Source organism: Streptomyces sp. NPDC047130 (assembly GCF_040643475.1).
Classification (GTDB): domain Bacteria; phylum Actinomycetota; class Actinomycetes; order Streptomycetales; family Streptomycetaceae; genus Streptomyces.
Genome location: NZ_JBEYUK010000036.1, coordinates 1 through 54,212, shown reverse-complemented (window position 1 = coordinate 54,212; position 54,212 = coordinate 1). Strand labels below are relative to the sequence as shown.

Sequence of the window (54,212 nt, the reverse complement as noted above, 5' to 3'; positions counted from 1 at the left end):
CCCCGTGCCCGGCCCCACGGCCGGGGCCCCCCCCCCGGCCCGGGGCGGGGAGGCGGGCCCTCGTGGGTCCGGTGCTCGGTCAGGCGGCTGCCGGCGTGTACGGAGCGAGCTCCGCGGCCAGCTCCTCGTGGACCCGCACCTTGAGCAGGGTGCCCTCCGCGGTGTGCTCCTCGGAGATCACCTCGCCCTCGGTGTGCGCCCGCGCCACCAGCTTGCCGTGCGTGTACGGCACCAGCGCCTCGACCTCGACGGCCGGACGGGGCAGCTCCGCGTCGATCAGCGCCAGCAGCTCGTCGATGCCCTGCCCGGTGCGGGCCGACACGGCGATGGAGCGCTTCTCGAGCCGCAGCAGCCGCTGGAGCTCCAGCGGGTCCGCCGCGTCCGCCTTGTTGATCACGACGATCTCCGGCACGCCGGTGGCGCCGACGTCGCGGATCACCTCGCGCACCGCGGCGAGCTGCTCCTCCGGGTTCGGGTGCGAGCCGTCCACCACGTGCAGGATCAGGTCGGAGTCGCCGACCTCCTCCATGGTGGAGCGGAACGCCTCGACCAGGTGGTGCGGAAGGTGCCGCACGAAGCCGACGGTGTCGGCCAGCGTGTACACCCGCCCGCTGGGCGTCTCGGCACGGCGCACGGTCGGGTCCAGGGTGGCGAACAGCGCGTTCTCGACCAGGACGCCCGCGCCGGTGAGGCGGTTGAGCAGCGAGGACTTGCCGGCGTTGGTGTAACCGGCGATGGCGACCGAGGGCACCTTGTTGCGGCGCCGCTCCTGACGCTTCACCTCGCGGCCGGTCTTCATCTCCGCGATCTCCCGGCGCATCTTCGCCATCTTCTCGCGGATCCGCCGCCGGTCCGTCTCGATCTTGGTCTCACCGGGACCACGGGTGGCGAGGCCGCCGCCCTTGCCGCCGCCCATCTGACGGGACAGGGACTGACCCCAACCGCGCAGTCGCGGCAGCATGTACTGCATCTGCGCCAGCGCGACCTGCGCCTTGCCCTCGCGGGACTTGGCGTGCTGGGCGAAGATGTCGAGGATCAGCGCCGTCCGGTCGATGACCTTGACCTTGACGACGTCCTCGAGGTGGATGAGCTGGCCGGGGCTCAGCTCACCGTCGCAGATCACGGTGTCGGCGCCGGACTCGATGACGATGTCCCGCAGCTCGTTGGCCTTGCCGGATCCGATGTAGGTGGCCGCGTCGGGCTTGTCGCGCCGCTGGACCACACCGTCCAGCACCAGCGCGCCCGCCGTCTCCGCGAGGGCGGCCAGCTCGGCGAGCGAGTTCTCGGCGTCCCTCGCCGTGCCCGAGGTCCACACCCCGACGAGCACGACCCGCTCCAGACGGAGCTGCCGGTACTCGACCTCGGTGACGTCCTCGAGCTCGGTGGACAGGCCCACGACGCGCCGCAGGGCCGCGCGCTCGGAGCGGTCGAACTGGTCGCCGTCCCGATCGCCGTCGATCTCGTGGCTCCAGGCGACGTCCTCTTCCATCAGGGCATCGGCCCGAAGGGCGTGCGCGAATCGCTCGGAGTCCTGGGAAGTGGATGAAGAGGAGGTCATTGGGTCCTTACGTCGAAGGGGACGGAAGACGGGCCGTGCGGTCCGTCACTGTGCTCAACGTCCGAATGCCCCCGGTGATTCCCGGGCAACCCGTCGGCACACCTCGATGCTCCCACGGCGTCGCCGCCCCGTCACCGGGTTATCGGCCGCGACGGGCCGCCGGTGCACCCGCGCGGCCGTCACCCGGGTGCGCGGGGGTGCGCGTCGGCGGGCGGGCGCGTCGGCCTCGGGCGCTCGTACCGCCCGGTCCCGTGGCGTCCGGTCCCGCCGCGTCCGGCTCAGTGCGCGGGGTGCCCCTGCGGGACGCCGGGAGCGCCGTGGACGTGGCCGTGGTGGCCGTGAACGTGGCCGTGGTGCGCGTGGTGGCCGAGACCGGGGGCCGGGACGACCGTGCGGCCCGCGGCCGGCTTCCCCGCGGTGGTGGGGGCCTCGGACCGCCAGTCGGGGTGGCCGGGCATCGGCGGGGTCTTCGTCCCGTGGAGCCAGGGGCGGAAGAAGCCGTCGAGGTCACGCCCGGCGACCTCGGAGGCCAGCCGGACGAAGTCCGCCGTGGTCGCGGTCCCGTCCCGGTGGCGGTTCACCCAGGTGCGTTCCACCTGCTCGAAGGCGTGCTGTCCGATCTCCTGGCGCAGCGCGTAGAGCACCAGGGCGGAACCGTCGTAGATGACGGGGCGGAAGATGCCGATCTTCTGGCCCTCCTTCGGCGCCTTGGGGGCGGCGGGCGGGCCTCCGGCGGCGCGCCACCTGTCGGAGGAGGCGTAGGCGGCCTTCATCCGCTCCTCGAGGGTGCGGTGCCCGGTCTCGTCGGCGTAGAGCGCCTCGTACCAGGTGGCGTGTCCCTCGTTGAGCCAGACGTCGGACCAGGTGGCCGGGGTGACGCTGTCGCCGAACCACTGGTGGGCCAGCTCGTGCACCATGATCGACTCGACCATCCAGGCGGGGATGGCGGGCTCGGTGAACAGGAAGCGCTCGAAGAGAGAGAGCGTCTGGGTCTCCAGCTCGAACCCGGTGGTGGTGTCGGCGATCAGGATGCCGTACGTCTCGAACGGGTACGGACCGACCTTGGCCTCCATCCAGTCGATCTGCCCGGCCGTCCTGGCGAGCCACGGTTCCAGCTTCTGCCGGTCGGCGGCCGGGACGACGTCCCGCAGCGGGAGCCCGTGCGGGCCCTGGCGGCGGACCACGGCGGACCGGCCGACGGAGACCTGCACCAGCTCGGTGGCCATGGGGTGCTTGCTGCGGTAGGTCCAGGTGCGGGTCCCCGCGGCGCCGCGGGCGGCCTCGTCGCCGGTGGGGAGGCCGTTGGCGACGGCGGTCAGCTCGGCGGGGGCCGTGACGGTGATGGTGTAGAGCGCCTTGTCGGACGGGTGGTCGTTGCACGGGAAGACCAGGTGGGCGGCGTCGGCCTGGTTGGCCATGGCGAGACCGTCCTTGGTCACCACCCAGCCGTGCTGCTGTCCCTCGGGCGGGCGCGGGTCGCTGGTGTGCCGGACGACGATCCGGGTGGTGTCGCCGGCCTCGGGCGCCGTGCGGGGCGTGATCACCAGGTCCTCCCCGGCGCTGGTGAACGCGGCCTTCGCGCCGTCCACCGTGACCGAGGAGACCGTGCCGTGCGCGAAGTCCAGGTTGAGCCGCTCCAGGCGCCGGGTGGCCTTGGCCTCGATGGTGGTGACCGCCTTCATCGGGCGGGTGTTGGAGCCCGGGTAGGCGAAGCGGAGGTCGTAGGCGCGGACGTCGTACCCGGGGTTGCCGAGGTGCGGGAAGAGCCGGTCGCCGACACCGAGGGGGGCGGCGGGCGTGGGGTCCGGGGCGGCGGCCGCCACCAGACAGACGGAGACGGCGGAGGCCAGCAGGGCGCCGCGGACGGCGCGGCGGCGGGGGCGGTGCGAGAGCATCCCCCACGGCTACCAGGACGGGTGGCCACCGCGAGGGCGACTCGCACCCTTCCCACCCGAACGGGTAAGTTCGCGCGCCACCGCCGGGGAACGCCGACTTCCGCCGAGAAGCGCGAACGCCGGCCGGGCGACGCCGACTTCCGCCGAGAAGCGGACACCGGCCGGGCGACGCCGACTGCGCCGAGAAGCTCGGACGCCGGCCGGGCGACGCCGACTCCGCCGTGGAGCGCGGGCCCGACGGGGAGCCCCGGGGCTCACTGCGTCGCGGCGGCAGCCCGGCTGACGTCGAAGACGCCCGGCACGTCCCGCATGGCCCGCATCAGGGCCGGGAGGTGCGCGGCGTCGGGCAGGTGGAGCGTGTAGGTGTGCCGGACGCGCTGGCGGACCGGCGGTTCCACGGTGGCGGAGACGATGTCGCCGCCCTCGGCGGCGATCGCCTCGGTGAGGTCGGCCAGCAGGTGCGGCCGCCCGAAGGACTCGGCGACCAGGGTGACCCGGCAGGCGGTGGTCTCGCCCCAGCGGACGCCGACCTGCTCACGCCCCGCCGCGAGCATCCGCACGGCGGTGGCGCAGTCGGTCCGGTGGGCGGCGACCGCACCGCCGCGGACGGTGAACCCGACGATCTCGTCGCCCGGCACGGGCGTGCAGCAGCCCGCGAGGCGGACCGGGGCGCCCTGCCGGTCGGAGACGACCCCGGGCCCGCGGAACGACGCGTCGGGTTCGAAGGACGGCTCCGGGGCGGACGCGGCCTCGCGGATCTCCTCCTCGGCGCGCCCCTCGGCGGGGAGTTCCCCGGCCGGCGCCTCGGCGGCGCGGGCGGCGAGCCGCCGCTGGATGGCGATCCGGGCGGTCGGCGTGTGGGCGTGGTCGAGCCATTCCCGGGAGGGTTCGGAGGCCGGGTCCTGGCCCATCAGCAGCTGCACCCGGTCACCGTCGCGCAGCACAGTGCCGAGCGCGGCGAGGCGTCCGTTGACCCGGGCGCCGATACAGGAGTGGGCGTCCTCGCCGTACTGGGCGTAGGCGGCGTCCACGCAGGTGGCGCCCTCGGGGAGGCCCAGGGCCCCGCCGTCGGCGCGGAAGACGGTGATCTCGCGGTCCTGGGCGAGGTCCTCGCGCAGCGTGGTCCAGAACATGTCGGTGTCGGGGGCCGCGGCCTGCCAGGTCAGCAGGCGGGAGAGCCAGCCCGGGCGGGTCGGGTCGGCGCGCTCGCCGTCGGGCCCGCCGCCGTCCGGCCGCTCGCCGTCCGGCCGCTCGCCCTCGCCCTGCCCGTCCGAACCGGGCGGTGCCACATGGGGGTTGCCGAGGGCGATCACACCCGCCTCGGCGACCTTGTGCATCCGGTGCGTGCGGATGAGGACTTCGGTGACCTGGCCGTCCTCGCGGGCGACGGCGGTGTGCAGCGACTGGTAGAGGTTGAACTTGGGGACGGCGATGAAGTCCTTGAACTCCGAGACGACCGGCGTGAAACAGGTGTGGAGTTCGCCCAGTACGCCGTAGCAGTCGGCGTCCTCGTTGACGAGGACCAGCAGCCGGCCGAAGTCCGTGCCTCTCAACTGCCCGCGCTTCAGGGAGACCCGGTGGACCGACACCGAGTGCCGCGGCCGGACGACGACCTCGGCGGGGATCCCGGCCTCACGGACCACTCCGCGGACCGCTTCGGCGGTCTCACCCAACGGGTCCTCGCCGGAAGCCGCGTTGCCCGCGATCAGTTCCTGGGTCCGGGCGTGGTCCTCGGGGTGGAGGACGGAGAACACCAGGTCCTCCAGCTCGGTCTTGAGGACCTGCACGCCGAGCCGTTCGGCGAGCGGGATCAGCACCTCGTGGGTGACCTTGGCGATGCGTTCCTGTTTCTCGCGGCGCATCACCCCGAGGGTGCGCATGTTGTGCAGCCGGTCGGCGAGTTTGATCGACATCACGCGGACGTCGTTGCCGGTGGCGACCAGCATCTTGCGGAACGTCTCGGGTTCGGCGGCGGCGCCGTAGTCGACCTTCTCCAGCTTGGTGACGCCGTCGACCAGGTAGGCGACCTCCTCACCGAAACCGGCGCGCACCTGCTCGAGCGTGACGGCGGTGTCCTCCACCGTGTCGTGCAGCAGGGAGGCGGTCAACGTCGTGGTCTCCGCGCCGAGTTCGGCGAGGATCAGGGTGACGGCGAGGGGGTGCGTGATGTACGGCTCGCCGCTCTTGCGCATCTGGCCGCGGTGCGAGGACTCGGCCAGCACGTAGGCGTGGCGCAGGGGTTCCAGGTCGGCGTCGGGGAAGTGGGCGCGGTGCGCCTCGACGACGTGGCCGATCGCGTCCGGCAGCCGGTCGCGGCCCGTCGGGCCGAGCAGGGCGGCCCGGCCCAGACGCCTCAGGTCCAGTCTGGACCGGGAGCGCCGGCGCGGGGCCGGCGGGCTCTGGGGGACGGGCGTCACGGCCCCCGGGGTAGCGGCGTTCGTGGCCTCCGCGCTCATCGGCACCTCCGGCTGCGTCGACCGGCGGACGGGGATCCCGAGAGGCGACACGGCCGAGGATGCGGTGCCGATCCCCCGTCCGGACCGGTGCTTGATGCTATCGAGCCCATCACGCGCCGTTCACCGCCTCTCGCCGAGCGTGAACGGGATCACCCGTTCGAGGGAAGGAGTGGGGTGTCGCGGCGTGGCGGTCCGTCCTGCGTGCCGCCGTGCCCGCGGAGGGCCCCAGGGCCCTCGCGCATCCCGCTCCCGCCCGTCTCATGCGGTGCGTACCGCCGGGGCGGGGACGGCGGCGTTCCTCGCGGCGGTGGCGCGGGCGAACCACTCGGGGTCGAGCTCGCCCTCGGCGACGATCTCCGCCGGGCCGGTCATCTCGATCTCGCCGTCCGGACGTTCGGTGATCAGCAGGCGTCCGCCGGGCAGGTCCACGGTGTACGTCACGGGGGTGCCGGTCACTGCCGGGTCCGCGTCGTCCCGGCGGGCCGCGGCGACGGCCACGGCGCAGGCTCCGGTGCCGCAGGAGCGGGTCTCGCCGGAGCCGCGTTCGTGGACCCGCATGGCCACGTGGCGTGGGCCGCGGTCGACGACGAACTCGACGTTGACCCCGTCCGGGTAGACGGCGGCGGGTGCGAACGGCGGCGGCTCGTGCAGCGTCCCGGCGTGCGCCAGGTCGTCCACGAAGGTGACGGCGTGCGGGTTGCCCATGTTGACGTTGCGGGCGGGCCAGCTGCGGCCGCCGACGGTGACCGTCACGCCGTCCTCGGGGAGGACCGCGCGGCCCATGCGGACGGTGACGTCGCCGTCCTTGGCCAGGTGCACGGTCTTCACACCCCCGCGGGTGGCCACGGCCAGGTCACCGGCGGTGACGTGGCCGGCGTGCTGGAGGTAGCGGGCGAAGACGCGGACGCCGTTGCCGCACATCTCGGCGACCGAGCCGTCGCCGTTGCGGTAGTCCATGAACCACTCGGCCTCGCCGGCCATCGCGCGGGCCTCCGGGTGGGCGGCCGAGCGCACCACGTGCAGCAGTCCGTCGGCCCCGATCCCGGCCCGGCGGTCGCAGAGCGCGGCGACGGCGGCGGGGGGCAGGTCCACGGCGTTCTCGGGGTCGGGCACGATCACGAAGTCGTTCTCGGTGCCGTGGCCCTTGAGGAAGGCGATCCGCGTGCTCATCCCTCGATCGTACGACCTGGCCGGAGCGGACGACGGGTGAGGGCCGTCCGAGGCGCGGGCCGGCGGTGCTCCGGCGCGGCGGCTCATCGCAGGCGGGCGACGCGCCACACGGCGAGCAGGACGACGGCGATCACCGTCACCGCGTAGGCCAGCATGATCCGCCAGTCGGGGCGGCGGCCGGAGCCGCGCGGGGGCAGGCCGGGCCAGTTCTGGCCGACCCTGCGGGCCGCCACCAGGCCCCAGCCGGCGGCGCAGGAGCAGATCAGCACGCCCAGCATGGCGATGACCGCGCCGCTGTCGCCGAAGTCGAAGGCGAGCGGGAAGGCGAACATCAGGGAGCCCGCGGCGGCGAGCCCCACCACGGGGGCGAGGTGCCAGGCGCTCAGCCGGCGCCGGGGACGGAGCTCGACCTCGACCTCCGGGCCGGTGTACAGCTCGTCGGGCGGCGGGCCGTCGTCGCTCACGCCGTCCACGACCTCGTCGTCGGTCTCCGGCCGGCCGTCGGTGCCGGGGTCCTCGGGTTCCCCGTCGAGCACGGGGTCCTGCCCGTCGGCGGGTGCGTCGTCGATCTCGTCGATCTCCAGGCCGACGTCCGGGTGGAGGCCCGGGTCGGTCTCACGGCTCGTCCCGGGGTGGGTGAACGCCTCGTCCCCGGTGCGCGCCGGGGGGACGCGGGGCGGCTCGGCCGCGTCGGGCGCCGGGGCGTCGTCGTGCCCCCTGTCGCCCTTGGCGACCTGCTTCCCGTGTGCGGTGTCGCGAGGGCCGGCCTCCATCGCCACGCGCCCTCCTGACTGGGACTCCACTGGTCGATCGGATCACGATGATGGCACGCCGCCCGGGGCCGGAATGACGCCCGGAGCGACCCGATGCCATCACGTGATCAGGCTGTAACCGGCCGTTCGAGCAGGGCGAGCGCACGCTCGGGCATGCCGGCGGCGTCGTCCGCCGCCCCACTGAGCCAATGCACCCGCGGGTCGCGCCTGAACCACGAATCCTGGCGGCGCGCGAAGCGTTTGGTCGCGCGGACCGTCTCGGCGCGCGCCTCGTCCTCGGTGCACTCCCCGGCGAGCGCGGCCAGGATCTGCTGGTAGCCGAGCGCCCGGGAGGCCGTGCGCCCCTCACGCAACCCCTGTGCCTCCAGAACCCCGACCTCCTCGACCAGTCCGGCCTCCCACATGCGGTCGACCCGGCGGGCGATGCGCTCGTCCAGCTCCGGCCGGGGCACGTCGACGCCGATCTGCACGGTGTCGTACACCGACTCGTGGCCGGGCAGGTTGGCGGTGAAGGGCTTGCCGGTGATCTCCACGACCTCCAGCGCGCGCACGATGCGGCGGCCGTTGGACGGCAGGATCGCGGCGCCCGCCTCGGGGTCGGCCGCGGCCAGCCGCGCGTGCAGGGCGCCGGGGCCGTGCCGTTCCAGTTCCTCCTCCAGGCGGGCCCGCACCTCGGGGTCGGTGCCGGGGAACTCCATCCGGTCGACCGCGCCCCGCACGTAGAGCCCGGAGCCGCCGACCAGCACCGGCCAGCGGCCCTCGGCGAGCAGCGCCTCGATCCGGGCGCGGGCCAGTCTCTGGTACTCCGCGACGCTCGCGGCGACGGTGACGTCCCAGATGTCGAGCAGGTGGTGCGGGACGCCGCCGCGCTCCTCGACGGTCAGCTTGGCGGTGCCGATGTCCATGCCCCGGTACAGCTGCATGGAGTCGGCGTTGATCACCTCGCCGCCGAGCCGCTGGGCGAGGAGGACGCCCAGGTCGGACTTGCCGGCGGCGGTGGGGCCGACGACGGCGATGACGCGCGGGGTGGGACGAGTACTGCTCACCGCCCCAGTCTCCCAAATCTCCGCCCGTGGTCAGGACCCCGGTGCCGCCTCGGTCGGACGCGCGCATCCGGCCGGTTCCGTCCCGCATACGTACGGTGTGGAACGGACAGGTGTGTACCGACACCACGGAAGGCGGACCATGAGCGGTTTCCTCGACAACCTGAAGAACAAGCTCGGTCCCGCTAAGGACAAGGTCAGCGACCTCGCCTCGCGGAACCAGGACAAGATCCAGCAGGGCATCGACAAGGCCGCGCGGATGGCCGACGAGCGGACCAAGGGCAAGTACTCCGACAGGATCGAGCGCGGCACCGGCAAGGCCAAGGACGCCGCGGCCCGGCTGGCCGAGGAGCGGGGCGGCGCGCACGGTCGCGGCACGGGCATGACCGGTGACGAGGGTCCCGGTCCGGTCCGCCGCCCGGACCGCGGGGACGAGGGCACGACGCCGCCGTCCTCGCCGCCTCCGGGGTACTGACCTCCGGGGTACTGACCGCCGGGGTACTGACCGCCGGGGTACTGACCGCCGGGGTACTGACCGTCCTGCGACCGCGTCAGGTCCAGGACGCGACGAAGTAGCCCACGCCGTAGGGGGCGGCGTCGTGCAGCAGCCGGTGGTGGCCGAGCGCGCCGGTGTCCGCGCCCGCGCCCGCCTCGACGCCCGCGGCGGCTCCGGCTCCGGCTCCGGCTCCGGTGAGCACCTGCCAGGCGGGGCGGCCGGAGACCATCAGGGCGCGCGCGGTGTCCCGGTCGAGCCCGGCCAGGAAGCCGTCCGCGTCCCCCGAGGCGAGGGCGGCGGCGATCCGGGCGTCCAGCGGGGCGGCCCGCTCGTCCAGGTATCCGGGGGCCTTGACGTCGCGGCGGGCGCTGCCGTCGCCGGTCACCAGGAGGGCGACGCGGTCGGCCCAGCGGGCGATCTCCGCGCCGCGGGCACGGTGGGTGTGCGGGTCGCCGTCCTCGGCCGCCTCCACGGCGCGGACCGGGCCGGTCCAGCCGGAGCGGGCGAGCAGCCACGCGCCGACGGTCAGCGAGAGCGGAAGCGGGGCGGCGTCCGCGGGGGTGGTCCCTTCGCCCAGGGTGACGTCCAGGGGGACGCCGTAGCCGCGGAACGTCCCGGTCGCGCCGGGCTCGTGCACGGCGTCGCGGGGGCCGGGGCCGACGACCACGATCAGGTCCGGCTTCGCCTCGACGAGCGCCCGCACGGCCTCGTCGCACGCCGCGCGCAGCGGCTCCAGCTCGTCGGCGGCGCCTTGGGCGACCTCGGGCACGAGCAGCGGGGGGCACGGACAGACGGCAGCGGCGACAACCATACCCGCAGCGTAACCGCCCCTCCCCGCCGGCGACCCGGCCACCGCCGCCTGCGGTGTCCGCCGCCCTGCGGGCAGTCGTGCCGCTGGGCGGCCGGGGGTACCCCGCGGCCGCCGCGGAGGGGGTCAGTCGCAGCCGCAGGCGCCCGCGGGGGCCGGGGTCGGGGCGGGGGCTCCGACCGTGGGGAGCCCCAGCATCACTCCGGCCGGCTTCGCGGCCTCCGCCGCGTTCCGCCGGGCCCACGCGTCCCCCGCCCGTGTACGCCGCACGGCCAGCACCGGGCCCTCCGCCAGCAGGTGGTGCGGCGCCGCGTACGTGACCTCGACGGTCACCACGTCGCCCGGCCGCACCTCCTCCTCCGGCTTGGTGAAGTGCACGAGCCGGTTGTCCGGCGCGCGCCCGGAGAGCCGCTGCGTCGCGCCGTCCTTGCGGCCCTCGCCCTCGGCGACCATGAGCTCCAGCGTCCGGCCGACCTGCTTCTTGTTCTCGTCCCAGGAGATCTCCTCCTGCAGGGCGACCAGCCGCTCGTAGCGCGCCTGGACGACCTCCTTGGGGATCTGCCCGTCCATCGTGGCCGCGGGCGTGCCGGGCCGCTTCGAGTACTGGAAGGTGAAGGCCTGCGCGAACCGCGCCTCGCGCACCACGTGCAGGGTCTGCTCGAAGTCCTCCTCGGTCTCGCCGGGGAAGCCCACGATGATGTCGGTGGTGATCGCCGCGTGCGGGATGGCGGCCCGCACCTTCTCGATGATCCCCAGGAACCGCTCCTGGCGGTAGGAGCGCCGCATCGCCTTGAGGATCGGGTCGGACCCGGACTGCAGCGGCATGTGGAGCTGCGGCATCACGTTCGGCGTCTCGGCCATCGCGGCGATCACGTCGTCGGTGAAGTCCCGCGGGTGCGGGGAGGTGAAGCGGACCCGCTCCAGGCCGTCGATCTTCCCGCAGGCGCGCAGCAGCTTGCTGAACGCCTCGCGGTCGCCGATGTCGGAGCCGTAGGCGTTGACGTTCTGGCCGAGCAGCGTGATCTCGGAGACGCCTTCGGCGACCAGGGCCTCGATCTCGGCGAGGATGTCGCCGGTGCGGCGGTCCTTCTCCTTGCCGCGCAGCGCCGGGACGATGCAGAAGGTGCAGGTGTTGTTGCAGCCGACGGAGATCGACACCCAGGCGGCGTAGGCGCTCTCGCGGCGGGTGGGCAGCGTGGAGGGGAAGGCCTCGAGCGACTCGGCGATCTCGACCTGCGCCTCCTCCTGGACGCGGGCGCGCTCCAGCAGGACGGGCAGCTTGCCGATGTTGTGCGTGCCGAAGACGACGTCCACCCAGGGCGCCCTCTTGACGATCGTCTCGCGGTCCTTCTGGGCGAGGCAGCCGCCGACGGCGATCTGCATGCCGGGGCGCGAGGCCTTGCGGGGGGCGAGGCGGCCGAGGTTCCCGTAGAGGCGGTTGTCGGCGTTCTCGCGGACGGCGCAGGTGTTGAAGACGACGACGTCCGCGTCGCCGTCCGACCCTTCGGGGGCGCGGACGTAGCCGGCGCCCTCCAGCAGCCCGGAGAGCCGCTCGGAGTCGTGGACGTTCATCTGGCACCCGTAGGTGCGCACCTCGTAGGTCTTCACCGCCGTGGTGTCGACCGCCGTCGTGTCGATCACCGTCGTGTCGACCACCGAGGTGTCGGTCGTCGTCGTGTCGACGACGGCCGTGTCCACCGCCCCGTTCACCGCGTCGCTCCGGTCCATGCTGCTCATAGGACACAAGGGTAAGGGGGCGCCGGAGCGCCCCCGTACGCCTCCCGCCGGACGCCGTCCCTCACAGGCGGGCGGTCATCGACTCGCAGACCCCGTGCACCCCGTCGAGCCGGTGCTCGGCACCGCCGGCCCGCAGCACTCCCCGGTAGCGGCCGTACATCTGGAAGTAGTCGATGGCGAGGAGGCCGAACTGGTGGCGGACCTCCTTGCGGCCCTCCGGCTCGAAGACGACGTCCAGCCGTCCGTCGCGGGAGGCGATCGTCCACGGGGCGGACGGGTCGCCGGGCCGCTGGGGCGTGAAGGAGATCTCACCGAGCGGTTCGCAGGCTCCGGGCGCCCAGATCGCCGACTCCTCCGGCTCGCCGGGCAGCTCGGGGCGGTCGGCGAAGTTGGCGCCGACCGGGCCGTCCGCGGTGGGCAGTGCGAAGGTGCCCCACAGCCAGCGGGTCCGGTAGGGCAGGAACGAGCGGTGTTCGTCGAGCAGGGCGAGGTCGCGCGCCGGGTCGAAGACGTACTCGGCGGAGCCGACCCTGAGCACGCCGGCGACGGGGAAGACCGCCTTGTGGGTGTACATCCGGCCGTTGCCCGGCAGCCGGGAGGAGACCGACAGCGGCGCGCTCGCGGCCCGCGCGTCAAGGGTCAGCTCGGCCTCGAAGGCGGGGGCGGTCGCGGTGGCGGCGACGTCGACGTGGATCGTGTGCCGTCCCGCCCGCTCGGCGAAGTCGTAGGCGATGCGGTGGCCGTTCCCGCCGAAGGCGCAGTGGCCGCCGTCCAGCAGGTCCGCCGGGAGGGCGGCGGAACCGCCGCGGGCGTTGGCCGCGTGCTGGTGGAGGGCTCCGGTACGCCGGTCGTGCGCGTAGATCTCGCTGCTGGCCAGGTACTGCGCGTCCTGGATGATCATGGAGGACCAGACGTCCGGGTGGAGCAGCGTGAAGCCGGCCCACTCCTTCAGCCTCAGCCGCCGCAGCAGCCGGGCGGGCCCGGTGAACTCGTCGAGCGGGTTGACGCGGACCGGCCGGGCGGCGAGCCGCCCGAAGCGGCGCGCACCGCCCTCGATCAGCAGGGCGGGGGCGGAGGGCGCGTGGTGATCGGACACAACGCCGGATCCCACCACCCGCTCCGCCGCGGGTCAATGTTCCTGACGTGGGCGGCCCCCGGACGTGGTGACCGGTGCCACATCACGGCTGGGCCGCGACGTGATCCCCGGCCTACCGGCGGCGGGCGCGCGCTGGCAGGATCGCGGGCATGTTCACGGCACTGACCCGCATCGGCGGACGGCGCGCCCTCACCGGGTCGGCCGTCGCCCTCGTGGTGCTGGCCGTGCTGCTGTGGTGGCTGCAGCCGCTGGGCAGGACGCCGCCGAGCGGGCAGGTGCGGTTCGGGACCGGCACCAAGGCGGGCGTGTACCAGGTGTACGGCGAGCACCTGAAGGACAAGCTGGCCGTCCACATGCCGGACCTCGCGGTGGACCTGGTGGAGAGCCGGGGGTCGGGGCAGAACGTGGCCATGGTCGCCACCGGCCAGGTGCAGTTCGCCGTCGCCGCTGCGGACGCGGTGGAGGACTACAAGCGCCGTGACCTCAAGGGCGCGCGGCAGCTGCGGGGCGTGGTGCGCCTCTACGACGACTACGTCCACCTCGTCGTGCCCGTCGGCTCGGACGTCCGGCGGGTCGCCGATCTGCGGGGGCTCCGCGTCGGCACGGGCCCGGAGAACTCCGGCGTGCGGCTGATCGCGGAGCGCGTCCTGGAGGCGGCCGGCCTGGACCCGGAGCACGACATCGAGCCGTACCGCCACGGCATCGACGAAGGCCCCGACCAGCTCAGGAAGGGCGGGATCGACGCGTTCTTCTGGTCGGGCGGCATCCCCACCCGGGGCCTGGTGGACCTGGCCGAGGACTTCGACTACCGCTTCGTGCCCATCGACAGCCACCTGGTCGCCGACCTGCACCGTCAGGACCACTCGCTCGACCACTACCGGACCACCACCCTGCCGGAGTCGGCCTACCGGAAGGCGATGGACGGCAGGCCCGTGGAGACCCTGGCCGTCCCCAACCTGCTCATCACCCGCGACGACGTGGACCCGGAACTCACCGAGTGGGTCACCCGCACGGTGATCGACAGCCGGGACGAGATAGGCGAGGTCGTGCACTCGGCCCAGCTGGTCGACGTGCGCACGGCCATCGACACCCACCCGGTGTCGCTGCACGCGGGAGCGCTGCGCTACTACCGGTCGGTCAAGCCGTAGGGCCCGAGCGGGGCACGCTCACCGTCGCCCGCAGCCCCCGCGGCTCGTGGTGGGCGAAGTCCAGCGCACCGCCCGCCGCGGTGAGCAGCGCCTTCGAGATGGACAGCCCCAGGCCGGATCCCTGGATGTTCTGGTGGCGGCCGCTGCGCCAGAAGCGGTCCCCGATCCGGGCCAGCTCGTCGTCGGTGAGGCCCGGTCCCTCGTCGGTGACCTGGACCCGGACGGTCCGGCCGTTCGCGGCGACGGTCACCCGCACCTCGCCGCCCTCGGGCGTGAACTTGACCGCGTTGTCGATCACCGCGTCCAGGGCGCTGGAGAGGGTCACCGGGTCCGCCCAGGCGGTGGTGGCGGGGCACTCGCCGGTGAGCCGGACCCCCTTGGCCTCGGCCGCGGGCGCCCAGGCGGCGACCCGTTCCCCGGTGAGCGCCCCGATGTCGGTGAGGCCCAGGTCGGGCTCCGCGTGTTCGGCGAGCGCCAGGTCGAGCAGGTCGTCGAGGACCTGCGCCAGCCGCTTGCCCTCGGTGCGCACCGAGGCGATCTCCTCGTTGCCCTCGGGCAGTTCCAGCGCGAGCAGTTCGATCCTCAGCAGCAACGCGGAGAGCGGGTTGCGCAGTTGGTGGGAGGCGTCGGCCACGAACGCGCGCTGCTGTTCCAGCACGTCCTCGACGTGGTCCGCCATCTCGTTGAACGACTCCGCCAGCCGCTGCAGCTCCGGAGGCCCGCCGGCCGCGGCGACCCGGGACTTCAGGCGGCCGGTGGCGATGTCGTGGGTGGTCGCGTCCAGGATCCGGACCGGCCGGAGCACCCAGTGGGTGAGCCGGAGCGCGGCGCCCACGGCGACCAGCATGGCGGCCAGTTCCCCGGCGGCGATCACCAGCCAGCCCCGCAGGGTGCGGTCCCGCATCCCGTCGGTGGGCGAGTCGGTGACCACCACGGCGACCACGTCTCCGTCCCGGATGACGGGCGAGGCGACCACCAGCCGACGGTCCTGCCAGGGCCACACCTGCGCCGGGTCGTGGCTTCTGCGGCTCAGCAGCGCCTCGTCGAAGGCGGCGCGCACCTCGCCCCCGGCGGGCAGCCGCCAGTCGCCGGGGGACGAGGTCAGGACCTCGTCGTTGCGCAGGAAGACGCCCGCCCGGATGCCGTAGACGGCGTGGTAGCTGTCGAGTTCGCGCTCCAGCTTGGCGCCGCGCTCCCCCGCCGCGTCCTCGGTGACGTCACCGGGCGCGAGGGTGCCGACGAACTGGGACAGGGCGGCGAAACGGGCGGTGTCGTCGATGCGGTCGACCACCACGCGCTGCTGCTCGGCGGCGGCCACGCTGATCGCCAGGGGCACGCCCAGCGCCAGCAGCACGGCCGCCATCAGGACGATCAGCAGCGGAAGAAGCCTGGTGCGCACCCGTCCCCTAGGCGGCCGGGGCGACGAGCCGGTACCCGACGCCGCGAACGGTCTCTATCAGCGTCGGCCGGCGCAGCTTGGAGCGGAGCGAGGCGACGTGCACCTCGAGAGTACGCCCGGTCCCCTCCCAGCTGGTACGCCACACCTCGCTGATGATCTGCTCGCGCCGGAAGACCACACCGGGGCGCTGGGCGAGCAGGGCGAGCAGGTCGAACTCCTTGCGGGTCAGGGCCACCGCGGCCCCGTCGACCGTGACCTGCCGGGTGGAGAGCTCGATCCGCACGGTGCCCAGTTCGATCACGGTGGTGTCGGTGCCGGGCGCGTTGTCCTCGGAGGCGCGGCGGCGGCTGACCGCGTGGATGCGGGCGAGCAGCTCCCCGGTGTCGTAGGGCTTGACCACGTAGTCGTCGGCCCCCAGGTTGAGGCCGTGGATGCGGGAGCGGACGTCGGCCCGGGCGGTCACCATGATCACCGGGGTGCTGGTCCGCTTGCGTATCCGTCCGCAGACCTCGAAACCGTCCTGGTCGGGCAGACCGAGGTCGAGGAGGACCACGGCGAAGGCCGGGCCGCCGGGCACCAGCGCGCGCAGCGCCTCCTCGCCGTTGCGGGCGTGGGTGACGGTGAACCCGTGACGGGCCAGGACCGCCGTCAGGGCCGCCGCCACGTGGTTGTCGTCCTCGACGAGCAGCAGTCTCATGTCGTTCGGCCCTCCCTTCGGCCGTCCCGCCCCTACGCGCGTTACGTCCGGGCTTCCTACCGGGTACCACCCGCTGAACAGGTTTAGGAGCTGCGGCGAGGGTTTCGTTACCCACCCGGTACGGAGCAGGACGCCCCAACTACGGCTTGTGTCCGTTTGCTATCCGATCGTGATGCTCAATTTCCGCTCAGAAGTAATGCGCTGGTAGGACCGGGTTATTAAGGTCCACCGGAAACCGAGGAGGACGGAGCCAGCAAACGATGACCGATGTAACGGTGGCCAAGGACGATGCGGCCCCGGTCGGCGATCTCGTGGTCCTGAAGGACGTCAACAAGCACTTCGGCGCTTTGCACGTGCTCCAGGACATCGACCTGACCATCGCCCGCGGTGAGGTTGTCGTGGTGATCGGACCTTCCGGGTCCGGCAAGTCCACTCTGTGCCGCACCATCAACCGGCTCGAGACCATCGACTCCGGATCGATCACGATCGACGGCAAGCCGCTGCCCGCCGAGGGCAAGGAGCTGGCCCGCCTGCGGGCCGACGTCGGCATGGTCTTCCAGTCGTTCAACCTGTTCGCCCACAAGACGATCCTCGAGAACGTCACGCTGGGCCAGGTCAAGGTCCGCAAGACCGACAAGAAGGTGGCCGAGGAGAAGGCGCGGGCCCTGCTCGACCGGGTCGGCGTCGGCGCGCAGGCGGACAAGTACCCGGCCCAGCTCTCCGGCGGCCAGCAGCAGCGCGTCGCCATCGCGCGGGCGCTCGCCATGGAGCCGAAGGTGATGCTCTTCGACGAGCCCACCTCCGCCCTGGACCCCGAGATGATCAACGAGGTCCTCGAGGTCATGCAGCAGCTCGCCCGCGACGGCATGACCATGATCGTGGTCACGCACGAGATGGGCTTCGCCCGGTCGGCCGCGAACCGGGTCGTCTTCATGGCGGACGGGCGGATCGTCGAAGAGGCCGCTCCCGAGCAGTTCTTCAGCAACCCGCGCAGCGACCGGGCCAAGGACTTCCTGTCCAAGATCCTGCACCACTGAGGCAACCGCCGGGGCACCCACCGCTCCGGCACCCGCGCCGCCTCCCGTCCCCGGGCTCGTCCGGGGACGGGTCGTACCTCTCCTCATCACGCAAAGGATGTTCACCATGCAGCTTCGTAAGGTCACCGCCGCCTCCGCGGCCGTGCTCGCCCTGGCCCTGACTGCCACCGCCTGCGGTGAGGGCGCCGCCGAGAAGGACGCCAAGGGCGGCTCCGAGGGCGGCAAGGGCACGATCACGATCGGCATCAAGTTCGACCAGCCGGGTCTGGGGCAGAAGACCCCGCAGGGTTACGCCGGTTTCGACGTCGACGTCGCGAAGTACGTGGCCAAGGAGCTCGGTTACTCCGAGGACCAGATCGAGTTCAAGGAGTCGAAGAGCGCCGACCGCGAGAACATGCTCTCGCGCGGTGACGTCGACTTCATCGCCGCCACCTACTCGATCAACGACGAGCGCGAGCAGAAGGTCGACTTCGCCGGCCCGTACCTCCTCGCCCACCAGGACCTGCTGGTCCGCGCCGACGACGACTCCATCAAGTCGGCCGAGGACCTGAACAGCAAGAAGCTCTGCTCGGTGACCGGTTCGACCTCGGCGCAGAACGTCAAGGAGAAGCTGGCCCCCAAGGCCCAGCTGCAGGAGTACCCGACCTACTCCGCCTGCCTGACCGGTCTGCAGAACGGCGCCGTCGACGCGCTGACCACCGACGACTCGATCCTCGCCGGTTACGCCGCGCAGGACGCGCACAAGGGCAAGTTCAAGCTCGCCGGCCTCGAGCTGTCGAACGAGAACTACGGCATCGGCGTCAAGGAGGGCAGCGACCTCAAGGCGAAGATCAACACCGCCCTGGAGAAGATGGTCTCCGACGGTTCGTGGGACAAGGCGGTCGAGGCCAACTTCGGCCCCGCGAACTACGAGAACGAGCCCGCGCCGAAGATCGGCGACATCAAGAAGTAACGTCCAGCGGCTTCACCACGGCGGACCTCGTCCTCCCGGCTCCCGGCCGGGAGGAGGGGCCGCCTGCCCTGAGCCAACCGACACGCGGAAGCGCGGGAGATCGTGTTCGACTTTCTTGAAGGTTACGACCTGCTGGGAGCCTTCTGGTTGACGGTGCAGCTCACCGTCTACTCGGCCATCGGCTCCCTGGTGTGGGGAACCCTGCTGGCCGGCATGCGGGTGGGTCCGGTGCCGCTGATGCGCGCCTTCGGCACCGCGTACGTGAACTTCGTACGCAACATCCCGCTCACCGTGGTGATCCTTTTCAGCTCGCTGGGACTCAACCAGACGCTGAGGATCGAGCTCGGGGGCAACGGCATCACCGATGTCATCAACTTCCGCCTCGCGGTGCTCGGTCTGATCCTCTACACCTCGGCGTTCGTCTGCGAGGCGCTGCGGTCGGGCATCAACACCGTGCCGCTCGGACAGGCGGAGGCCGCGCGTGCGCTGGGCCTCAACTTCGGCCAGGTGCTGCGGATGATCGTGCTCCCCCAGGCCTTCCGTTCGTCGGTGGGCCCGATGGCCAACGTGCTGATCGCCCTGACCAAGAACACCACGGTGGCGGCGGTCATCGGCGTGGCCGAGGCCTCGCTGCTGATGAAGGAAATGATCGAGAACGAGGCGCAGCTGGTGCTGATCGGCGCGGTGTTCGCCTTCGGCTTCGTGTGCCTGACGCTGCCCACCGGCCTGCTGATGGGGCTGCTGGGCAAGAAGGTGGCGGTGAAGCGATGAGCGCGTCGGTTCTCTACGAGGCCCAGGGGCCCCGTGCCAAGGCCCGGAACGTCGTCTACACGGTCGTCTTCCTGGTCGCCGTGGCGCTGCTGCTGTGGTGGGTCTACAGCGCGCTGAAGGAGAAGGGCCAGCTGGAGTGGGCCCTGTGGTCGCCGTTCTTCACGACCGAGGCGTGGACGACCTACCTGCTGCCGGGACTGAAGAACACCCTGCTGGCCGCGGCGCTGGCGCTGGTGATAGCCCTGCCGCTCGGTGCCGTCCTCGGCATCGCGCGGCTGTCGGACCACGCCTGGATCCGCGTGCCGGCCACGGTGGTCGTGGAGTTCTTCCGCGCCATCCCGGTGCTGATCCTGATGGTCTTCTGCCTGCAGTTCTACTACCTGTACACCGGCGTGAGCGTGGACTCCCGCCCGATGTACGCGGTGGTCACCGGTCTGGTGCTCTACAACGCCTCGGTCCTCGCGGAGATCGTGCGCGCCGGCATCCAGTCCCTGCCCAAGGGACAGTCCGAGGCCGCCATGGCCATCGGCCTGCGCAAGAACCAGATGATGCGGATCGTGCTGCTGCCGCAGGCGGTCACCGCGATGCTGCCCGCCATCGTCAGCCAGCTCGTGGTCATCGTGAAGGACACCGCGCTGGGCGGCGCCATGATGACCTTCCCCGAGCTGCTGTCGAGCGCCACCACGATGAGCTCGTACTACGGGGCGAACATCATCCAGTCCCTCACCGTGGCGGCGATCATCTTCATCCTGGTGAACTTCGCGCTCACCTCCTTCGCCGGCTGGCTGGAGAAGCGTCTGCGCCGGGGCAAGAAGTCCACCGGCGCGGTCGTCGCCGCCGACTCGGTGGCCGAGCTGTCGACGCCGGGCGAGCCGCAGGACGTCAAGAAGACCCTGTGACGGAGCCGGCGCCGGGACGGCCTGACACCACGTCGGTCCCACGACGTCCCAGGTGACACGGGAAGCATCCGACGGAGGCAGTGGCGGGCCCGCCACTGCCTCCGTCGCTTGACGCGGACACCTGCAATGGGTTGCATAACCATGTGATCGCGCACTCCGCTCCACCCTCCTCCGCCCCTGTGCTCGTCGTGGGCGCGGGTCCGGTGGGGCTCACCCTCGCGCTCGCGCTCGCGCGGCAGGAGGTCCCCTCGGTGGTGCTCGACGAGGGGCAGGGCGGCGCGGTACCGCGTCCGGCCCGCACCGTCGTGCTGCACCCGGACACCGCGGCGCTGGTCACCCGCGTCACCGGCGGCGGCCTCGGCCGGCTCGGCCTGCGCTGGAGCGGGTGGCGCGCGCTGCGCGGCCGCCGGACGGCGTTCGGGACGGACTTCGGCGACGACGCCCCCCTGCACCTTCCGCAGCACGCGCTGACCGGCGCCCTGCGTGCCGCCGCCGAACGGGAACCCCTGGTCACCCTGGCGCCGGCGAACCGGCTGGACGCGCTGGAGCAGCACGGCGCCGAGGTGCGCGCCCGGGCCGCCGGCACCTGGTGGCGCGGCAGCCACCTGGTGGGCTGCGACGGCGCCCGTTCCACGGTCCGCAAGCTGCTGGACATCCGCTTCCCCGGCCGCACCGCCGTCGAACGTCACGCGGTGGCGACCCTGCGCGTCGACCTGCCGTGGACGGGTGAGGGGCTGCTGCACCGGAGCCCGCCGTGGCGGTCCTCGGTGCCGTTCTCCGGCGAGGTGACCGCGCGCCCGCTGCCGGACGGGGCGTGGCGGCTGGACTGGCTGATGCCGCCGCCGCGTGATCCGGCGGTGGACCTGGTCACGCCGGACGTGCTGGTGGCGCTGGTGCGCGAGACGCTGGCCGGCTGGGAGGGCGCGGACCTGCCGCCGCGGTACGAACTGCTCGACACCGGGGTCCACACGGTCCACCACCGGCTGGCCCGGCGCTGGCGCAGGGGCAGGGCCTTCCTGGCGGGCGACGCCGCTCACCTGCTGGGTTCGCTGGGCGGCCAGGGGCTGGAGGAGGGCCTGCGGGACGCCGAGAACCTGGCGTGGAAGCTGGCCTTCGTACTGCGGCACCGGGCGCCGGAGTCGCTGCTGGACACCTACCAGACCGAGCGCCGGTCGGTGGTAGCCGCCCGGCTGCGCGCCGCCGACCAGGCGCTGCCGATACTGCGCGGCGGCGGTCTGCGGGCCTACGTGCCGGGGACGGCGCGTGTCCAGGACGCCTTGCTGGTCGACGGCCACCTCGGGCGGGGGGCGCTCGGCGGGCCGGGCGGGTACGGCTCCTCTCCGCTGCTGCCCGCGCCGACGGAGGCCGACGTGGTGGTGGACACGCTGCCCGGCGAGTTGGCGGCGGACGTGCTGGTCACCGCGGAGGACGGCTCCTCCACCGGGCTGGGGGAACGGCTGGGCCGGGGTGCCTTCCCGGTGGTGCTGGTGGCCCCCGGCACCGGGGTGTGGGAGAGGCGGCACTGGGCGGGGGCCGGGATCATGCCGGCGCTGGCCGAGGCGGTCCGTACCCTGCCGATGCCGGCGGAACTGCTGGTCACCGAGGCGTATCCGGGCGCGCCCGCGCACACGGTGCTGCTGATCCGCCCGGACGGCCGCCTGGTCACCGCCCTGGGCGGGGTCCGCCCGGCCCAGCTGCGCGCCGCGGCGGAGGCGGCCACGGGAGCGGGACCGGCGCTTCCCTCCCCTTCCGCGCCGGAGCCCGACCCGGCCGAGCAGGCGGCGGCACACTGACCGCGGGCCGCCCCCGCCCGCGCGCGTCGAGCCCTGCGCCGACCGCCCTGCCTGTCCGCCTCGACCACGGCCGTCGGCCGCCCGCACCCGGTCCGCCTCGACCACCCGCCGCAGGCCGTCACCCGGTCCGCTCGCTTCGGCCCCTGCCGTGCGGGCGAGCTGTCCGCAGGCCGGTCGCCGCGGCCGGCCAACCCCTGCCCTGCGGAGGCACCCCTGCCGTGCGGGCAACCTCTGCCGTGCGGGCAACCCCTGCCCTGCCGGCGACCTCTGCCCTGCCGGACGGCGGCTGCCCTGCGGGCAACCCCTGCCCTGCGGGCGACTGCTGTGTGCGGACGGCGGCTGCGGCCGGGGGCCCTGCCCCGTGGTCATCCGCTGTCGGCGCTGCCGGCCGGGCAGCCGTCGCAGTCGGGTGGCGGCTGCGACGGCAGGCTGGCTGGCCCTTGCGGCTGGCTGGCCCTTGCGGCTGGCTGGCTGGCCCTTGCCCTGCGGGGTCACCCACCGTCGGCCGGGCGACCCCTGCGGTCGGACCGACTACTGCGGTTCGGTCGCGATCTGGATCAGGTTTCCGCAGGTGTCGTCGAAGACCGCCGTGGTCACCGGCCCCATCTCCAGCGGCTCCTGCGTGAAGCGGACGCCGAGGCCGGTCAGGCGCTCGTACTCCGCGGTGACGTCCGCGACGGCGAACTGGGCGATCGGGATGCCGTCCGCCACGAGCGCGTCGCGGTAGGGCCTGACGGCCGGGTGACCGGCGGGCTCGAGCAGCAGTTCCGTGCCGCCGGGCTCGTCGGGCGAGACGACGGTCAGCCACCGGTCCGTCTCGCCCACCGGGACGTCGTGCTTCTTCACGAAGCCGAGGATCTCCGTGTAGAAGCGCTCGGCCTTGGCCTGGTCGTCGACGAAAACGCTGGTGAGGTGGATCTTCATGAGGAGTCGCTCTTCCCGGGTCCGGAGGTGTCGGGGAGGGGCCATCGCTCGGCGATCTGCCGCAGCGGGGCCGTGTGCAGATCGTGGAACTTGTAGCGGCCCTCCCGCCTGGTCTCGACGAGCCCGGCGGCCTCCAGCAGCGCGAGGTGCTGCGAGACGGCCTGACGCGAGATGCCGAGCCGGTGCTTCATGCTCAGCCGGGAGCAGAGCTCGAACAGCGTCTGGCCGGACTTCTCGGTGAGCTCGTCGAGGATGGTGCGGCGCGTGGAGTCGGCCAAGGCTTTGAAGAGGTCGTCGGCCACACCCCCATGATAGGCAAGCAATCACTTGCCTATCAACCGGGCGTGCTCAGTGGACGTCGTCCTCCGGATACCCGGAGAGTTCGTCGAGGTCGGTGTCCTCACCCTCCGCCTCCAGCGCCTCGCGGACGACCCGCAGGGCCATGCCCTCGGGATAGCCCTTGCGGGCCAGCATCCCGGCGAGGCGGCGTATTCGCCGGTCGCGGTCCAACCCCCGTGTGGACCGCAGCTTCCGGTCGACCAGCTCCCGGGCGGTGGCCGCCTCCTGGTCGCTGTCGAGCTGGGACACCGCCTCGTCGATCAGCGAGGAGTCCACGCCCTTGGTCCGCAGCTCGCGGGCGAGGGCACGACGGGCCAGGCCCCGGCCGTGGTGCCGGGACTCCACCCAGGCGTCGGCGAAGGCGCCGTCGTCGATCAGGCCCACCTCCTCGAAGCGGCTGAGGACCTCCTCGGCGACGTCGTCCGGGATCTCCCGCTTGCGCAGGGCGTCGGCGAGCTGCTTCCGGGTCCGCGGGGACCCGGTGAGCAGGCGCAGGCAGATGCCCCGCGCCCGCTCGGCCGGATCCCCGCGGTCACCGTCGTGAGCGATGCGATCGACCTGCTCGCCGCGTGTCCCGCGGCTCTGACGACTGCCGCGACCGGGGCGACGGGCCGGACCGGGCGGGCCGGCCTCGTCGTCGGGGCCGGCCTCACCGGCCCATTCGGTTCGGCGCGTCACGGATCAGCTCTTGGCCGCCGCGGCCTTGGCCTTGGTGGTCCGGGCCGCGGGAGCCGGGACGGCCTTGGCGGCCTCCGCGCTCTCCGCGCCGGCCGGCTCGGCGGTCGCTGCGGTCCCTGCGGCGGCCTCCTCCTCGGTCGGCTTGATGACGCCCAGCTTGGTCTTGATCTTCCGCTCGATCTCCTCCGCCAGAGCGGGGTTGTCCTTGAGGAAGTTGCGGGCGTTCTCCTTGCCCTGGCCGAGCTGGTCGCCCTCGTACGTGTACCAGGCACCGGCCTTGCGGACGAAGCCGTGCTCCACGCCCATGTCGATCAGGCCGCCCTCACGGCTGATGCCCTGGCCGTAGAGGATGTCGAACTCGGCCTGCTTGAAGGGCGGGGCGACCTTGTTCTTGACCACCTTGCAGCGGGTGCGGTTGCCGACCGCCTCCGTGCCGTCCTTCAGGGTCTCGATGCGGCGGATGTCGATGCGCACCGAGGCGTAGAACTTCAGCGCCCGGCCACCGGTCGTGGTCTCCGGGGAGCCGAACATCACGCCGATCTTCTCGCGGAGCTGGTTGATGAAGATGGCCGTGGTCTTGGACTGGTTGAGCGCGCTGGTGATCTTCCGCAGGGCCTGGCTCATCAGGCGGGCCTGCAGACCCACGTGGCTGTCGCCCATCTCGCCCTCGATCTCCGCGCGCGGCACCAGCGCCGCCACGGAGTCGACGACGATCAGGTCGAGCGCGCCGGAGCGGACCAGCATGTCCACGATCTCCAGCGCCTGCTCGCCGTTGTCGGGCTGCGAGAGGATCAGGTTGTCGACGTCCACGCCCAGCTTGCGCGCGTACTCGGGGTCGAGCGCGTGCTCCGCGTCCACGAACGCGACCTGGCCGCCGGCCTTCTGCGCGTTGGCCACCGCGTGCAGGGTCAGCGTGGTCTTGCCGGAGGACTCCGGTCCGTAGATCTCCACCACCCGGCCGCGCGGCAGGCCGCCGACGCCGAGCGCCACGTCCAGGGCGGTCGAGCCGGTCGGGATGACCTCGATGGGCTCCTGGGTGCGGTCACCCATGCGCATGACCGCGCCCTTGCCGAATTGCCGTTCAATCTGCGCGAGGGCTGTTTCCAGCGCCTTCTCGCGGTCGGTTCCTGCCATGGGTTCCACCCGGTTTGCTTGAGTCGATCGCTTCACGTCAAAGACGCTAACGCCTGCCACTGACAACGCGCTCCGACGCCCGCCTGCCCTGTGGACAACTCGGGCACATTTCTCTTCAAACCGTACAGAAGTACCGCTGGAACACGGGTGCCCGACTGTCACCGGCAGCCCCATAAGAATGCCTGTTCGATTTTGGTGTCAAGTTCACACCCGGGAACTCCGCCAGAGCCGCCGCGCCCTGCGGAAGAGCCCCCGGGCGGCCTCGTCCGCCGTCCTCCGCCGGTGACCGTGCACCCGCGGGTCGTCCGTCACGTCGTACCGCTTCACATAGGCGCCGAGGAACGCCTGCAGGGTGGCGACCGCCGGGATGGCGATCAGCGCGCCCACCGCGCCCAGCAGGGCGGTGCCGGCGATCACCGACCCGAAGGCCACCGCCGGGTGGATGTCCACGGTCCGCGCGGTCAGCTTGGGCTGCAGCAGGTAGTTCTCGAACTGCTGGTACACCACCACGAAGACCAGGACCCACAGCGCGTACCAGGGGTTGACCGTGAAGGCGATCAGCATGGGCAGCGCGCCCGCCAGGTAGGTGCCGATGGTGGGGATGAACTGCGACACCAGTCCCACCCAGACCGCCAGCACCGGCGCGTAGGGCACGTCGAGCGACTGCAGCAGCACGTAGTGCGCCAGGCCCGAGAACAGCGCCATCAGACCGCGCGAGTAGATGTAGCCGCCGGTCTTGTCGACGGCGATCTCCCAGGCCCGCAGTACCTCCGCCTGCCGGGCCGGGGGCAGCACCGAGCACAGGGCACGCCGCAGCCGGGGTCCGTCGGCGGCGAAGTAGAACGAGAACAGCGTGACGGTGAGCAGCTCGAACAGGCCGCCGAGGACCTGGGCGGACACGTCCAGCACCCCGCTGGCGCTGTCCTCGACGTAGCTGTGCAGCCAGTCCGAGCTGAGCAGGCTCTCCTGGACGTCGACCCGGCGCAGTTCGGTGTCGAAGTGGACGTTGATCCAGTTGATCACCGAGTCCAGGTAGTGCGGGAAGTCGTCGATGATCTGGACGACCTGGTCGGCGAGCATCGAACTCATTAGGGTGACGAAGCCCGCCGCCCCGGCCAGCACCCCCAGGAAGACCAGACAGGCGGCCACGCCCCGCCGGATCCCGCGGGAGGCCATCCAGCCGACCGCGGGCTCGATGGCGAGCGCCAGGAAGAAGGCGATCAGCACGTTGATCAGCAGCCCGGTCAGCCGGTGGAAGGCCCAGCTGCCGAGCTGGAAGACGGCGACCAGGGAGAGCGCGAGCACCATGGCGCGCGGCAGCCAGCGCGGCATCCGGGCGGCCGACGAGGCGGAAGCGACGGGTGGAGGGGGAGCGGCGGACGGGGTTCCGGCCGCGTCCCGCTGCGGCGGCACCTCCGCGCCCGCGGTCTCCGCCGGCGCGCCCGTCTCCTTGCTGCTCGCTGTCCCCTCAGGCCCTGTCACGGGCCAAGTCTCGCCCACCTCGCGGGTCTTCGGACACTTCTCGGCGATTCAGCGCTTCTCCGGCGGGACGCCCATCGCGGTGCAGACCGCCCGCCACACGTCCTTCGCCTCCCAGCCGGCCTCGAGCGCCTGGTGGACGGTGCGTCCGCCGAGCTCCGTCATCACATGGTCGCGCGCGAAGGAGTCGGCGTACCCCGGACCGAAGTGATCCGCCATCCGCTGCCAGAAGACCGTCAACCGCATGAGTCCAGTATCCGCCCCCCACGGGTCACATCAGCGCCCGGACCCCCGCGGTCACCGCCACCGCGACGCCGACCACCACGAGGAACGGCGCCCGCAGCGCCAGGGCGACCCCGGCGGCCCCCACGCCCACCACCCTGGCGTCCAGCACCAGCTCCCGCCCGTCCCCGAAGGTCTGCTGCGCGGTGAGCGCCGCCAGCAGGGCCACGGGCAGCAGCGCGGCCAGCCGCCGCACCAGCGGCCGCTCCAGCACCTCGCCCGGCACCAGCAGGCCCGCCAGCTTCACGGCGTAGCAGCCGACCGCCGTCAGCCCGATCGCGATCCAGACGCTCATCGCCGCCCCTCCTCGTCCCTGGACCCGCCCTCGGCGCGGCCACGGGAGCCGTCCTCGGCACGGTCCTCGGCACGGCCCTGGGAGCCGTCCTCGCCGCACTCGGCGCGGCCACGGGAGCCGTCCTCGACGCGACCGCGGGAGCCGCCCACGCCGCCGCCGCGGAGCTCCCCCTCCGCCCCGGGACGCCGTCGCCCCCGCACGTACAGCACCAACGGCGCCGCCAGCGCCGCCACCAGGACCGGCACGCCCGCCGGCAGCACCGGCAGCAGCCCCAGTCCGAGCACCACCGCGACGGCGGCCACCCACCGCTCCACCGCGCCGCGCAGCATGGGCGCCAGCAGGGCCAGGAAGACCGCGGGCCCGGCGGCGTCCAGCCCCCAGGCATCGGTGTCCCCGATGGCCTCGGCGCCCAGCGCGCCCAGCAGCGTCGTCAGGTTCCACAGCACGTAGAGGGTGGCACCGGTGACCGTGAACCCGATCCGCGCCGCCCTCCGGGTCGGCTGGGCGAGCGCCACCGCCGTGGTCTCGTCGATCACCCATTGCGCCGCCGCGGGCCGCACCGAACGCCGCAGGGCCAGGAGCTGCGACAGCCGCAGCCCGTAGAAGGCGTTGCGCACCCCGAGGAAGAAGGCGCCGGCCGCGGCCGTGAAGGGGTTGCCGCCCGCGGCGAGAGCGCCCACCAGGGCGAACTGGGACGCGCCGGTGAAGATCAGGAGACTCGTGAGACAGGTCTGCAACAGGGTCAGTCCGGCGCCCGCGGAGGTCACCCCGAAGGCGAAACCGGAGAGTCCCACGGCGACGCCGACCCCGAGGGCGTCCCTGACCACCGCCGTGTCGGGCTTGGCGTCACCCGGTTCCGGACGGCCGGAGGACGCCGCGTGTGCTGTTTCGTGTGCCACACACGCACCCTAGGAAAAGCGCTCGCCGGCCGTTCGCCGTGTTCGATATGCGGGCAGGCCGGTCGGAGGCATTCCGCGCCCGGGCGGGCCGGAGCCCCGGGCGACTGTCGGTGGCGAGGTGCAGGATGGTCCCATGGCCGGCACCTCCCACCCCGCACTGGCAGGCTTCTCCCCCGCGACCCGCGGCTGGTTCACGGGCGCCTTCACCGCGCCCACGTCCGCCCAGGCCGGCGCCTGGAGGGCCATCGGCGAGGGGTCGGACGTACTGGTGGTGGCGCCCACCGGCTCCGGCAAGACGCTGGCCGCCTTCCTCGCCGCGCTGGACCAGCTGACGTCCACGCCGCCGCCCGCCGAGCCGAAGAAGCGCTGCCGGGTGCTCTACGTCTCCCCGCTGAAGGCCCTCGCGGTGGACGTCGAGCGCAATCTGCGCAGCCCGCTGACCGGCATCCGCCAGGAGGCCGTCCGCCTCGGCCTGCCCGAGCCGGAGGTGCGGGTGGGCATCCGCTCCGGCGACACGCCGCCCGCCGAGCGCCGTGCGCTGGCCAACCGGCCCCCGGACATCCTGATCACCACCCCCGAGTCCCTTTTCCTCATGCTCACCTCCGCCACGCGGGACGCGCTGGCCGGCGTCGAGACGGTGATCCTCGACGAGGTGCACGCGGTGGCCGGTACCAAGCGCGGCGCCCACCTGGCGCTCTCCCTGGAGCGGCTGGACGAGCTGCTGCCCCGCCCGGCCCGGCGCATCGGCCTGTCGGCCACCGTCCGCCCGGTCGACGAGGTGGCCCGCTACCTCTCCCCGCAGCGCCGGGTCGAGATCGTCCAGCCGCCGTCCGGCAAGGAGTTCGACCTCTCGGTGGTCGTCCCCGTGGAGGACATGGGCGAACTGGGCGGGTCTCCCGCCTCCGACGCCGGCAAGGACGGGGAACGGCCGTCGATCTGGCCCTCGGTGGAGGAACGCATCGCGGACCTGGTCCAGTCGCACCGGTCCACCATCGTCTTCGCCAACTCCCGCCGTCTGGCGGAGCGGCTCTGCAACCGGCTCAACGAGATCGCCTACGAACGCGCCACCGGCGAGGCGCTGCCGGAGCAGCACGCCCCGGCGGAACTCATGGGCGGCTCCGGAGCCGCCCAGGGCGCGCCCCCGGTGATCGCGCGGGCCCACCACGGCTCGGTCTCCAAGGAGCAGCGCGCCCAGGTCGAGGAGGACCTCAAGGCGGGGCGGCTGCCCGCGGTGGTCGCCACCTCCAGCCTGGAACTGGGCATCGACATGGGCGCCGTGGATCTCGTGGTGCAGGTGGAGTCGCCCCCGTCGGTGGCCTCCGGGCTGCAGCGCGTGGGCCGCGCCGGCCACCAGGTCGGCGCCGTCTCCACGGGCGTGGTCTTCCCCAAGTACCGCGGCGACCTGGTGCAGGCCGCCGTGGTGACGGAGCGGATGCGGACCGGCTCGATCGAGTCGCTGCGCGTCCCGACCAACCCGCTGGACGTGCTGGCGCAGCAGATCGTGGCGATGACCTCCGTCGACACCTGGCAGGTCGAGGAGCTGCTGGCGATGGTGCGCAGGGCCGCGCCGTTCGCCTCGCTGCCGGAGTCGGCGTTCACCGGCGTCCTCGACATGCTGGCCGGCCGCTACCCCTCCGACGCCTTCGCGGAGCTGCGGCCCCGGCTGGTGTGGGACCGGGTGAACGGCACGGTCACCGGCCGTCCCGGCGCCCAGCGGCTGGCCGTCACCTCGGGCGGCACCATCCCGGACCGCGGCCTGTTCGGCGTGTTCCTCGCGGGCTCCGACCCCAAGAAGGGCGGGGGCCGGGTCGGCGAGCTCGACGAGGAGATGGTCTACGAGTCCCGGGTGGGCGACGTCTTCACCCTCGGCACCAGCTCCTGGCGCATCGAGGACATCACCCGGGACCGGGTGCTGGTCTCCCCCGCGCCGGGCGTTCCCGGGCGGCTGCCGTTCTGGAAGGGCGACCAGCTGGGCCGCCCGCTGGAGCTCGGCCGGGCGGTCGGCGCGTTCCTCCGCGAGGTCGGCTCCCTGCCCGAGGAGGACGCCCGGCTCCGGCTGCTCACGGCGGGGCTCGACGCCTGGGCCGCGGACAACGTCATCGCCTACCTGACCGAGCAGCGTGAGGCCTGCGGCCACGTCCCGGACGACCGCACGATCGTGGTGGAGCGCTTCCGGGACGAGCTCGGTGACTGGCGGGTCGTCGTGCACTCCCCCTTCGGCGCGCAGGTGCACGCCCCCTGGGCGCTGGCCCTCTCCGCGCGCCTGTCCGAGCGGTACGGCATGGATGCCCAGGTGATGCACGCCGACGACGGCATCGTGCTGCGCCTGCCCGACGCGGACCTGATGGGCCTCGACCTGACGGACGAGGAAACCGCCCGGGCGGGCCGGGAATGGGACGGCGAGCAGGCGCCGGTGGGCGCCGGGGACGTCGTCTTCGACAAGGGCGAGGTGAGTGGGCTGGTCACCGACCAGGTCGGCGGCTCCGCCCTGTTCGCCTCCCGGTTCCGCGAGTGCGCCGCCCGCGCCCTGCTGCTGCCCCGCCGCAACCCCGGCAGGCGGACCCCGCTCTGGCAGCAGCGCCAGCGCGCGGCGCAACTGCTCTCGGTGGCGAGCGAGTTCGGCTCGTTCCCGATCGTCCTGGAGGCGATCCGCGAATGCCTCCAGGACGTGTTCGACGTCCCCGGGCTGACCGAGCTGATGGGCGACATCGAGTCCCGCAAGGTCCGCCTCGTCGAGGTGACCACCCCCGAGCCCTCCCCGTTCGCCCGCTCCCTGCTCTTCGGGTACGTCGCCCAGTTCCTGTACGAGGGCGACTCGCCGCTCGCCGAGCGGCGGGCCGCCGCGCTGTCGCTGGACTCCCGGCTGCTGGCGGAGCTCCTCGGCCAGGCCGAGCTGCGCGAGCTGCTCGACGCGGAGGTCCTCACCGAGCTGGAGCGCGAGCTGCAGTGGCTGACCGAGGACCGCCGGGTGAAGGACCCGGAAGGCGTGGCCGACGTCCTGCGGCTGCTGGGCCCCCTCACCGACGCCGAGCTGGCCGAGCGCGGCGCCGAGCCAGGCTGGGCGGAGGAACTCGCCTCGGCCCGCCGCGCCATCCGGGTGCGGATCGCGGGCGCCGACCACTGGGCCGCCGTGGAGGACGCCGGCCGGCTGAGGGACGCCCTGGGCACGGCCCTCCCCGTAGGTGTCCCGGAGGCCTTCACCGAACCCGTGAAGGACCCGCTGGGCGACCTGCTCGCCCGCTACGCGCGCACCCACGGTCCGTTCACCTCCGCCGCGGCCGCCGCCCGCCTCGGTCTGGGCGTGGCCGTCACCGAGGGCGCCCTGCGCCGGCTGGCCGCCGGCGGGCGGGTCGTCGAGGGCGAGTTCCACCCGGCCGGCATCGGCCAGGAATGGTGCGACGCCACGGTCCTGCGCCGGCTGCGGCGCCGATCCCTGGCCGCGCTGCGGCAGGAGCTCGAGCCGGCCCCGCCCGCCGCGCTCGCCCAGTTCCTCCCCCAGTGGCAGCACATCGGCAAGGGCCACTCCCTGCGCGGCATCGACGGTCTCGTCCGGGCGGTCGAACAGCTCCAGGGCGCCTCGGTGCCCGCCTCCGCGCTGGAGAAGCTGGTCCTGCCGTCCCGTGTCATGGGCTACACCCCGGCGATGCTCGACGAGCTGACCGCCGCCGGCGAGGTGGTCTGGGCGGGCGCCGGCTCGCTGCCCGGCAAGGACGGCTGGGTCTCCCTCTACCTCGCCGACACCGCACCCCTGCTGCTCCCGCCCGCCCATCCACTGGAGCCGACCGCCCTCCACGAGTCGGTGCTGACGACGCTCTCCGGCGGCTACGGCCTGTTCTTCCGGCAGATCGCCGACCAGGTCCGGGCCACCACCCACCCGGACGCCACGGACCCGCAGCTCGCCGACGCCCTGTGGGACCTGGCCTGGTCGGGGCGGCTCACCAACGACACCCTCGCCCCCATGCGCTCCCTGCTCGGCTCCGGCCGCACCGCCGGGTCCACCGCCCACCGCGCCCGGCGCACGGTGCCCCGCGGGCGGTACGGCTCCCTCACCGCCGCGGCGCGGCCCGCCTCGCGCACCGGCCCGCCCACGGTGGCCGGCCGCTGGTCGCTGCTGCCGGAGCGGGAGGGCGACCCCACGGTGCGCTCCACCGCCCTCGCCCGCACCCTCCTGGACCGGCACGGCGTGGTGACCCGGGGAGCGGTCGGCGCGGAAGGCGTCGAGGGCGGCTTCTCCGCGGTGTACCGGGTGCTGGCCGCGCTCGAGGAGGTCGGCCAGGCCCGGCGCGGCTACGTGGTGGAAGGGCTGGGTGCCGCGCAGTTCGCCATGGAGGGCGCCGTGGACCGCCTGCGGGCGACGGCCAACGCCCGTGAACGCGGCGAGGCGGCCCCGGCCCCCGCCGACCCGTGGAGCGGCGGCGCGTCCGCGGGAGCGCCGGCCGGCGAGGACGGCGTGCCCGAACCCTGGGGTCCCGCCCCGATCGCCGATCCCTCCGGCGGCCCCGGCCGGTACGGCGGCCGTCCCGCCGACCGGTTCGGCGGCGGCCGCCGGGACACCGGCGCCTCCCGTGCCGTGGTCCTGGCCGCCGCCGACCCCGCCAACGCCTACGGGGCGGCCCTCGGCTGGCCCGAGGCGCCCGGCGGCGCGGGACACAAGCCGGGCCGCAAGGCGGGCTCCCTGGTGGTGCTGGTCGACGGCGAACTGGTGCTCTACATGGAGCGCGGCGGCAAGACCCTCCTCGCCTGGCCCGCCGAGCCCGACCTCCCCGCCGACCGCGACCCCCGGCTGGGGGAGGCCGCCCAGGCCCTCGCCGACGCCGCCCGGTCCGGCTCGCTGGGCACGGTCACGGTGGAACGGATCAACGGCGAGCCCGCGCTGGGCGCACCGCAGGGGGCGGTGCTGGAAACCGCCGGTTTCGTCGCCACACCCCGGGGGCTGCGCCTGCGGGCCTGACGCCGCCGGGCCGCGCCGCCCGTTGACCCGGCGGCTCGCGGGGACCCTTGACGTCCCTCCCCTGGGGCACCCTTGAGGCATGCCCGAAGGCGACACCGTATGGCTCACCGCGAAGAAGCTGCAGGCGGCCCTCGCGGGCCGGGTGCTGCTCCGCAGCGACCTGCGGGTCCCTCGCTTCGCGACGGCGGACCTCACCGGACGGGCCGTGCTGGAGGTCGTCCCCCGCGGCAAGCACCTGATGACCCGGCTGGAGGGCGGCCTCACGCTCCACTCGCACCTGCGGATGGACGGCGCCTGGAAGATCCTGCCCGGCGGCGGCCCCGGCGTCCGGCTGCCCGGGCCGCAGCACCAGATCCGCGCGGTGCTGGGCACGGCCGAGAACACGGCGGTCGGCTACCGGCTGCCGGTGCTCGAACTGCTGCGCACCACCGAGGAGGACCAGGTCGTGGGGCACCTGGGGCCGGACCTGCTGGGGCCCGACTGGGACCCGGACGTCGCCCTCGCCAACCTGGCCCGCGACCCGGACCGCCCGCTCGGCGAGGCGCTGCTGGACCAGCGCAACCTGGCCGGCATCGGCAACGTGTACAAGTGCGAGCTGTGCTTCCTGCTGGGTGTCACGCCCTGGCTGCCGCTGCGGCTGCTGCCCGAGGACCGGGCGGCGGCGTTGCCGGAGACGGCGCGGCGGCTGCTGGCCGCCAACCGGGACCGGCACCAGCGGCGGACGACGGGGCGGACCGCCGGGCAGAACCAGAACCTCTACGTCTACGGACGAGCGCCGCGGCCGTGCCTGCGCTGCGGTACGCCCGTCCGTGTCGCGGACCAGGACGGGCGGCCCACCTCCTGGTGTCCCCACTGCCAGGCCGGTCCCACGCCGTGAGCGCGGCGGCGGTCACCCGCCCGCGTCCCGCCCCCGCAGCGCCCGGACCCACCGTCCCGTGGCGACGACGACCCCCGTCGCCTGCTCCTTGGGGACGCAGTGAACCGGCAGCAGGCTCACGGTCCACCCGGCCAGCGCCACACCGGCCTCCACCACTCCGGACGCCCGAGGGGCGAGGGCGAGCCGCAGCACCGCCCACCACCACACCAGTCCGACGGCCGCTCTCACCGCCATGCCCAAGGCGCCCATGGCGCACCTCCCGCTCCGCCCGGACGGCGGTTCACGCCCCGGAGGCCTACCGCCGGAGGCCTACCCGTTCTCCGCCTGGAACATCCAGTGGTGCTTCTCAAGGTCGGCGGTGATCCCGATGAGCAGGTCCTGCGTGATCGGGTCCGGCTTCTCGGTCTCCTCGACCCGTGACCGCATCCGGCCGATGACCGCGCCCAGCGCGTCGACCATGGTCCGCACCGCGTCGCCGTCCTTGATCCAGCCGTCGGAGACCGTCGAGACGCCGGACCCGGAGGCCACCGTGGCCGCCCGGCCGTCCGGGGAGACGCCGAGGGCCGAGGCGCGTTCCGCGACCGAGTCGGAGTGCGCCCGCGCGCTGGTCACCACGTCGTCGAGCTGCAGGTGCAGCGAGCGGAACCGGGGGCCCACGACGTTCCAGTGGACCTGCTTGGCGACCAGCGAGAGGTCCACCAGGTCGACCAGGGCGCCCTGCAGCGCTCCGTGGACGACCGTGAGGTCCTCGTCCTGCAGGGGGCTCTTCACGACGTACATGCGTTGCTCCTCGTCAGCCGACGTGTCCCTCCCCGCTTGCTCCTCCACGATGACCGCACCCCGCGCACACGGCAAACGCGGCGTACGCGCACGATGTGCGCATACGCCCCGCTGCGGTTCGTTCGTGGGCCTCGGTACTACCGCACGGATCAGGCGGCGACCACGTCGACGGCCTCCGCGGGCGCCTTGATGGTGACCCGCTCCGGGGAGACACCCGTCACCGAGACGGACCCCAGCATCGGGCGCACCGGAGCCGGCACGGAGGACGAGTCGGTGGCTGCCGCGGACTGGGCCAGCTCGGCCAGGGCGAGCTCGTCGCTCACTTCCCTCATCAGTTCGGACATCCGCACGTCCAGAGCGTCGCAGATGGCGGCGAGCAGTTCGGAGGACGCCTCCTTCTGCCCCCGCTCCACCTCGGAGAGATAACCGAGGGAGACCCGGGCGGACGAAGAGACCTCGCGCAGAGTACGGCCCTGGCGCTGCCGCTGCCGACGCAGCACGTCACCCAGCAGGCGACGGAGCAGAATCATCGGTGGCTCCCTCCTCGGACCGCGTAGCCGCTTCCTTCTCGCCCCACCGTACCGCCTCGCGCCGCGGCCGTGCGGGGAGCGATGTCGTGTTCACTCAGGGCTGCAAACATCAGATCCCCCCGTTCCGTTCCGTATCCTGTGCCCGCTCGTTTCCTTGCCGTCGGCCCGCGTGCCCCGCTCCCTGGGCGTCAAGGAGCTCTTCCGTCAGCAGCGCGAGTACGCTCCGTACACTCTCCATACGAATTTCCGCCCGTGTGCCGTTCAACCGCAGAGCGCGGACTTTCCCGCCTGCGGACGCATCCTCCCCGTCCGCCGCACCTCGCGCGACGGCGACGAAAACGGTGCCGACCGGCTTCCCGTCCTGGGGCTCGGGGCCTGCCACCCCGGTGGTGGCGATGCCCCAGTCGGCGCGCAGCGCCCGCCGCACGCCCTCGGCCATCTGCTCCGCGACCCGGGGGTCGACCGCCCCGTGCTCCGCCAGCAGCCGGTCGTCGACGCCCAGCAGCCGGTGCTTGACCTCGGTGGCGTAGGCCGTCACCGAGCCCACGAACGCCTTGGAGGACCCCGGGACCTCCGTCAGCTCGGCCGCGACCAGTCCTCCGGTGAGCGACTCGGCGACAGCGACGGTCTCCCCGCGGTGGGTGAGCATCAGGACGGCCTCGGCGGCCGCGGGCGTCATGCCTTGCTCCCCCTCAACGCGGAGCGCCGCTCGGCCATTCCCCGCCGCCGCAGCACGACCGCCTGCCGGACGTAGTCCAGACCGGTGACCACGGTGAGCGCCACCGCCACCGCCATGACCCACCAGCGCAGCGAGGCCAGCGGGCCCGTCAGCGCCAGGATGTACATGCCGACCGCGATGCCCTGGGTGAGCGTCTTCAGCTTGCCGCCCCGGCTGGCCGGGATGACCCCGTACTTGATGACCAGGAAACGGATCACGGTGACGCCGAGTTCCCGGCCGAGGATGACCGCGGTCACCCACCACGGAAGTTCGTCCAGCCAGGACAGGCAGATCAGCGCGGCACCCATGATCGCCTTGTCGGCGATGGGGTCGGCGATCTTGCCGAAGTCGGTGACCAGGTTGTAGGTGCGGGCCAGGTGGCCGTCGAACAGGTCGGTGAACATGGCCACCGCGAAGGCGGCCCAGGCGAAGGAGCGCCACGCCGGGTCGTACCCGCCATGGGCGAGCATCAGCAGGACGAAGCCGGGCACCAGGACCAGCCGGAACATGGTCAGCAGATTGGCCACGTTCCACAGGCTGGCCTCGTTCACCGCGGCAGCCGCGATCTTCCCGCCCCTGGCGGTCGGCCTGGCGCCCAGCGGCTCGACGGGCTCCTCCATCAGGACCTCCGTCTCGGGCGAGGCACCCGCCGCGGACGCGGGTACGCCGGTCATCCGATCGCCTCCGCCCGGTCCGCCGAGGCGGTCCGCGCGCCGGGCAGCGCGCCCGGCACCGCGCTCGGCACCGCGCCGGTCACCGGCTCGGCGACCAGGTCGACGCCCTCGGTCGCGACCACCTTCGCGTCGACGAACCGTCCCACCTCCAGGCCGGCGGCGTCGGTCAGCCGGACCTGGCCGTCGGTCTCCGGCGCCTGGTGCGCCCCACGCCCGTACACGCCGTCCTCCTCGTCGACGGACTCCACCAGCACCCGGACCGTCTCGCCCACGCGCTCCTCGGCGCGCTGCGAGACGAGTTCCTCGGCCAGCCGGGAGACCCGGGCGAGACGCTCGGCGACCACGTCCTCGTCGAGCTTGCCGTCGTATCCGGCGGCCTCGGTGCCCTCCTCGTCCGAGTACCCGAAAACACCGATGGCGTCGAGGCGGGCGTGGTTGAGGAAACGCTCCAGCTCGGCGAGGTCCGCCTCGCTCTCGCCGGGGAAGCCGACGATGAAGTTGGACCGCACACCGGCTTCCGGCGCCTTGGCGCGGATGGTGTCCAGCAGCTCCAGGAACCGGTCGGTGTCGCCGAAGCGGCGCATGGACCGCAGCACGGAGGGCGCGGAGTGCTGGAAGGACAGGTCGAAGTACGGCACGACGCCCGGCGTGGACGTCAGCACGTCGATGAGGCCCGGGCGCATCTCGGCGGGCTGCAGGTAGCTGACCCGCACCCGCTCGATGCCGTCGACCTCGGCGAGCTCGGGCAGCAGGGACTCCAGCAGGCGGATGTCGCCCAGGTCCTTGCCGTACGAGGTGTTGTTCTCGGAGACCAGCATGATCTCCTTGACGCCCTGCTCGGCGAGCCAGCGCGTCTCGTTGAGGACGTCGGAGGGCCGGCGGGAGATGAAGGACCCGCGGAACGAGGGGATGGCGCAGAAGGAGCAGCGCCGGTCGCAGCCGGAGGCCAGCTTCACGGACGCCACCGGCGCGCCGTCCAGCCTGCGGCGCAGCGGCGCCCGCGGGCCGGAGGCCGGGGCCAGGCCGTCGGGCAGGTCCGCCGGGGCCGGCTGGGCCTCGGCGACGGCGCCGTGCCCGGGCAGGGCGACGCCGGTGGCCGACTGGCGCTCCGCGGGGCTGATGGGGAGCAGCTTGCGCCGGTCGCGCGGCGTGTGGGCGGCGTGGATGCCGCCGGACAGGATGGTCTGCAGCCGGTCGGAGATGTCGGCGTAGTCGTCGAAGCCGAGCACCCCGTCCGCCTCGGGGAGCGCCTCGGCGAGGTCCTTGCCGTACCGCTCGGCCATGCAGCCCACGGCCACGACGGCCTGGGTCCTGCCGTGGCCCTTGAGATCGTTGGCCTCGAGGAGGGCGTCGACCGAGTCCTTCTTGGCGGCTTCGACGAAGCCGCAGGTGTTGACGACGGCGACGTCCGCGTCCTCGGCGTTCTCCACGAGGTGCCAGCCGTCCGCCTCCAAGCGGCCTGCGAGCTCCTCCGAGTCCACCTCGTTACGGGCGCAGCCAAGGGTGACGAGTGCGACGGTACGGCGTTCAGGCATGGGCTCTAGCCTACTTCGTTCCACCGGCGCCCCACGCCGACGGGGTTGGCCCGGGCGGGCCGACCCCGTGTGCGCGCGTCCCCGCTTCCCCCGTCCGGCGGCCTCATCCGGCCGCCGGGTCGCCCTTGGTGTAGGAGAGGCGTTCCACCTGGCCGTCGCGGAAGTCGTCCTCGATCTTCTCGCCGTTGACGTGCAGCTCGAGGGCGCCGGCGTTGCCGAGGACCAGGTCGACGCGGGTGTCGTCCTGGAAGGTGCGGGAGTCGCCCTCCTCGAGGACGCCGTCCCACAGGACGCGCCCGTTGTGGTCTTTCGCGGAGATCCAGCTGCGTCCCTCGGGGGCGCTCACCTTCACCACGACCTTGTCGCGCGGCGCGGCGGCGATGGCGCTCTCGGTGGGCTCGGGCGCGGCGGGCTCCGGCGCGGGCTTGTCGGTCACCGAGACGCTCGGCTCGGGTCCCTCGGCGACCTGGGCCCGGTCGGTGCCCTCGCTGTCCCCGCCGAAGGCGGTGAACCCGACGAAGCCGATCACGGCGACGATGGCGGCGACCATGGCGGCGGTCCAGTTCGGCCCGCGGCGTTCGGGGCGGAGGCGTTCCGCCTCGAACAGCGGCGCCGCGGGGGTGGGCGCGGGGCGCCCGCCGTGCTTCTTGTCGTAGGCGGCGACCAGCGGAGCCGGGTCCAGGCCCACCGCGCGCGCCAGGGTGCGGATGTGACCGCGGGCGTAGACGTCGCCACCGCAGGGACCGAAGTCGTCCTCCTCGATGGCCTGCACGATGGCGACGCGCACCCGGGTGGCGTTGCTGATGTCGTCGACCGAGAGTCCGGCCGCGGTGCGCGCCCGCTTCAGGGCGTCTCCGATCTGCGGCAGGTCTGCGCGGTCCTTGTCGGACTCGTCCTCGAACGGACGCTCGTCTTCTGGGGGGTTGCCGAGGGACACGGGGGCGCCTTTCGAGGATGTGGCCACCTGTGCTGGAGGTTCAGTCTAGGGGGGGTGCGAAAGGGTGGGGCAAGCGGGCGACGGCGGTTTGTAGGCCGCCGGTGGGCTCCCGCCTCTGCCCGGTTCGACGTGCGCGGACGGGGAACGGTTGCCCGTCCCCCAGTTACAGGAGGGTCACGAAGAACCGGTGTGCCGGGCGGGTCCGGCGGGACCTCCGACTGGATGATCCCTCATCCCGGTTGCCTTCCACGTCCGGCTCCGGTCAAACCACCCGAAGGGCGCTCGGTTGCCGCACGCTTCCCGCCGCCGCGGCACTCCTCCGGGGCCCCTGCTCCCCCCGGGCCGGGTCCCTACTCCCCCGGCGACTCGCCGCGGATCCGGGCGAGCGCCTCGTCGAGCTCGTCCGCCTTCACCAGCACGTCGCGGGCCTTCGACCCCTCGCTGGGGCCCACGATCTGACGGGACTCCATCAGGTCCATCAGCCGGCCGGCCTTGGCGAAGCCGACGCGCAGCTTGCGCTGGAGCATCGAGGTCGACCCGAACTGGGTGGTGACGACCAGTTCGGCCGCCTGGCACAGCAGGTCCAGGTCGTCGCCGATCTCCTCGTCGATCTCCTTCTTCTGCTGGGTGCCCACCACGACGTCGTCCCGGAAGACCGGGGCCATCTGCGCCTTGCAGTGCTCGACGACGGCGTGGATCTCGTCCTCGGCGACGAAGGCGCCCTGCATGCGGACGGGCTTGTTGGCGCCCATCGGCAGGAACAGGCCGTCGCCCTTGCCGATGAGCTTCTCCGCGCCGGGCTGGTCGAGGATGACGCGGCTGTCGGCCAGCGAGGAGGTCGCGAAGGCCAGCCGGGACGGCACGTTCGCCTTGATCAGGCCGGTGACCACGTCCACCGAGGGCCGCTGCGTGGCGAGCACCAGGTGGATGCCGGCCGCGCGGGCCAACTGGGTGATGCGGACGATGGCGTCCTCGACGTCGCGCGGCGCGACCATCATCAGGTCCGCGAGCTCGTCGACGATCACCAGCAGGTACGGGTAGGGCTGCAGCTCGCGCTCGCTGCCGGGCGGGGTCTGCAGCTTCCCGCTGCGCACCGCCTCGTTGAAGTCGTCGATGTGCCGGTAGCCGAAGGCCGCGAGGTCGTCGTAGCGCAGGTCCATCTCGCGCACCACCCACTGCAGGGCCTCCGCGGCCCGCTTGGGGTTGGTGATGATGGGGGTGATCAGGTGCGGGATGCCCTCGTAGGCGGTGAGCTCGACCCGCTTGGGGTCGACCAGCACCATCCGGACGTCCTCCGGGGTGGCCCGCATCATGATCGAGGTGATCAGGCAGTTGATGCAGGACGACTTGCCGGAGCCGGTCGCGCCGGCCACCAGGACGTGCGGCATGTGGGCCAGGTTGGCCATCACGTAGCCGCCCTCGACGTCCTTGCCGAGGGCCACCAGCATCGGGTGGTCGTCCTCGGCGGCGTCCGCGAGGCGCAGCACGTCGCCGACGTTGACCATCTCGCGGTCGGTGTTGGGGATCTCGATGCCGACCGCGGACTTGCCGGGGATCGGGCTGATGATCCGCACGTCGGGGCTGGCCACCGAGTAGGCGATGTTCTTGGTGAGCGCGGTGATCCGCTCGACCTTCACCGCCGGTCCCAGTTCGACCTCGTAGCGGGTGACCGTCGGACCGCGGGTGAAGCCGGTGACCGCGGCGTCGACCTTGAACTCCTTGAAGACGTTGCCCAGCGCGGCGGCGACCGCGTCGTTGGCGGCGGTGCGGGACTTGCCGGGCCCGCCGCGGTGCAGCAGGTCGAGCGAGGGCAGCGCGTAGGTGATGTCGCCGGCGAGCTGCAACTGCTCGGCCCGGGGCGGCAGGTCGTGCTCGCGGGCGGGCGGCGCCTTGGTGAGGTCGGGGACGGTCTCCGAGGTGGCCGGGAGGCGCTCGGGCGCGGGGACGGGCAGGTTGTCCGGCTCGGGCCGCGCGGACGGCACGGACCGCTCCGACCGCTCGGATCGTTCGGTGGCCTCCGCCCCGCCCCGGCCGCCCCGGTCCGTGACGCCCTGGGTGAGCCCGGCGACCAGCGGCGACGGCGGCAGCCCGTTCATGATCGCCCCGTCCAGCGCGGCGGCGGCCTCGGCGGCGACGTCCACGGCGTCCAGCGGGCGGTTCGGGTCGGGCCGCCTGCTCCGGGAGCGCCGCGAGCGGCCCCGGGCGTCGGCGGGCGCGTCCAGGCCCGCCGCCTCGGCCGCGTCGATCTCGTCCTCGGCCGCGGGCAGCGCACGCCTGCTCCGGGAGCGCGGCAGCGCCTCGCGCCACTGCTCCTCGTACCGCTCGTCGTCCTCCCCCACCGGCCCTCCGGCGGCGAACCCGGGCGCCTCCACGGGGGGCTGGACGAGGCCCAGCCGGACGCCCAGGGCCCGCAGCCGCTGCGGGATCGCGTTGACCGGGGTGGCGGTGACCACCAGCAGGCCGAAGACGGTGAGCAGCAGCAGGAGCGCGACGGCCAGCGCGGCGCCGGTCGCGTAGATCAGCGGCGTCGCGGCCGCCCAGCCGATGAGTCCGCCGGCGTCCCTTATCTCCTGCATGCCGCCGCTGCGGGCGGGTGAGCCGCAGGCGATGTGGACCTGCCCGAGCACGCCGATCGCCAGCGCGGACAGGCCGATGACGATCCGTCCGTTGGCCTCCTGCTGCTCCGGGTGGCGCACGAACCGGGCGGCCACCACGGCGAGGAGGATCGGGACCAGCAGGTCGAGGCGGCCGAAGGCTCCGGTCACCAGGATCTCCACCAGTTCGCCCACCGGCCCCTGGAGGTCGGCCCAGGTCCCGGCCGCCACCACCAGGGAGAGCGCGATCAGCAGGAGGGCGATGCCGTCCTTGCGGTGCGCGGGGTCGAGGTTCTTCGCGCCGGTCCCTATGCCGCGCAGGACCGCGCCGACGGCGTGGGCCACCCCCAGCCACAGGGCGCGCACCAGCCGGTACACGCCGTTGGTCGGGCTCGGGGCCGGCTTCGGTGCGGGCTTGGCGGTCTTCTTCGCGGGCGCCTTCTTCGCCGGGGCCTTCCTGGACGCCGGCTTGCCGGTCCCGCCCGGTTTGGCCGTCCTCGGCCCCTTCGAAGCCGAGGACGCCTTCGCGGGAGCGGGCGGCTTCTTGGCTGCGGAGGGTCGTGAGGCCATGAGAGTGAGGTTACCGGGGGAGGCGCCCGGGGACACGCCTGCGCGGGCCTTCACCCGTTCGTGTCGCTCGGCGGGTCAACGGAACCACGGCGGGGGCGGCCTGACGCCCGCTCATCACGGGGCCTGGAAGTGGCCCGCTCAGCACCGGGCGTGGAAGTGGCCCGCTCGTCGCCCGGGCGGAAGCACCCGCTCACTGCCGGACGTGCGGAAGTACGCCGCTCGTCGCCGGACGCGCGGAAGCGCCCCGACTCGTCGCCGGGCGTGGAAGCGCCGTCAGCCCTGCTGCGGAAGGCTCGGAGCGGCGGTGCCCGGCTCCAGGGCGTCCAGGGCGCGGCGCAGCCCGTTGAGCTTGCGCTCCAGGTGCGCGGCGGTGGCCACCGCGGCCGCGTCCGCCGCCTCGTCGGTCAACTGCTTGGAGAGCGCCTCGGCCTGCTCCTCGACCGCCGCCAGCCGCGCCGACAGCTCGGCCAGCAGCCCGGAACCGGCCGCGCCTTCCTTGGGGACCTCGCCCTCGGACCGCTCGCCGCCCTCCAACTGCAGCCGCAGCAGCGCCGCCTGCTCCTTGAGCTGGCAGTTCTTCATGTAGAGGTCCACGAAGACGGAAACCTTGGCCCGCAGCACCCACGGGTCGAACGGCTTGGAGATGTAGTCCACCGCGCCTGCCGCGTAACCGCGGAAGGTGTGGTGCGGCCCGTGGTTGATGGCCGTCAGGAAGATGATCGGGATGTCCCGCGTGCGCTCCCGCCGCTTGATGTGGGCGGCGGTCTCGAAACCGTCCATGCCCGGCATCTGGACGTCGAGCAGGATGACCGCGAAGTCGTCCGTCAGCAGCGCCTTGAGCGCTTCCTCCCCGGACGATGCCCGGACCAGCGTCTGATCGAGCGCGGAGAGGATGGCCTCCAGCGCCAGCAGATTCTCCGGCCGGTCATCGACCAGGAGGATCTTGGCCTTCTGCACCATGGCCCGTCCTCCTCGCCCCGGCTTGGGGCCGCCCCTGTTCGCAGGACTCGGAGCGGCGTCCTGGGACACCGCCCTTGAGGACGACTCCCTTGCGCCGTCCGTCCTTGTGCCGGTCATCGTAGCCGCACCCCGGGCGCCGCCACACCCTGTCACTGCGATGTCACTGTGCATGCAGCAGAAACGCGGCGCGGGACCAAATGGTTCCCGGTAGTGCCATTCGCCCACCGGACGCCACGCGGCCTCGGCCACCCTCCGTAGCCCGCCTACCCCCGAACGGCGGTTTCTCACCTCCGGATACGGATCACCTCCGGATACGGATCACTTCCGGCCCATCCAGTCCTCCATCACCGACAGCAGGTGATCAGGGTCCACCGGCTTGGTGACATAGTCGGACGCACCCGACTCGATCGCCTTGTCCCGGTCCCCCTTCATCGCCTTGGCGGTGAGCGCGATGATCGGCAGCCCGGCGAACTGCGGCATCCGCCGGATCGCCGTCGTCGTCGCGTAACCGTCCATCTCGGGCATCATGATGTCCATCAGGACGATCGTCACGTCCTCGTGCTGCTCCAGCACCTCGATGCCCTCACGCCCGTTCTCCGCGTACAGCACGGAGACCCCGTGCTGCTCCAGCACGCTGGTGAGCGCGAAGACGTTGCGGATGTCGTCGTCGACGATCAGCACCTTCTCGCCGTGGAACCGCGCACCCGGACGCCCACCCGCCGAGGGCGCAGCCGGCCGCTCCGCCTCCCCTGCGCCCCGACCGGACGGCTCCTCGGGCAGCCGCGCGGGCGCGTGCTCCTCGCGCCGACGCCGCCGGAACAGCGCCGCCGGACCGTTCTGCGTCTCCCGGTAGGAGTTGACCTCGGCCGGCGTCTCACCCGCCGGCAGCTCCGCCCGTTCCTCCGGAGCCTCCAGCGCCTCGTTCTCCCCCGCCCCCTGCGGCGGCACCTGGTTCGGGTGGAGCGGCAGGTACAGCGTGAAGGTGGAGCCGCGGCCCGGCTCGGACTGGGCGTGGATCTCGCCGCCGAGCAGCCGGGCGATCTCCCGCGAGATCGACAGCCCCAGACCCGTGCCGCCGTACTTGCGGCTGGTGGTGCCGTCGGCCTGCTTGAACGCCTCGAAGATCACCCGCATCTTGCTCGCCGCGATGCCGATACCGGTGTCGGTCACCGAGAACGCGATCATCTCGGCGTTCGGCTCGCTCAGCGCACCGGACTCCAGCAACTGCTCCCGGATCGCCGACGGAACGTCCGCCCCGGCCTGCCGGATCACCAGCTCCACGGCCCCGCTGTCGGTGAACTTCACCGCGTTGGACAACAGGTTGCGCAGCACCTGCAGCAGCCGCTGCTCGTCGGTGTGCAGCGTCGCCGGCAGTTCCGGCGACACCCGCACGGAGAAGTCGAGTCCCTTCTCCGCGGTCAGCGGCCGGAACGTCGCCTCCACGTAGTCCACCAGCTGCACCAGCGCGATCCGCGTCGGCGAGACGTCCATCTTGCCCGCCTCGACCTTCGACAGGTCCAGGATGTCGTTGATCAGCTGCAGCAGGTCCGAGCCCGCGCCGTGGATCGTCTCCGCGAACTCCACCTGCTTCGGCGAGAGGTTGCCGTCCGCGTTGTCCGCGAGCAGCTTCGCCAGGATCAGCAGCGAGTTGAGCGGGGTCCGCAGCTCGTGCGACATGTTGGCGAGGAACTCGCTCTTGTACCGCATGGAGACGGCCAGTTGCTCGGCACGCTCCTCCAGGACCTGCCGCGCCTCCTCGATCTCGGTGTTCTTCACCTCGATGTCGCGGTTCTGCCGCGCCAGCAGCTCGGCCTTCTCCTCCAGTTCGGCGTTCGACGCCTGCAGCGCCATCTGCCGCTGCTCCAACTCCGCGGAGCGCTCCCGCAGTTGCTCGGTCAGCTCCTGCGACTGCTTCAGCAGCACCTCGGTCTTGCTGTTCACCGAGATGGTGTTGACGCTCGTCGAGATCATCTCGGCGATCTGGTTGAGGAAGTCCTTCTGGATCTGCGTGAACGCCGTGAACGAGGCCAGCTCGATCACGCCGAGCACCGTGCCCTCGAAGAGCAGCGGCAGCACGATCACCTGCGCCGGCGGCGCCTCCCCCAGACCGGAGGCGATCTTCAGGTAGCCGCTGGGCGCGTTCTCCACCAGGATCGCGCGCCGCTCCTTCGCCGCCGTGCCCACCAGCCCCTCACCGGGCCGGAACGAGGTCGGCATCGACCCCATCGAGTAGCCGTAGCTGCCGAACATCCGCAGCTCGTAGGCGTCCCCGTCGACCGCGCCGACCTCCTGCGAGTCGCCCGGCGGGATCGCCAGGAAGAACGCGCCGTGCTGCGCCGACACCACCGGCGTCAGCTCGCTCATCACCAGCGACGCCACGTCGTCCAGGTCACGGCGGCCCTGCATCAGGGCCGAGATCCTCGCCAGGTTGCCCTTCAGCCAGTCCTGCTCCTTGTTGGCGATGGTGGTGTCGCGCAGGTTGGCGATCATCTTGTTGATGTTGTCCTGCAGTTCCTGGATCTCGCCGGAGGAGTCGACGTCGATCTTCAGGTTGAGGTCGCCGCGGGTCACCGCCGTGGCGACCCGGGCGATGGCCCGCACCTGCCGGGTCAGGTTCCCGGCCATCTCGTTCACCGACTCCGTCAGGTCCCGCCAGGTGCCGTCGACGTCCCGCACCCGGGCCTGACCGCCGAGACGGCCCTCGGTGCCCACCTCGCGGGCGACGCGCGTCACCTCCTCGGCGAACGAGGAGAGCTGGTCCACCATCGTGTTGATGGTCGTCTTCAGCTCGAGGATCTCGCCGCGGGCGTCGATGTCGATCTTCTTGGTCAGGTCGCCCTTGGCGATCGCCGTGGTCACCATGGCGATGTTCCGCACCTGCCCGGTGAGGTTCGACGCCATCTGGTTCACCGACTCGGTGAGGTCCTTCCAGGTGCCGGCCACACCGGGCACGTGCGCCTGACCGCCCAGGATGCCGTCCGTGCCCACCTCGCGGGCCACCTTGGTGACCTGCTCGGCGAACGACGACAGCGTCTTCACCATGATGTTGATCGTGTCGCCGAGCTGCGCGACCTCGCCGCGCGCCTCGATGGTCACCTGCCGCGTCAGGTCGCCGTTGGCGACCGCGGACGCCACCTGCGAGATGTTCCGCACCTGCGTGGTCAGGTTCTTCGCCATCAGGTTGACGTTGTCGCTGAGGTCCTTCCAGATGCCGGTGACGCCCGGCACGTGCGCCTGGCCGCCCAGGATGCCCTCGGTGCCCACCTCACGGGCGACGCGCGTCACCTGCTCGGCGAACGACGACAGCTGGTCCACCATCGTGTTCACGGTGGTCACCAGCTCGAGGATCTCGCCCTTGGCGTCGACGGTGATCTTCTTCGACAGGTCGCCCTTGGCGACCGCCGTGGTGACCTCGGCGATGTTCCGCACCTGGATGGTGAGGTTGTTCGCCATGAAGTTCACCGACTGGGTCAGGTCCTTCCAGGTGCCGGAGACCCCCTGCACCTCGGCCTGGCCGCCCAGGATACCCTCGGTGCCCACCTCGCGGGCCACCCGCGTCACCTGCTCGGCGAAGTTCGAGAGCTGGTCCACCATCGTGTTGAGGGTGTTCTTCAGCTCCAGGATCTCGCCCCGCGCGTCCACGTCGATCTTCTGCGACAGGTCACCGCGCGCCACCGCCGTCGCGACCTGCGCGATGTTCCGCACCTGCGCCGTCAGGTTCCCGGCCATGCCGTTCACCGAGTCCGTCAGGTCACGCCACACACCGGCCACGCCCGGCACCTGCGCCTGACCGCCCAGCCGGCCCTCGGTGCCCACCTCGCGGGCCACCCGGGTCACCTGGTCGGCGAAGGCGGAGAGCTGGTCGACCATCGTGTTGATGGTGTTCTTCAGCTCCAGGATCTCGCCCCGCGCGTCCACGTCGATCTTCTGCGACAGGTCACCGCGCGCCACCGCCGTCGTCACCTGCGCGATGTTCCGCACCTGGGAGGTCAGGTTGCCGGCCATGCTGTTGACGGAGTCGGTGAGCTCCTTCCAGGTGCCCGACACCCCGTCCACCCGGGCCTGGCCGCCGAGCCGGCCCTCGGTGCCCACGTCCCGCGCCATCCGCGTCACCTGGTCGGCGAAGCTGGACAGCTGGTCCACCATCCGGTTCACGGTGTTCTTCAGCTGGAGCATCTCGCCGGAGACGTCCACGGTGACCTTCTGCGACAGGTCGCCGTTGGCCACCGCCGTCGTCACCTGCGCGATGTTCCGCACCTGACCGGTGAGGTTCCGGAACGCCGTGTTGACGGAGTCCGTGAGGTCCTTCCACGTGCCGGCCGCACCGGGCACCTGCGCCTGACCGCCCAGCTCACCCTCGACGCCGACCTCGCGGGCGACCCGCGTCACCTCGGCGCCGAACGCGGACAGCTGGTCCACCATCCCGTTGACGGTGTTCTTCAGCTCCAGCATCTCGCCGGCCACGTCCACGGTGACCTTCTGCGACAGGTCGCCGTTGGCCACCGCCGTCGTCACCGCGGCGATGTCCCGGACCTGCGTCGTCAGGTTCCGGAAGACCGTGTTCACCGAGTCGGTGAGGTCCTTCCAGGTGCCGGCCGCGCCCGGCACGTTGGCCTGGCCGCCCAGCCGGCCCTCGGCGCCGACCTCGTTGGCGACCCGGGTGACCTCGTCCGCGAAGATCCGCAGCGTCTCGGTCATCTGGTTGATCGTGTCCGCGAGCTGCGCCACCTCGCCGCGCGCGCTCACCGTCACCTTCCGCGACAGGTCGCCGTTGGCCACCGCCGTGGTGACCTCGGCGATCCCGCGCACCTGGGCGGTGAGGTTGCCCGCCATCAGGTTGACGGAGTCGGTCAGGTCCTTCCACACCCCGGCCACGCCCGGCACCTGCGCCTGGCCGCCCAGCTCGCCCTCGGTGCCCACCTCGCGGGCCACCCGGGTCACCTCGGCGGCGAACGCGGAGAGCTGGTCCACCATCGTGTTGACGGTGTTCTTCAGCTCGAGCATCTCGCCCTCGACGTGCACGGTGACCTTGCGGGACAGGTCACCGTTGGCCACGGCGGTCGTGACGAGCGCGATGTCCCTCACCTGCAGGGTGAGCCGGTGCGCCATCGTGTTGACGGACTCGGTGAGGTCCTTCCAGGAACCGGACATGCCGCGCACCTGCGCCTGACCGCCCAGCTTGCCCTCGGTACCGACCTCGCTGGCCACCCGTGTGACCTCGTCGGTGAACCGGGACAACTGGTCGACCAGGTTGTTCACGGTCCGCGCGACCTTCAGGAACTCCCCGCGCAGCGGGTGCCCGCTGCCGTCGGCGATCCGCGTCCGCAGCTCCATCCGCGGCGACAGGTCACCCTCCGCCACCGCGGAGAGCACCCGGCCCACCTCGGAGACCGGCCGCACCAGGTCGTCCACCAACGCGTTGGACGCGTCGATCGCCGCCGCCCAGGACCCCTCGCAGGCCCCGGTCTCCAGCCGCTCCGTGAGTTTTCCCTCACGCCCGACCATCCGCCGCACCCGGGCCAGCTCGCCCGTCAGGTGCAGGTTCCGGTCCGCGACCTGGTTGAACACGGCGGCGATCTCCGACATGACGTCGTCGCCGGAGACCGTGAGGCGCTTGCGGAAGTTCCCGTCACGCATCGCCACCAGACCGGACAGCAGCCTGTTCAGCGCGGCCGTGTCCACCTGCGTGGTGCCTCCGCCCTTCGCACGCGTCCTCGTACCCCGCGTCGCCGCGCCAGACTCCACTGTGTCCCTCCCGCAGGGATCGACCAACCACTGCCGCTCGCGTGCCCGCCAACAGGGACCCGCTCACGTCGCCCGCTCATCCACACCACGTGTCATGGGCGTTTTCGTCAAGCCTGCCCAGTGTTTCACCTCGTCCCAACCAGGCCATAACAGTTCGGCAAGCCCGCACACCGTCCGCACACCCTGCGGACGTAATCGGCGTCGACCGGCATCCGCGCGGACCCCGAAGGTAAGTAACCTTGCAGGAGGCTGTCCGGCCGACGGTCCCGTCCGGCCCGGGCGGTGGCAAGACGAACATCTGGGCATCGGAGGGGCGGTCGCGGAGAGCATGACGACCGGACTGATCTCGGGGGAGCAGCCCCCGGAGCACATCGGGCCGACGGACGCGTTTCCCGCACAGCAGCGGCAGGCGCCGGACGCCGGCCCGCCGGGGCCCCCTGCCCAAGACCGCACGAGGAGTTCTGTGATCACCGCGCGGGCGGCCGCCAGCTTCGAGCCAGTGGGACGCTCGGTCGCCACGGCCCGCTCCTTCGTCCGCGACACCCTCCAGGGCTGGGGTTTCGCCGACATCGCCGACGACGCCGTCGTCCTCACCAGCGAGCTGGTCACCAACGCGGTCGTCCACGCGGGCACCGCCGCCGACGTGGTCTGCCTGCGCACCGACGAGGGCGTCCGCATCGAGGTCGCCGACCGGTACCCCGAGCGCGAGGTGCCGCTCCAGTCCGCCGCCCTGACCGTGAGCAGCCCCGACCAGGAGGGCGGCCGCGGCCTCCAGCTCTGCGCGGCCCTCGCCACCCGCTGGGGCGTCGACTACACGGCCACCCGCAAGCAGGTCTGGTTCCAGCTCGACCTGCCGGAGCGCGCCGTCGGCACCCGCTCCGCGGGCCCCGCGCTCCCCGTCGAGATGCTCCCGGCCGCGGCCGGGAGGGTCAGGGTCGCCGTCGTCCAGATCGACCGCGACGGCCTGGTCGGCTCGTGGAACGAGGACGCCGAGGAGCTCTTCGGCCACCCGGCCGCCACCGTCACCGGCAAGCCCCTCACCGACCTGGCCGCCTGGCCGCACACCCCCGGCACCAGCACCGGCATCGTCGAGGCCCTCCAGCTCTCCCGCTGGGAGGGCAGCTACGGCATCCGCGACGCCGAGGGCCGCGTCGTCCCCGTCTACGCCTCCCACCTGCGCGTCCGCGACCCCGAGGGCGAGCCCTCCACGGTCTGTCTGCTGGTCCGCAACGAGGAACGCGCCGTCCTGCAGAGCCCCTCCCGCGGCGCCGGCGGCGACACCGCCCACCACCACGACGGCCGGGACACCGACCCGTTCGAGGTCTTCATCGGCTCCCCCGCCCCCGACGACCTGGACGGGCTCCTCCAGCGCACCGTGGAACGCGCCCGCGACATGCTGGACGCCGACGCCGCCTTCCTGCTGCTGGCCACCGACGACGAGACCGAGCTGGAGGTACGCGCGTCGACCGGCCTGCCGTCGGCCCGCCAGCGCTTCGCCCGCGTCCCCGTGGAGGCCGGCCCCGGCCGCTACGGCTCGGCCCGCATGCCCGCCGTCCACGACGACCTGGCCTCGGCCCCCGGCGCCATCCCGCTCCTCGGCGGCACCGGCATGCGCTCCGTGGTGACCGTCCCCCTCAAGGTCGAGGGCCGCCTCACCGGCTCCCTCGGCGTCGCCACCGAGGCGCCCGGCCGCTACTCGAACGAAGAGGCCCTGCGCCTGCAGTTCGCCGCCGACCGGATCGCCCTGGCCGTCGAGTCCGCCCGCCTGGGCGAGCTCGAGCGGCTCCGCCGCGGCTCGCTGAGCTTCCTGGTCGAGGCCTCCGACCTGCTGGCCGGCACCCTGGACCGCGACCAGACCCTCGCCCTGATGGCACAGATGACCGTGCCCACCCTCGCGACCTGGTGCGCCGTCTACACCATCAACGACCCCTCCTCCGAGCCGTACCTGTCGTACGTGCTGCACGAGGACGAGGACCGCATCGACGGCCTCAAGGCCCTGCTCTCCAAGATCTCGCCGCCCGACCCGGTGCCGACGCCCGGCGCCCGCGTCTGGACGGCACCGTTCGAGGCCGCCCACGAAGCCGCCCTGCGCAGCTCCATGCGCAGCCTGGGGCTCGGCGAGCCGACCACCGTCTCCTCCGGCATCGGCCCCACCCTCGCCACCGCCTCAGCGGTCGGCGGCGAGACGGTCGTCCTGCCGCTGGTGGCCCGCAACCGCGTCATCGGCATGCTCACGCTGGGCAAGCCCACCGACGAGCACTTCCGCCAGGAGTCCCTGGAACTCGCCGAGGACCTCAGCCGCCGGGCCGCCCTGGCCCTGGACAACGCACGCCTGTACTCGGAGCGCACGGCGATCAGCCAGTCCCTCCAGCGCAGCCTCCTGCCGCCGGAGCTGCCGCAGATCGAGGGCGTCGAGGTCGAGGTCATCTACCAGGCCGCCGGCGAGGGCAACGAGGTCGGCGGCGACTTCTACGACCTCTTCCCGATCCGCGACGGCGCCTACGGCTTCGCCATCGGCGACGTCTGCGGCACGGGCCCCAACGCCGCCGCCGTCACCGGCCTGGCCCGGCACGCCCTGCGCCTGCTCGCCCGGGAGGGCCTCAGCGGCCCGGCGGTGCTCGAGCGCCTCAACGCCGCGATCATCGACGAGGGCGCCCGCAGCCGCTTCCTCACGCTCCTCTACGGCGAGCTGTGGCCGCAGGAGGACGGCAGCGCCCTGCTGAAGGTGGTGTGCGCCGGCCACCCGCTCCCCCTCCGCCTGCGCCAGGACGGCACGGTCGAGGCCTGCGCGGAGCCGCAGCCCCTGCTCGGCGTGATGGAGGACCTGGAGCTCTACGAGGAGACCCGCGTCCTCGCCCCGGGCGACGTCCTCCTCTGCGTCACGGACGGCGTCACCGAACGCCGCGAGGGCATGCGCATGCTCGGCGACGACGGCCTGGCGGACGTCCTGACCGCGTGCACGGGCCTGACCGCGGGAGCGGTCGCCGCCCGCGTCCTGCGAGCCGTGGAGCGTTTCGCCTCCGAGCCGCCGTCGGACGACATGGCCATCCTCGCGATGCGGGTACCGGGCCTCCAGGCGGAGTGACCCGGGCAGCCCGGCACCGCGGGCCCGGTCGGATTCCCCCGACCGGGCCCGCGCCCGTCCTGCCTGCCTGCCGGCCTGCCCCGACCGTCCTGCCTGCCCCGACCGTCCTGCCTGCCCCGCCGTCCTGGGCGTCTGGCCGTTCCGGCTGTCCCGGCCGTGCTGGAGCCGGCGGACTCACTCCCGCCGCGGCGCGGGAAGCTCCAGACGCGGCCAGCCGGCCAGGTCCCTCAGCATCTGCCGGTCGTGGGTGGCGACCACGACCGCGCAGGATGTGCTGGTCAGCGCCTGGGTGAGCTCGTCGACCAGAATGGCGGACAGGTGGTTGGTCGGTTCGTCGAGCATCAGCAGATCGGGCCGCTCGGCGAGGCACATCGCCAGGTGCAGGCGCCGCTGCTGCCCCTGCGACATGCGCCCCACCGAGGTGCGCAGCGTGATCGCGTCCAGCAGCCCCAGGCCGCTCAGCGCGGGCGCCCGCTCGCGCAGGTCGGCGCGCTCGAGCCGGCCCACGTGCGCCCGGTAGGCCTCGTAGGCGGTGTGCCCCGGATCCCAGGCGGGCACCTCCTGGGACAGCAGGACGACCCGTGCGTCGTGGTGGACGTCCAGGCTGCCCCCGGTCGGGGGCACCTGCCCGGCCAGCACAGCCAGGAGGGTGGACTTGCCCGCCCCGTTGGGACCGGTCAGCAGCAGCCGCTCACCGCCGCTGATCGTCACGTCCACCGGCGGCCGCAGTCGTCCCGACACCGTGAGGCCCCGCCCGTGCAGAACCGGCCGCCCCGTCCGGGCGGGCAGCTCGGGCCACGCCAGACTGCGGGGCGGCTCGGGAACGGTGATGCGGTGGCGTTCGAGTTCTTCCACCCGGCGGTTGAAGGCCTGCACGACCCCGGCCGCGCGAGTGGCGCGCTGATGCTTGCCGGTGCCCTTGTCCGGGCGCCAGCCGGTCTGCAGGCGCCCGCGGGCCTCCTCGGCGGCCCGGCTCAGCTGTGCGTGCTCGGCCAGCTGGGCCGCGTGCTCCTGCTCCCACCGCTCGCGTTCGCGTCGGCGGCCCTCGATCCAGCCGTCGTAGCCGCCCGCGTAGAGGCGGGGCAGACCGTCTCGGCTCGGGTCGAGGTCGAGGAAGGCCGTGGCGACGTCACGCAGCAGCGCCCGGTCGTGGCTGACCAGAGCAACTCCTCCCGGATGTTCGCGCAGCCTGCGCGTCAGGAAGTCGAGCGCGTCGGTGTCCAGGTGGTTGGTGGGCTCGTCCAGCAGCAGCAGATCGGTGCTGGAGCCCAGCACCACTGCCAGCCGCACCCGGTAGCGCTGCCCGACCGACAGCGTTGCCAGGCGCCGCTCGCGGTCCGTGCAGGCGCCCAGGCCCTCCAGGGCGACGTCGACGCGCCGTTCGGCGTCCCAGGCGTCCAGGGCGGTGACGACCTCCAGGGCCTGGGCGTAGGCGTCGTCCGCGCCGGGCGTCCCCTGGGCCAGCGCCTCGGTCGCGCGCTCGAGCGCGTCCAGGGCGGTCAGTGATTCGCCGACGGCCTCCTTGACCAGGTCGCCGACGGTGCGCTCGTCGTCGACGTGCAGGGTCTGCTCGACCAGCGCGAGCGTGCCGGTGCGCGAGACGGTGCCCGCGTCCGGCGTCAGCGTGCCGGCCAGGACGTGCAGCAGGGTGGTCTTGCCCCGGCCGTTCTCGCCGACGACGGCCACACGGGACCCGGCGGAGACGGTGACGTCGGCACCGGAGAGGACCGTGCGCTCTCCCAGCCGGACCACGATTCCCTCGGCGCGGACGTGCGCGGCGGCACCGGCGGGAAGGCCCTGGGACAGGAAGGGGACAGGGGAGGAAGAAGCATCGCGAAGCATGCGTGTGTCTCTCAGCTCGTCGTGGGAGCCGGACGGCACGCGGAGCCGCCCGGCGGGAAGCCAGGACGGCGGCGAGAGATCAGTCGGGTTCAGCCGCCGTCAGCGGCTGAACCAGGGCTTCGCGGTATAGAAACTCATGCTCCCCATCCTACGGACGGACCGGAGCGGGAGCGAACGAATTAGCCGGGGCGTGACGCCCCCCCAGGCCGATGGCGGGCCGTGCTCGGCGGTGGCTGGTACTGGCCGGCTGACAAACGAAAAAGGTCCCGCCCATTTCTGGGCGGGACCTTTTCTCGCTGAGCCCCCAAACGGAATCGAACCGTTGACCTTCTCCTTACCATGGAGACGCTCTACCGACTGAGCTATAGGGGCCTTGTCGTTTTGGAGGTTTCCCTCGCGGCGACACATGAATACTAACCCACGACCTGGGCGGATTCCAACTCCGGGCCGACTGGCCGGCAACCGCGGTACTCTTCCGCCCGCAATTGTCCGGGATTGGCCCCAAGGGGGCACGGGCCGACGTCTCCAGGCCGACAGCGGTGAGCTGCCGGCAGCGGACGCCCCCGGAAATGCAGAAAGCCCCCGCACCATAACGGTGCGGGGGCTTTCCCAATAATTGTTCGGCGGCGTCCTACTCTCCCACAGGGTCCCCCCTG

The 54,212-nt window shown here is 72.8% G+C and carries 40 protein-coding genes and 1 tRNA gene; 10 read left to right on the top strand and 31 right to left on the bottom strand.

Annotation, left to right across the window (positions count from 1 at the left end):
* Window positions 1-79: 79 nt before the first annotated feature.
* From hflX to miaA, 6 genes are all read right to left on the bottom strand, one after another.
* The gene (hflX, locus tag ABZ836_RS28220) at window positions 80-1,558 is read right to left on the bottom strand and encodes a GTPase HflX (RefSeq protein ID WP_356133776.1); all 1,479 of its coding nucleotides are present in this window, start codon (window positions 1,556-1,558) and stop codon (window positions 80-82) included.
* 278 nt (window positions 1,559-1,836) lie between these two features.
* Complete coding sequence (locus tag ABZ836_RS28215) at window positions 1,837-3,453, bottom strand: M1 family metallopeptidase (RefSeq protein ID WP_356133778.1); 1,617 nt, start codon at window positions 3,451-3,453, stop codon at window positions 1,837-1,839.
* A gap of 254 nt (window positions 3,454-3,707) precedes the next feature.
* Window positions 3,708-5,909: an HD domain-containing protein gene (locus tag ABZ836_RS28210; protein WP_361146789.1), complete on the bottom strand. Its 2,202-nt coding sequence runs from the start codon at window positions 5,907-5,909 to the stop codon at window positions 3,708-3,710.
* 258 nt (window positions 5,910-6,167) lie between these two features.
* Entirely contained in the window at window positions 6,168-7,079 is a 912-nt protein-coding gene (gene dapF, locus ABZ836_RS28205; protein ID WP_361146786.1) for a diaminopimelate epimerase, read from the bottom strand.
* Window positions 7,080-7,162: 83 nt separating this feature from the next.
* The gene (locus ABZ836_RS28200; RefSeq protein WP_361146794.1) at window positions 7,163-7,615 is read right to left on the bottom strand and encodes a hypothetical protein; all 453 of its coding nucleotides are present in this window, start codon (window positions 7,613-7,615) and stop codon (window positions 7,163-7,165) included.
* Window positions 7,616-7,959: 344 nt separating this feature from the next.
* Window positions 7,960-8,898 carry a tRNA (adenosine(37)-N6)-dimethylallyltransferase MiaA gene (gene miaA, locus ABZ836_RS28195; RefSeq protein ID WP_356133784.1) on the bottom strand — a complete coding sequence of 313 codons (939 nt, stop codon included), beginning with the start codon at window positions 8,896-8,898 and terminating at the stop codon, window positions 7,960-7,962.
* Between the two features lie 139 nt (window positions 8,899-9,037).
* On the opposite strand from miaA, the gene ABZ836_RS28190 reads away from it, so the two are divergent.
* Window positions 9,038-9,370, top strand: a complete 333-nt coding sequence (locus ABZ836_RS28190) for an antitoxin (protein WP_356133786.1) — start codon at window positions 9,038-9,040, stop codon at window positions 9,368-9,370.
* 76 nt (window positions 9,371-9,446) lie between these two features.
* On the opposite strand, the gene ABZ836_RS28185 is transcribed toward ABZ836_RS28190, so the two are convergent.
* From ABZ836_RS28185 to ABZ836_RS28175, 3 genes are all read right to left on the bottom strand, one after another.
* Window positions 9,447-10,202, bottom strand: a complete 756-nt coding sequence (locus ABZ836_RS28185; RefSeq protein ID WP_361146782.1) for a class III extradiol dioxygenase subunit B-like domain-containing protein — start codon at window positions 10,200-10,202, stop codon at window positions 9,447-9,449.
* A gap of 123 nt (window positions 10,203-10,325) precedes the next feature.
* Window positions 10,326-11,936: a tRNA (N6-isopentenyl adenosine(37)-C2)-methylthiotransferase MiaB gene (gene miaB / locus ABZ836_RS28180; protein WP_361146779.1), complete on the bottom strand. Its 1,611-nt coding sequence runs from the start codon at window positions 11,934-11,936 to the stop codon at window positions 10,326-10,328.
* A 61-nt stretch (window positions 11,937-11,997) separates the two neighbouring features.
* Window positions 11,998-13,032 carry a DUF2804 domain-containing protein gene (locus ABZ836_RS28175; RefSeq protein WP_356133789.1) on the bottom strand — a complete coding sequence of 345 codons (1,035 nt, stop codon included), beginning with the start codon at window positions 13,030-13,032 and terminating at the stop codon, window positions 11,998-12,000.
* Window positions 13,033-13,181: 149 nt separating this feature from the next.
* Here ABZ836_RS28175 and ABZ836_RS28170 point away from each other — a divergent pair, with 149 nt between their 5' ends.
* Window positions 13,182-14,180, top strand: a complete 999-nt coding sequence (locus ABZ836_RS28170) for a TAXI family TRAP transporter solute-binding subunit (RefSeq protein WP_356133791.1) — start codon at window positions 13,182-13,184, stop codon at window positions 14,178-14,180.
* Here ABZ836_RS28170 and ABZ836_RS28165 read toward each other — a convergent pair.
* A complete protein-coding gene (locus ABZ836_RS28165; RefSeq protein ID WP_356133793.1) occupies window positions 14,170-15,579 on the bottom strand; it encodes a HAMP domain-containing sensor histidine kinase in 1,410 nt (469 codons plus the stop codon). The two genes, ABZ836_RS28170 and ABZ836_RS28165, sit on opposite strands and share 11 nt — an antisense overlap.
* A gap of 7 nt (window positions 15,580-15,586) precedes the next feature.
* Window positions 15,587-16,276: a response regulator transcription factor gene (locus ABZ836_RS28160; protein ID WP_356133795.1), complete on the bottom strand. Its 690-nt coding sequence runs from the start codon at window positions 16,274-16,276 to the stop codon at window positions 15,587-15,589.
* 260 nt (window positions 16,277-16,536) lie between these two features.
* On the opposite strand from ABZ836_RS28160, the gene ABZ836_RS28155 reads away from it, so the two are divergent.
* From ABZ836_RS28155 to ABZ836_RS28135, 5 genes are all read left to right on the top strand, one after another.
* The gene (locus ABZ836_RS28155; RefSeq protein WP_356133797.1) at window positions 16,537-17,313 is read left to right on the top strand and encodes an amino acid ABC transporter ATP-binding protein; all 777 of its coding nucleotides are present in this window, start codon (window positions 16,537-16,539) and stop codon (window positions 17,311-17,313) included.
* 106 nt (window positions 17,314-17,419) lie between these two features.
* Window positions 17,420-18,265, top strand: coding sequence for a glutamate ABC transporter substrate-binding protein (locus tag ABZ836_RS28150; RefSeq protein ID WP_361146774.1), 846 nt, complete (start codon window positions 17,420-17,422; stop codon window positions 18,263-18,265).
* Between the two features lie 102 nt (window positions 18,266-18,367).
* Window positions 18,368-19,036 (top strand): amino acid ABC transporter permease, encoded by a 669-nt coding sequence (locus ABZ836_RS28145; RefSeq protein WP_361146772.1) that lies wholly within the window; start codon window positions 18,368-18,370, stop codon window positions 19,034-19,036.
* Window positions 19,033-19,935 carry an amino acid ABC transporter permease gene (locus ABZ836_RS28140; RefSeq protein ID WP_356133802.1) on the top strand — a complete coding sequence of 301 codons (903 nt, stop codon included), beginning with the start codon at window positions 19,033-19,035 and terminating at the stop codon, window positions 19,933-19,935. The genes ABZ836_RS28145 and ABZ836_RS28140 overlap by 4 nt, the downstream gene beginning before the upstream one ends.
* A gap of 143 nt (window positions 19,936-20,078) precedes the next feature.
* On the top strand, window positions 20,079-21,728 hold the full coding sequence (locus ABZ836_RS28135; protein WP_361146768.1) for an FAD-dependent monooxygenase: 1,650 nt from the start codon (window positions 20,079-20,081) through the stop codon (window positions 21,726-21,728).
* 531 nt (window positions 21,729-22,259) lie between these two features.
* On the opposite strand, the gene ABZ836_RS28130 is transcribed toward ABZ836_RS28135, so the two are convergent.
* From ABZ836_RS28130 to ABZ836_RS28095, 8 genes are all read right to left on the bottom strand, one after another.
* Window positions 22,260-22,652 (bottom strand): VOC family protein, encoded by a 393-nt coding sequence (locus ABZ836_RS28130; protein ID WP_356133805.1) that lies wholly within the window; start codon window positions 22,650-22,652, stop codon window positions 22,260-22,262.
* Window positions 22,649-22,954, bottom strand: a complete 306-nt coding sequence (locus ABZ836_RS28125) for a metalloregulator ArsR/SmtB family transcription factor (protein WP_361146765.1) — start codon at window positions 22,952-22,954, stop codon at window positions 22,649-22,651. The genes ABZ836_RS28130 and ABZ836_RS28125 overlap by 4 nt, the downstream gene beginning before the upstream one ends.
* Before the next feature lie 46 nt (window positions 22,955-23,000).
* Window positions 23,001-23,669, bottom strand: a complete 669-nt coding sequence (recX, locus tag ABZ836_RS28120; protein WP_356133809.1) for a recombination regulator RecX — start codon at window positions 23,667-23,669, stop codon at window positions 23,001-23,003.
* Window positions 23,670-23,672: 3 nt separating this feature from the next.
* Complete coding sequence (gene recA / locus ABZ836_RS28115) at window positions 23,673-24,803, bottom strand: recombinase RecA (protein ID WP_361146761.1); 1,131 nt, start codon at window positions 24,801-24,803, stop codon at window positions 23,673-23,675.
* 204 nt (window positions 24,804-25,007) lie between these two features.
* The gene (locus ABZ836_RS28110; protein WP_356133858.1) at window positions 25,008-26,135 is read right to left on the bottom strand and encodes an AI-2E family transporter; all 1,128 of its coding nucleotides are present in this window, start codon (window positions 26,133-26,135) and stop codon (window positions 25,008-25,010) included.
* 198 nt (window positions 26,136-26,333) lie between these two features.
* Window positions 26,334-26,528: a DUF3046 domain-containing protein gene (locus ABZ836_RS28105; RefSeq protein ID WP_356133813.1), complete on the bottom strand. Its 195-nt coding sequence runs from the start codon at window positions 26,526-26,528 to the stop codon at window positions 26,334-26,336.
* 25 nt (window positions 26,529-26,553) lie between these two features.
* Window positions 26,554-26,859 carry an AzlD domain-containing protein gene (locus tag ABZ836_RS28100; RefSeq protein WP_361146758.1) on the bottom strand — a complete coding sequence of 102 codons (306 nt, stop codon included), beginning with the start codon at window positions 26,857-26,859 and terminating at the stop codon, window positions 26,554-26,556.
* The gene (locus tag ABZ836_RS28095; protein WP_361146755.1) at window positions 26,856-27,758 is read right to left on the bottom strand and encodes an AzlC family ABC transporter permease; all 903 of its coding nucleotides are present in this window, start codon (window positions 27,756-27,758) and stop codon (window positions 26,856-26,858) included. Before ABZ836_RS28095 ends, ABZ836_RS28100 begins: the two co-directional genes overlap by 4 nt.
* Window positions 27,759-27,891: 133 nt before the next feature.
* Between ABZ836_RS28095 and ABZ836_RS28090 the strand changes: the two genes are divergently transcribed.
* Both ABZ836_RS28090 and ABZ836_RS28085 read left to right on the top strand, forming a co-directional pair.
* A complete protein-coding gene (locus ABZ836_RS28090; protein WP_361146752.1) occupies window positions 27,892-32,709 on the top strand; it encodes an ATP-dependent helicase in 4,818 nt (1,605 codons plus the stop codon).
* 79 nt (window positions 32,710-32,788) lie between these two features.
* Window positions 32,789-33,586, top strand: coding sequence for a DNA-formamidopyrimidine glycosylase family protein (locus ABZ836_RS28085; protein ID WP_361146749.1), 798 nt, complete (start codon window positions 32,789-32,791; stop codon window positions 33,584-33,586).
* 12 nt (window positions 33,587-33,598) lie between these two features.
* Here the strand turns inward: ABZ836_RS28085 and ABZ836_RS28080 are convergent, their stop codons facing one another.
* The 10 genes from ABZ836_RS28080 to ABZ836_RS28035 all read right to left on the bottom strand — a co-directional run bounded on the left by ABZ836_RS28080 (window position 33,599) and on the right by ABZ836_RS28035 (window position 48,629).
* Window positions 33,599-33,835 (bottom strand): hypothetical protein, encoded by a 237-nt coding sequence (locus ABZ836_RS28080; RefSeq protein ID WP_356133823.1) that lies wholly within the window; start codon window positions 33,833-33,835, stop codon window positions 33,599-33,601.
* A gap of 60 nt (window positions 33,836-33,895) precedes the next feature.
* Window positions 33,896-34,366 carry a DNA starvation/stationary phase protection protein gene (locus ABZ836_RS28075; protein ID WP_356133825.1) on the bottom strand — a complete coding sequence of 157 codons (471 nt, stop codon included), beginning with the start codon at window positions 34,364-34,366 and terminating at the stop codon, window positions 33,896-33,898.
* Between the two features lie 149 nt (window positions 34,367-34,515).
* Window positions 34,516-34,896 (bottom strand): helix-turn-helix transcriptional regulator, encoded by a 381-nt coding sequence (locus tag ABZ836_RS28070; RefSeq protein WP_356133827.1) that lies wholly within the window; start codon window positions 34,894-34,896, stop codon window positions 34,516-34,518.
* A 109-nt stretch (window positions 34,897-35,005) separates the two neighbouring features.
* Window positions 35,006-35,575 carry a CinA family protein gene (locus ABZ836_RS28065; protein ID WP_361146744.1) on the bottom strand — a complete coding sequence of 190 codons (570 nt, stop codon included), beginning with the start codon at window positions 35,573-35,575 and terminating at the stop codon, window positions 35,006-35,008.
* Window positions 35,572-36,288: a CDP-diacylglycerol--glycerol-3-phosphate 3-phosphatidyltransferase gene (pgsA, locus tag ABZ836_RS28060; RefSeq protein WP_356133831.1), complete on the bottom strand. Its 717-nt coding sequence runs from the start codon at window positions 36,286-36,288 to the stop codon at window positions 35,572-35,574. The genes ABZ836_RS28065 and pgsA overlap by 4 nt, the downstream gene beginning before the upstream one ends.
* A complete protein-coding gene (gene rimO, locus ABZ836_RS28055) occupies window positions 36,285-37,823 on the bottom strand; it encodes a 30S ribosomal protein S12 methylthiotransferase RimO (RefSeq protein WP_361146741.1) in 1,539 nt (512 codons plus the stop codon). The genes pgsA and rimO overlap by 4 nt, the downstream gene beginning before the upstream one ends.
* Window positions 37,824-37,926: 103 nt before the next feature.
* Window positions 37,927-38,760, bottom strand: a complete 834-nt coding sequence (locus ABZ836_RS28050; protein ID WP_356133835.1) for a helix-turn-helix domain-containing protein — start codon at window positions 38,758-38,760, stop codon at window positions 37,927-37,929.
* Window positions 38,761-39,110: 350 nt separating this feature from the next.
* Window positions 39,111-41,924 (bottom strand): DNA translocase FtsK, encoded by a 2,814-nt coding sequence (locus ABZ836_RS28045; RefSeq protein WP_361146737.1) that lies wholly within the window; start codon window positions 41,922-41,924, stop codon window positions 39,111-39,113.
* Between the two features lie 273 nt (window positions 41,925-42,197).
* Window positions 42,198-42,884, bottom strand: coding sequence for a response regulator (locus ABZ836_RS28040; protein ID WP_361146734.1), 687 nt, complete (start codon window positions 42,882-42,884; stop codon window positions 42,198-42,200).
* A gap of 318 nt (window positions 42,885-43,202) precedes the next feature.
* A complete protein-coding gene (locus tag ABZ836_RS28035) occupies window positions 43,203-48,629 on the bottom strand; it encodes a HAMP domain-containing protein (protein WP_356133841.1) in 5,427 nt (1,808 codons plus the stop codon).
* Between the two features lie 328 nt (window positions 48,630-48,957).
* Between ABZ836_RS28035 and ABZ836_RS28030 the strand changes: the two genes are divergently transcribed.
* Window positions 48,958-51,714: a SpoIIE family protein phosphatase gene (locus ABZ836_RS28030; protein ID WP_361146731.1), complete on the top strand. Its 2,757-nt coding sequence runs from the start codon at window positions 48,958-48,960 to the stop codon at window positions 51,712-51,714.
* 174 nt (window positions 51,715-51,888) lie between these two features.
* Here ABZ836_RS28030 and ABZ836_RS28025 read toward each other — a convergent pair whose 3' ends face one another.
* Both ABZ836_RS28025 and ABZ836_RS28020 read right to left on the bottom strand, forming a co-directional pair.
* Window positions 51,889-53,466 (bottom strand): ABC-F family ATP-binding cassette domain-containing protein, encoded by a 1,578-nt coding sequence (locus ABZ836_RS28025; protein WP_361146728.1) that lies wholly within the window; start codon window positions 53,464-53,466, stop codon window positions 51,889-51,891.
* A 389-nt stretch (window positions 53,467-53,855) separates the two neighbouring features.
* Window positions 53,856-53,928 (bottom strand) — tRNA-Thr (locus ABZ836_RS28020).
* Window positions 53,929-54,212: the final 284 nt, after the last annotated feature.

Bases quoted from the DNA above. Each gene is read 5' to 3' on its own strand.
- hflX (WP_356133776.1), bottom strand. From the start codon at position 1,558: ATGACCTCCTCTTCATCCACTTCCCAGGACTCCGAGCGATTCGCGCAC.
- ABZ836_RS28215 (WP_356133778.1), bottom strand. From the start codon at position 3,453: ATGCTCTCGCACCGCCCCCGCCGCCGCGCCGTCCGCGGCGCCCTGCTG.
- ABZ836_RS28210 (WP_361146789.1), bottom strand. From the start codon at position 5,909: ATGAGCGCGGAGGCCACGAACGCCGCTACCCCGGGGGCCGTGACGCCC.
- dapF (WP_361146786.1), bottom strand. From the start codon at position 7,079: ATGAGCACGCGGATCGCCTTCCTCAAGGGCCACGGCACCGAGAACGAC.
- ABZ836_RS28190 (WP_356133786.1), top strand. From the start codon at position 9,038: ATGAGCGGTTTCCTCGACAACCTGAAGAACAAGCTCGGTCCCGCTAAG.
- ABZ836_RS28185 (WP_361146782.1), bottom strand. From the start codon at position 10,202: ATGGTTGTCGCCGCTGCCGTCTGTCCGTGCCCCCCGCTGCTCGTGCCC.
- miaB (WP_361146779.1), bottom strand. From the start codon at position 11,936: ATGAGCAGCATGGACCGGAGCGACGCGGTGAACGGGGCGGTGGACACG.
- ABZ836_RS28170 (WP_356133791.1), top strand. From the start codon at position 13,182: ATGTTCACGGCACTGACCCGCATCGGCGGACGGCGCGCCCTCACCGGG.
- ABZ836_RS28160 (WP_356133795.1), bottom strand. From the start codon at position 16,276: ATGAGACTGCTGCTCGTCGAGGACGACAACCACGTGGCGGCGGCCCTG.
- ABZ836_RS28155 (WP_356133797.1), top strand. From the start codon at position 16,537: ATGACCGATGTAACGGTGGCCAAGGACGATGCGGCCCCGGTCGGCGAT.
- ABZ836_RS28150 (WP_361146774.1), top strand. From the start codon at position 17,420: ATGCAGCTTCGTAAGGTCACCGCCGCCTCCGCGGCCGTGCTCGCCCTG.
- ABZ836_RS28140 (WP_356133802.1), top strand. From the start codon at position 19,033: ATGAGCGCGTCGGTTCTCTACGAGGCCCAGGGGCCCCGTGCCAAGGCC.
- ABZ836_RS28130 (WP_356133805.1), bottom strand. From the start codon at position 22,652: ATGAAGATCCACCTCACCAGCGTTTTCGTCGACGACCAGGCCAAGGCC.
- recA (WP_361146761.1), bottom strand. From the start codon at position 24,803: ATGGCAGGAACCGACCGCGAGAAGGCGCTGGAAACAGCCCTCGCGCAG.
- ABZ836_RS28110 (WP_356133858.1), bottom strand. From the start codon at position 26,135: ATGCCGCGCTGGCTGCCGCGCGCCATGGTGCTCGCGCTCTCCCTGGTC.
- ABZ836_RS28105 (WP_356133813.1), bottom strand. From the start codon at position 26,528: ATGCGGTTGACGGTCTTCTGGCAGCGGATGGCGGATCACTTCGGTCCG.
- ABZ836_RS28100 (WP_361146758.1), bottom strand. From the start codon at position 26,859: ATGAGCGTCTGGATCGCGATCGGGCTGACGGCGGTCGGCTGCTACGCC.
- ABZ836_RS28090 (WP_361146752.1), top strand. From the start codon at position 27,892: ATGGCCGGCACCTCCCACCCCGCACTGGCAGGCTTCTCCCCCGCGACC.
- ABZ836_RS28085 (WP_361146749.1), top strand. From the start codon at position 32,789: ATGCCCGAAGGCGACACCGTATGGCTCACCGCGAAGAAGCTGCAGGCG.
- ABZ836_RS28080 (WP_356133823.1), bottom strand. From the start codon at position 33,835: ATGGGCGCCTTGGGCATGGCGGTGAGAGCGGCCGTCGGACTGGTGTGG.
- ABZ836_RS28075 (WP_356133825.1), bottom strand. From the start codon at position 34,366: ATGTACGTCGTGAAGAGCCCCCTGCAGGACGAGGACCTCACGGTCGTC.
- ABZ836_RS28070 (WP_356133827.1), bottom strand. From the start codon at position 34,896: ATGATTCTGCTCCGTCGCCTGCTGGGTGACGTGCTGCGTCGGCAGCGG.
- ABZ836_RS28065 (WP_361146744.1), bottom strand. From the start codon at position 35,575: ATGACGCCCGCGGCCGCCGAGGCCGTCCTGATGCTCACCCACCGCGGG.
- pgsA (WP_356133831.1), bottom strand. From the start codon at position 36,288: ATGACCGGCGTACCCGCGTCCGCGGCGGGTGCCTCGCCCGAGACGGAG.
- rimO (WP_361146741.1), bottom strand. From the start codon at position 37,823: ATGCCTGAACGCCGTACCGTCGCACTCGTCACCCTTGGCTGCGCCCGT.
- ABZ836_RS28045 (WP_361146737.1), bottom strand. From the start codon at position 41,924: ATGGCCTCACGACCCTCCGCAGCCAAGAAGCCGCCCGCTCCCGCGAAG.
- ABZ836_RS28040 (WP_361146734.1), bottom strand. From the start codon at position 42,884: ATGGTGCAGAAGGCCAAGATCCTCCTGGTCGATGACCGGCCGGAGAAT.
- ABZ836_RS28030 (WP_361146731.1), top strand. From the start codon at position 48,958: ATGACGACCGGACTGATCTCGGGGGAGCAGCCCCCGGAGCACATCGGG.